Below are 57,498 nucleotides of genomic sequence, written 5' to 3'. Positions count from 1 at the left end.
CTGCTCAGGCCTCCACGAGGATGCGGTGTCGGTACAGCTCCAGCAGGATGTCCTCGGACAGGTCCGCCTGCTTGTTCTCGCGCAGGTGGTGTCGCACGGCCTCCACCGGCTGCCGGCCGGTGAACTCCACGAGCAGCCCGTAGGCCTCGCCGGGGAGGGCAATCGCGTCGAAGTCGCTGTATGCGCCCAGGGCCACGCTGCCGTCGGGCAGCCACTGCACGGTGGCGTCCGGGTTGAACCGGAGGGTGCGCGGCAGTTGGGGTGAGACGGAGGTCGCGAACAGCTTCTCCACGGCCTTCAGCTCGATGACGCCGTCCAGGCCCAGCAGCTTGTCGAGTCCGTCCGCCGTCAGCCCGCGCACCAGTTGGTAGCAGGCGCGGAAGTACTCCACCTCGCGGCCCGCGTGCTCCTTCCACAGCTCCGCGTAGACGCGCGTGGGGGGCGGCGCGTCGTCCAGGTCCTCCACGCCGAGCGGGACGCTGTTCAGCTCGGGGCGGTCCTTGCCGGAGAGGATGTAGTCCGGCAGCAGCTGGAGCGCCGTCCAGCGCGACAGTTGAATCTCCGTCAGCGTCAGGTACGTCTTGAGGGACATCCAGAACTTGCGGCCGTCGGCGCCCGAGACGTACTTGCAGAAGAAGGTGGAGCAGACGGCCTCGCGGTACGGCCAGATGGTGCAGCCGCCGCTCTCTTCGCCGTAGTAGGGGCAGCGCAGCGACGCGGCCCGGCCGAAGAACTGGTGCCCGTTCTTGTAGAGGAAGTTGAACTTCGCCGGGGGCTTCACCCACTGCGGCGTCACGCCGATGCGGCCCGCGATGCGCGCCTCCATGCGACCGCGTCCCTCGGCCAGCTCCGGGCGCTCATCCGACAGCAGGGCGCCGACGAGGTAGTTGGGCAGGCGGGGGAAGTAGGTGCAGCACTTGGTGTCGGGACGGAAGAAGCGGCTGACTCCGTCCACGGACTCCACGGCGCCCTCCGCGTTGTCCTTGCACATGGCGCACTTGGAGCACGTGGCCTTGGTCTCCTCGGGGACGTCCTGCCGGAAGAAGCCCGGGAGGAGGTCGCGGTAGAGCTCGGGGAGACTGTCGAGGAGGCGGGTCATGGGGCGGGGGGCTCGGGGGCTCTCGGAGGTGGGTCAGCGCGCGGAGGGGTCGTACCACTCGATGCGATAGGTACAGGACTCCGCGTCGTGACGGGTGCGGGAAATGGTGAGGCCCCGCACACCGATGCGATGCAGCCCTTCTTCCAGGACGCCCTCGACGAAGCCCTCGGTGACGTCCGGCTCGTTGAACCACAGCTCCGCGGTGGTGGGGTTCACCACGTTGACGCGCGTCTGCGTGAAGTTGTTGCCGCTGCGGAAGTTGTGCGTCATGCGGCCCAGCGAGCGCATGGGACCCAGCACGCGCGCCAGCGTGAGCACCGCCGAACCCATGACCGTCTGCGCATAGCCTTCAATCATCCGCCGGGCGAGCCGCCGACGGGCCTCTTCCAGGGGCTTCTCCGGATAGAGGGAGCGGCCGACCTCGTCCAGGCACCTCACCCACACGGAGTGGGGATAGGCGGCCTGGAGGGGGGCGTCCAGGTCCATGCCCAGCTCGCGCAGTTGGGTGCGCAGCTCGTAGGACAAATCCTTGTCGAGCGTCTTCAGGTAGAGGCTGTCCACCGTGTTGCCGAAGATGACGCGCTCCTGGCTCATGCGCTCGTGCCCCCGAGTGTCGCCGGCCTACCCGGGCCGGCGGACGCGCATTCTCCCCGGAGGTGACCTCCGGAGGCCAGTCCTGTCGACGACTACTCGCGGACCTCGTGCACGGGCAGCACGGGCGGTAGCACGCTGTTGCAGCCACGGCCCAGGTTGCCGAGGACGATGGAGTAGTCCGTGAAGTCGACGACGCGGTCCCCGTTGAAGTCCGCCGCCGGGCTGGCCGGGGGCACCCTCAGCCCGTAGTTGGCGAGCATGAAGCGGTAGTCCACGGAGTCGACGCAGCCGTTCCCATCCGTGTCGCCGGGGATGGGGAGCGGGCGCACGTCGTCGATAGGCGTGTAGCGGCCTCCGGACGCCTTGGCGACCTCCTGGACGAAGGTGAGGAAGAAGGGCTCGGGCGCCAGCGTGATGTGGTTGAAGAAGACATCCGCGTCGAAAACGAGCTGGAAGGGATTGGGGCTGTCGCGCAGCGGGTCGCCCGTCTTGAGCATGTTGCGGACCTTCCACTCCCACGAGCCTTCCTCCAGGTCGGGATAGCGCGTGGCGCTCGGAGGGCCGTAGCAGAGCGTGGCCTCCGGCGTGCTGTTCTCCTCGCCGTCGGAGATGAGGCGGACGACCTTGCGGGCGTCGATGCCGGGGCCGAACTGGAGCAGTTCGTCGGCGGCGTCGCAGACAGCGAGCGCCAGGGGCGTCGCGCCCGCGCCCACGCTCAGCCGGCTCAGGCTCGCCACCGTCGTCGGGCCGTCCTCGAAGCCCTGCTCCCGGCGGTAGCCGCCGCCCTCGAACGTCCAGATGGCGAACAGGCGCGGCAGGGCGTTGGGCGTCTGGACGAAGTCGCGCCCGCGCACGAGCGCATCCGCGAAGCGCGTCTGTCCCGAGGCCCGCGTCGTCCTCATGGTGCCGCTGCGGTCAATCAAGATGATGACGTGCTCTTCGGTGAAGGCGTGCGCCGCGGTGCCGGACAGCAAGGCGAGTGAGAGTGCCGCGCCCGCGAGTGCACGCGGGGCCCACCGATTCAGGATACGGGCGAACATGGGTGTCTCCTTGTCGAGTTGCATCAGAACAGCTCCACCTTCACGGGGATGATGCTGTCGTTGCGCGTGCCATCGCCGAGCTGGCCTTCCGCGTTGGCCCCCCAGGCCCACGTCGTGCCGTCCGAGCGCAAGGCCATGGAGTGGTGGTCTCCGGCGATGACGGCCACGACGCCCGTCATCCCCGCCACCATCACCGGGACATGGCGGTTCTCCAGGAAGCCGTCCCCAATCTGGCCGTCGAAGTTGAAGCCCCACGCGCGCACCGTGCCGTCCGAGCGCAGCGCCAGCGAGTGATAGTCCCCCGCGGTGATGGAGACGATGCCGCTCAGGTTCGCCACGGACACCGGCGCGTTCTGGCTCAGCGTGGAGTTGTTGCCCAGCTGTCCCGAGCCGTTGTAGCCCCAGGACCACACCGAGCCGTCCGAGCGCAGCGCCATGGAGTGGTAGCCCCCGGCGGTGATGGCCGTCATCGCCGACAGCCCCACCACCTGCACCGGCACGATGTGCCAGGCGTTGTTCCCGCTGCCAATCTGGCCATCGAAGTTGTAGCCCCACGCCCACACCGTGCCGTCGGAGCGCAGCGCCAGCGAGTGGCTGTGGCCGGCCGCGATGGCCGTCACGCCCGCCAGGCCTGTCACCTGCACGGGGTGGTTGCGGTCCACCGTCGTCCCGTCTCCCAATTGTCCGTAGCGGTTGAAGCCCCATCCCCACACCGTGCCGTCGTGGTGCAGCGCGAGCGAGTGGTACGCCCCCGCGGAGATGGCGGAGATGCCAGACAGGCCCGACACCGGCACGGGCTGGGAGCGGTTGGTGTTGGAGCCATCGCCCACCTCGCCCCGCGTGTTGACGCCCCAGGACCACACGGTGGTGTCGCCCTTGAGGACCACGGTGTGGCGGTGTCCGGCGGCCACGGCCACGCTGGCCGTCAGCCCCATGCGCGCGGGCAACAGCCGGTCCGCGCCCAGGCCGTTGCCCAACTGGCCCTCCTCGTTGTCGCCCCAGCTCCAGAGGTTGCCCGCCGCGTCCAGGTAGACGGAGTGCAGCTGGCCCGACGTCACCCCGGGGTTGCCGAGCGTGGTGTTGCCCACGCGCACCGGAGACATGCGGGGCAGGAAGGTGCCGTCACCCAGCTGGCCGAAGGCGTTGTCACCCCAGGACCACACGGTGCCATCCGCGCGCAGCGTCAGCGAGTGCTTGAAGCCCGCCACCAGCGTGACGCCGCCACTGAGGCCCGCTTGAATCGGCAGCGTGCTGCTCGTCAACGTGCCGTTGCCCAACTGGCGATAGCGGTTGTCACCCCAGGCCCACACCGCGCCGTCCACGCGGACCGCCAGCGAGTGGTAGTTGCCGGCGACCGCCGCCAGCACGTCCGTCAGCACCACCTGCACGGGGTAGGAGCGGTTGATTTTCGTCCCGTCGCCGAGCTGGCCCGTCGAGTTGAGTCCCCACGTCCACGCCGTGCCATTCGAACGCAGCGCCACGCAGTGGGACGCACCCGCGGAGATGGTCACCACGCCGGCGAGCGACTGCACCTGCGCGGGCGTGCCCCGCGTCGTCACCGTGCCATCGCCCAGCTGGCCACTGCGGTTGTCGCCCCAGGCCCACACGGTGCCGTCCGAGCGCAGCGCCAGCGACGTGTTGCCACCGGCCGCCACCGCGATGACGCCGCTCAGGCCCGCCACCTGCACGGGCAGCGTGCTGCTGGTCGCCGCGAGTGCGCCGAGCTGCTTGTAGCGGTTGTCGCCCCAGGCCCACACGGTGCCGTCCGAGCGCAGCGCCACCGAGTGCGAGAAGCCCGAGCCCACCGAGAGCACGCCGAACAGGCCCTGGGCGCGCACGGGCTCGTTGCTGGCGAGGACGGTGCCGTTGCCCAGCTGCCCCGAATAGTTGTCACCCCAGGACCACACGGTGCCATCCGAGCGCAGCGCCGCAGAGTGGTAGTCCCCCGAGGCCACCGCCACCGCGTCCTCCAGGTTCTTCACCTTCACCGGCGTGGGGCTGTCGGTGAACAGGCCATTGCCCAGCTGTCCCTGCCGGTTGTAGCCCCAGGCCCACACCGAGCCGTCCGAGTGGACGCCCACCGAGTGGTACTGGCCCAGCGACAGCCGGGTGGCGGAGGCGCGGCCCGCGAGCGCCTGGCGCAGGGCCTGCTCGTGGGTGGAGGGGTCCTCGCCGCCGCATCCCGTCCAAAGCCAGAGGCCGACGAAGAGCGCCCACGTCCAGCCAATCCTCGACGACAGGTGCGACTCGTTCAGGCTCATGGCCATCCCTTCGGTGTGCGCCGTCAGCGACGGCACCAGGTCTTGCCTTCGGTATCCTTGCAGCCGTCCACCACCCACCGGGCGATGAGCCGTCGCAGCTCCACGGGCAGCTCCATGCCGGCCATGGGCATGCCGGGCTTCGCGGCGACCAGGCCGTGCTCGGCCTCCAGCGCGCGCGTCTCCAGCCTGCGCCAGTACTCCTCGCCCGACTTCTTCTTGAGGTACGTCTTCAGGCCCTCCGCGTCCGCCGTGAAGGCGCTGGCCGCGCGAGGGCTCGTCGCGTGGCAATGCACGCAGGTGGCGTCCCGGAAGAAGGGGCCCCAGAGATAGGCGAGCATCGTGGGAGGCACCGCCCCGGGCATGGCGGCGTCCTTCATCGCCAGCCGCGTCACGCGCGCGTCCAGCTCGCGCTCCTTCTCCACCCGCATCTCGTCGAACAGGCGGTGCAGGAGCCGGGCCTCGTCCAGCGAGAGCGGCACCTCCGGCATTTGCCGGTCCGCGCGCGCGTAGGGCGGCTGCTCGCGGCAGTACTCATACGTCCACTCGGGCGTGTAGAGCCCCAGCGACACCCCATCCCGTCCTGAGAGAGGCTTGTCTCCGGCGTGACAGCTGGCGCAGCGCGCCTTCCAGAGGGTGTCCGCGTCCTTGCGTTCGGAGGCCGTCAGCTTCGCGGCGGGGGCCTCCCTCGCCGGCAGCCGCACCGACAGGAGCGCTGCGACGTCCTTCACGTCACCCGACTGGAGGCTGGGGTAGGCCATCATCCGGGGCGCGCGGCTGCCCTCCTTCTGGGAGAGGGTGCTGGGGCGCTTGAGGAAGGCGGCGAGCCCTCGCGAGGAGATGCGGGGCACCTTCTGTCCCGGATGCTCGAGAAGCTCCGGGGCATTCATGTAGGCCAGCGGCGTCTTGGCCAGATGCGCCAGCTTGTCCTCGCGCACGGGGATGGCGAAGTAGCGCGGGTCCGGCTCGCGCTTCTGGCGCTTCACGGCGACGTCGTTGATTTCGGCGTGGCAGCCAAAGCACTGGCTGTCCGTCCACCGGCCCAGGCCGTTGGCGAAGCGCGTCTGGGGCTCGGTGCGCTTGGACGTGTGGCAGCCGGTGCACTCCTGGGCCACGACGCCCTTGGCGGAGGCCAGGCTTCCCAGCACGAGGACGAGGAGGGCGAGCCGTCTCACGGCGCGCTCCCGGTGGGCTGGGTGAGCTTCACGCGCGAGGGGTCCTCCTCTGGCTCGGCGAGGCCTCGAAGCACGTCGCGGAAGTCCTCGGACGTCGCGTCCCCTGGTTTCGCCTGACAGCTCCGGTAGGCGCTCACCAGGGCATACCCGGACACCGACCACCGCGCTTCGGTGGAGCCGGCGGGTGGGGGCACCCGGGTGACGATGCACTGCTGGACCTGCTGCCTGCGCTGCTCCGGCGTCTGGCCGGGCTCGTCGGGGTCATCTCCCGAGCACGCGCACGCCGTCCATCCCATGAGTCCCGCCAGGACCCAGACCCATCGTGTCATCTCGAAAGCTCCCGAGCCGGGAGCGTCATGGCCGTCGCCATGGCCGCCCCCGGCTGCTGATGTGAGGGTTTGTCTTCGCGCGGGGCGCCTTGCCGGCTAGCCGAAGTTGATGACCAGCGGCGTGGGCGTGCAGATGGCGGCGGAGTTGCTCGCCGCGGCCGGGGACATCGTCGCGGTCTGCGCCGTCAGGTTGAGCGTGAAGGACTTGATGTACGTCTCCCAGCCGACCTGCGGGTCGGACGTGACGAACAGGGAGGGGCTGAGCTGGGCGAGCTTGGCGGACTCGAAGAGCACGTTCCAGCTGTTGCCGCCCACGCCCAGGTTGGGCGTCGTCTGGAGCACGCCGTCCGTCACCAGTCGCTGGTTGATGGCGGGGACGTTCAGCAGGGGGCTGTTCGTCGCGCACAGCGGCACCGAGGCGCGCAGGGTGATGACCGGGTTGGCGGCGATATGGGCGCGCACCATCGCCTCGTCGGCGGGGAAGAAGTGGACGCTGAGTCCGCAGACGAGCGGATAGTTGCCGCCGACCACCGCCGGCCGGTAGTTGGTCGGCATGCCCTTGAGCAGGTCCGCGATTCCCGCCGAGGGCTGGCACGAGCCGGCCGAGGGCAGCGGGAGCAGCCGCGCGTCGGTGATGCCATGGCGGGTGATGAAGCCGTTGTACAGGTCCTGCGTGTGGGCGGTGGGGTGGAGGTTGACGAAGAGCCGCCTCATGCCAGCCACGGTGGCGACGGAGTCGGTCGGAATCTGCACGTACTGTGTATAGAAGACAGGGCCGCGATCCATCCCCATGTAGGGAACGAATACCATCTCAGACTCGCGGATGGTGCGCGCATAGTCGAGTGGCGGCGTGTCTGTCTGGGCCTGGGCGGACGTGACGGAAAGACACAACACGGCTGCGAGAGAAAGCTGAAGCAAGCGCATGGAGAAAGGGCCTGGTTGAAGGAAGGAAAGGAGGGGCGGAAGCCACCCCGAAGATGGCCTCCGCCCCGAAGTCATGGCGGTGCGGAATTACTGACCGATCAGCGCCCTGCAGCCCGCGTCTTCCATGTTCCAGCGGACGCGGCCCAGCTCGAAGCCGTCCAGGAGGCAGGTGACGTTCATGTTGGTCTTGACGGTGAAGTCCGTGGGACCCGGGTTGTACTGGATGTAGGTGACCTCGTTGCGCTCCAGGATGAGCTTCTCGTAGTTGGCGCGCATGGTGAAGATGGAGTTGGTCTGGTTGGAGACCTGGCCGTTGACCGGCGTCGTGTAGCGGCGGACCTCGTTGAACAGCTCGTCCTGGAGGCGGGCCTGGACGGCGTTCACGACGTTGATGAAGTTGGAGTCATTGGGCGCGGTGGGGCCCCAGACGCCGTTGTTGAGGTACTCGATGCGGATGCCGCACGCGTTCTCGGACGAACACGTGACCAGGCGCTCGAAGAAGGCGCGAACTTCGATGTCCACGCAGGAGCTCAGGTGGAACGCCGCGAAGGCGCTGGCCTGCTCGAACAGCGAGCGCCAGTTCACCGTGAAGCGCGCCTGACGGGTCACGTTGTGGGTCTTGATGTCCCAGTCAATCTGGGCCGTCATGATGTTGTCCCACTGGGCGCCCGTGGCCATCAGGGCGCGCAGCTGGTTGGTCCAACCGGGCAGGGTGGTGGCCTGGAAGGAGATGTCCTGCGCGACGACGCTGCCGCCGAGCGCGGGCAGGGTGTTGAACTTGTACATCACGTTGGTGTTGATGTCGTACGGCTGGGTCGGGTCCAGGTGGGTGAAGCAGTTGGGCACCGGGACGTCGCGGCCGTTGACGACGATGATCTCCATCTCGCAGTCGATCTCCACGCGGCCGTTGACCGGCGCGTACCCGGAGAGGACGAACTGGGTGGTGGAGCGGTTGGCCGGAGCCGGGGCAATCTGGAAGCCCTTCGCCGCGGCCTCCGTCGACAGGCGGTTGAGTGCGCCCAGGTCGCTGGTGGTCGAGAACGAGCCGCCCAGGTTCGCCAGCTCCATGCCCGCGAAGAAGCCGAACACGGGGATGAAGGAGGTGATCTGGAAGCGGGGGACGGGGTTGGTCGTCGTGGGCGACTGGACGGCGATGCCGCCGCGGCGCGGGACGTAATAGACGAGGTTGAGGTTGTCCGTGTCGCCCAGGAGCGTGAACGCGTCCTGCACAATCGGAGAGAAGTGCTGCGACATCGGCCTGGCGGCGGGGGACATCGGCGCGGCGAGGGCTTGCGTCGCAGAAAGCGACAGCGCGGCTACGGCGGTAGCGGAGAGGAACTTCTTCATGAGAGACATTCCTTTGCGTGGCGTGAGGACTGGAGGGCGCACCCTTCCCGTGCCTGCGAGCCCAGGGCTCGCAAACCGCGTGTTGGCGTCTTCGGTTCCCCGCCATGCGAGCGTGGGTACCGAGGCCGTTCCGAGTGCTGTGTTTGGACTCCCCCCCATTTGTCCAAGGGCGATGATTGGACTTGGACGATGGCATCCTACCGATTGCGGGCCAGACTGCCAGTGCGGGTTAGGCTAAATCGACTTTGTCTTGAAAGGTTATTTTGTCGGTGAAATCTGGTTTGCTTTTGTTTGTGGTTTCCCGAGGGGTCCGACGGATTCACCGCCCCTTCCATGGCGGATGCGTGTCAATGACGGGGCCTCACGGCAGGAGCACGAAAGGGTGTGTGGCTTCACTGGGAGGCGATCTGCGTGAAAACCGCACGTCCGCCCGCGTCGTGGCTTGAGCACGTGAGGCCAAGGCCGGTGGGGGCCGGGCGCGGAGATCGGAACCGTGAGGCACGGTGCCTGCGCGCCAACGGCGGCCCGAGGTGTCCCGGTGGTGCACCGTGCCTTGTCGCCGGCCAGGCGAGCGCGTCGCACCAGGTAGGGCCGCTGGGAGCGGAAGTCTTCTGTCCCGCTGCTCGCGCCGAGCTGGAGTGCGCGGGTGACACTCGCTCCGCGTGCGTCATGCCGCGACTCGCGTGAGGAAGGTGGGTGTGAGTGAGCGCGTGAGTCGTTCACCACCCGTACGAGTGCGTGAGACATGGATGATGAAGGGGCACGACATCGTCACCGCGCGGAGGAAGTGTCCGCTACACTGCACGGCCAATGCTGTGGGTCACCTCACCGGTGGGCTTGCGCGGGACACGTGCCATGGACGGCTCTGGTTCCATCCCTTCCTTCGCCGTGCGCCGTGGCGAGGACGCGCTGGCTCGCGTGCGGGACTCGATGGCGCACAAGTTTCCCCACTTCCTCCCCGTGGCGCGTCGGTCGCTGTCCGCGCTGGTGGGCTTCTGTGATGGCTGGCAGCGGACGTTTCCGGCGCGCCAGGCCTCGGGCGTGGTGCCGGAGCTGACGAGCTGGGAGCGCTTCCTCTCCACGGAGCCTCGCACGCGGCGCATCATGTTGACGGTGCAGCCCCTGGGGGTGGACACCTCGACGGGCACCTGGGCCCCGGTGCTGCTCGCCCAGGTGGCGCGCTGGCATCGGGACACGCGAGGGCGCCGTTACAACCAGCCCACGGATGTGTGGCTCGCGGGGCTGGGGCGTGAGGGGCTGGACGCCCGGCAGCGTGTCTCCGACGACAGCGTGCTCACAGTGGCCGTCACCAGCGAGGGCGGAGGCTTTCGGATGGCCCGGCTGCCGTTGGATGACGCGCAGCTGACTCCGGAGGCGGTGGCCGGGCGGCTTGCGGACTGCGCGCCGTGTACGCTCGCCGAGGCGCGTCGGGCCGGGTGGCATCCCCAGGTGGTGGTGGACGTCGCGGGCCGGGGGCGCAGCGCGTGGACGTCGCATCTGCTGACGACGAGCACCTGGCTGGGCGCCCGGGTGGAGCCTGGAACCGGCTCGCTGGAGCTGGCGTTCGACCATCTGGTGATGGATGGCAGCGCGATGATGGAGGTGTCGCGGGCCATCGCCTCGGCGCTGCCCCGGAAGGGACGCGCGGCCGCTGATGAATGGCTCACGGGGGCCGAGGACCCCTCGCCGCTCTTGCGCGTGGAGCTCCCGGAGCGGCTGGACTTCCGCAACCTCGCCTGTGCCTCGCTGGTGGCGCTGGGGCGCTCCAGCGGGGGACTGCTGCGCTCCGACAACCCCACCATGCTGGTGCCGGTGTTGCCGGATGCGCCGTCGTCCGTGGCGCGGCCCTGGCGGCGCATCCGCATCGCGGTGATTCCCACCAGGACGAGCCAGGGGCCGGTGACGCCCGAGCAGGTGTCCTTGCTGCTGGAGCGCACGCGCGGGGAGGGCGGGGTGTTGGAGGATATCTTCTCCACCTTGTATTCGCCGGCGCTGCCCTGGTGGATGCCGTCGCTGACCACGCATGGCTTCGCCTTCACGCCGGGACTGCGACAGGTGGCCACCGCGCTGTGTGGCAACGCCCTCTTGTCGAAAATCACCATCGAGGTGGAGGACGAGGCCGCCCTGGAGCGGCACCTCCCCATCTACTTCAACACCATGCGGCCGCTGCCCGCCGTGGGGGGCGGTGTGGCCCTCTGCGTGACGGAAGTGTTGTGCGCGACGCGCAAGGGCGTGCGCAAGCGCTTCTTCGGCGCTATCGCTGGCAGCGGCCCCTTCACCGCCCGAGAGCGGCTCACTGCTTTTCGGACGGAGCTCGAGCGCGAGGTGCTGCTTCGTGCCCGTCCCCCGATATCCCCTTCCCCCTGACCCGCCGTCCCCTCCGGCGCAGAGAGTCCCCCCACTCATGGTCAATCCCCCCGACCCTGGCCGCATCGTCCCGCGACTGAATCTGAAGTTTCACTTCGACGCCACGTTCCCCCGCGTGTGGCATCACAACGGTCTGGGTTCCACGCAGCTATGGAACGGGCTCAACATGCTCTTCCCCGAGGGAGAGCGGTTCATCGTGCGCAGCGTCAATCACTACCTTCATGCCCTGGATGACGGGCCGGAGCTGCGCGCGCAGGTGAAGGCGTTCTTCGCCCAGGAGGGCAAGCACGCGCGGGAGCACCAGGACTACATCGAGCTGCTGGAGTCCCAGGGCTACGTCATCTCCGGCTTCATGCGGGCCTATCACCGCATCGTCTGGGGCTTCATCTTCAAGTACTTCCCGCCGGTCCTGCGGCTGTCCATCGCCGCCGCGCTGGAGCACTACACGGCCATCATGGGCGAGAACACGCTGACGCTTGGCGTGTTCGCGGATGGCCACCCGGCCATGCGCGCGCTCATCGAGTGGCACGCCGCCGAGGAGATTGAGCACAAGTCCGTGGCCTTCGACGTGCTGCGCAAGGTGGCGCCCGGCTATGCGCTGCGGGTGACGGGGATGTGCGCGGCCGTCATCGCGCTGTTTGGCCTGTGGTTCGCGGCCACCGTGACGCTGCTGCGCCAGGAGCCCGGGCTGGGGTGGACAGGGGTGTGGCGCGAACTGCGGCGCGCCCACGAGAAGGACCCGGTCCTGGTGCGGGTGGTGTGGCGCGGCCTCAAGGAATACCTGAGGCCCTCCTTCCATCCGTTGGACAACGACAACCTGCACATCGCCCGGGCCCACCTGGCGACGCTTGAAGAGCCCTCCCGCGCGGAGGCCGCCTGAGCCGTCCCGCCGAGCCCACCACGAGGACTCCCGGAAGCACGAGGCGTCCTCGCGGGCGGAGGCTGCTCACGATGTTGACCTCTCCGCGACTGGCCGTCGCCGCCCTCCTGTCCGTGGCCGTTCCGTCGGGCGCGGGGGCCTTCTGGGTGAAGGACCACCACGCGTTGACCGAGGCCGCCATTGAACGGGCCCTGGCGGCGGGGGGCCCCCGCTCCCTGGCCGCGCACCGGGACGCGGTGCTGCACGGCGCCACCGCCGAGGACCTCAACCTCCACGTGAAGTGGACGGGCTGGCACCACTTCTACCGGCCGGAGGGCGCGCTGGACTCCTCCTTGCGCGCGGGCTCCGACGCGCGCGTGCGGATGCTCTGGGAAGAGGCCCTGGATGCCGCGCGAGGGGGAGATTGGGCGCGGGCGTGGGACAGGGCCGGGCATCTGGCGCATCACATCCAGGACGTGGCCTCGCCGCCGCATGTGGTGCCGGTGAATCATGGCTTCGCGGATGGCTTCGAGGGCTGGGGGCTGCGCGACGTGCTGACGCGGCTGCCTTCCCGCGAGGTCGAGCCGCTGCCGGGGCCCGAGGCGCAGCACGCGCTCGCGAGCGAGACGCTGGAGGTGGTGCGCACCCAGTTCCTGCGCGCGGAGGACGGCGTCGAGCTTCCCTGGAGCACGTTCTGGGTGGAGCCGGATGCCCGGCGTCCGGGTTCCTTCGGTGTCTACGGGAGCGTGGGCAATGCCTTCGGTCAGGCCGAGCCTCGCTGGAAGGACGGCGCGCACCGCGTGGCGCCCGCGACGTACGACGCCTTCATGGCGGACCGGGCCGCCGCGGCGGTGGCGTATACCCAGGCATTCCTGACGTGGGCGGGCGCTCGCTTCGAGGAGGTCGCCGCACCGGACGCACCTGCCTTCGCGGCGCGAGGGTTCATCCCGTCGCCGGAGCTGTCGCTGCAGGCGCTGGGCGGCATGACTCAAGATTCGCGAGGCGGCACACCCGTCGCGGGACTGCGCGCGGGGCTGCCGTTGCCGCATGCGCTGCGGCTGTCGGTGGAGTGGACGCGGGGCCTGGGGCTGGGGAGCCGTCCGCCGCCAGCGGGTGGGTGGAGCCTGTCGGTGTTGTCTCCGCCGCTGTGGGCCTGGCGACCGGCCTATTCCGTGGGCGTGGACGTGCGGGCTTCTCTGGGCGTGGGGTTGTTCTCCCAGGAAGGGGGGACTCGCTTCGGCGTGCCGGTGGGACTGCGCGCGAGTGCACTGCTCGGCGGGCCGTTCCTCGCGAGCACGGAGCTGCGCTACCTGGGGCTGCGTCCGCTCTCCAGCGAGTGGACCCATGGGTTCGCGTGGACACTCGGCTTCGGTGTCGCACTGGGTGACCGCTGACGCGTGAGATGTCTCGGGAATGAAACGCGAATCGCCGCGTTGTCGCGCGCGTCCCCCCGAGTGCATCACGGCCCCTTGGAGCCGTTGTCATGAAGACTTCGCGAAGGAAGTTCCTGCAGTACTCCGCCGCGGGCGCGTCGCTGCTCGCGCTCGGACCCGAGGCGATGGCCGCGTCGAAGAAGGGCGCGAAGAAGCGCATCCTCATCCTGGGCGGCACGGGGTTTCTGGGCCCCGCCGTGGTGGAGGCCGCGAAAGCGCGGGGCCATTCGCTGACGCTCTTCAACCGCGGCAAGACGCGCCCCGAGCTCTTCCCCGACGTGGAGAAGCTGCGCGGCGACAGAGACCCGGACAAGGACGAGGGACTCAAGGCGCTGAAGGGGCGCAAGTGGGACGCGGTGGTGGACACGTCCGGTTACTACCCGCGCATGGTCCGCGCCTCGGCCGGGCTGCTGGCGCCGAACGTGAAGCAGTATGTCTTCATCTCCAGCGTGTCCGCCTACGCCAGCGACAAGACGCCGCGCGAGGACGAGAGCGGCCCCACGGCGACGCTGGCGGACCCCACTGTCGAAAGCATGGGCAAGGACTACGAGTTCTACGGAGGACTCAAGCGCGCGTGCGAGGAGGCCGCCGAGGCCGCGTTCCCGGGACGCGTGGCCAACATCCGTCCCGGTTACATCGTCGGGCCGGATGACCGCTCGGACCGCTTCACGTACTGGCCGGTGCGCTTCGACAAGGGCGGGGAGATGCTCGCGCCCGGGACACCGAAGGACCCGCTGCAAATCATCGACGTGCGAGACCTGGCCGAGTGGCTGGTGTTGCTCATCGAAGGCCAGGTCAACGGCGTCTTCAACGCGGTGGGCCCCGCGGAGCCGTGGTCCATGGGCGCGATGCTGGACACGTGCCGGCAGGTGACGGGGCGGGACACGAAGGTGACGTGGGTGCCCGCGGAGTTCCTGGAGAAGCAAGGCGAGACGGGCGATGTCCGTCTCCCCATCTACATGCCGCCCGCCGGCACCAGCCTGGGCACGCATCTTCGCAGCAACGCGAAGGCAGTGAAGGCGGGGCTGAAGTTCCGCCCGGTGGACGTCACCGTCCGCGACACGCTGGCGTACTTCAAGGGGCTGCCCGAGGAGCGCCGGAACAAGCCGCGCGCGGGGCTGCCCGCGGAGCGTGAGGCGGAGCTGCTGGCGCTGTGGCGCAAGGCCCAGGCTCCAGAAGAAAAGCCGGCCGCGACTCCGGCCCCCGCGGCTTCTGGCAAGGGCGGGTAGCGCCCTTGGTCGAGTGTCCGTACGGGCACTGACTCCCGCATGCTGGGCGCACCCCGGGCCGTCGCTCCCGGGGGCGTTCGCGCTTCGTGCGGCCCCGCTTCATGGTTGCCGAGTTTCCCTACCTGTCACGAGCGCCGCGCAAGCTCCGACGTGTGAGGGGCTCCCACCGTGGCCCCTGTCCGCCTGGACAGCGAGCGGGCCGGGGCGAACTCTGTCCTCGCCCGCGCGACGCACGGTGATAAGGACGGCCCGGCTGTTACCCAGGGCCACACCCAATCCCCATGTCCAGCATGCACTCCCTGCGCGGCGCTCCCGTCCTCTCTGAATTCCGGCTCGCCAAGCTGCTCGCGCAGTGCCGCGAGCAGGTGCCCTCCGTGTCGTCCGTCTATGCGGAGCACGTGCACTTCCTCGACGCCCCGAAGGCCCTCTCCGAGGACGAGCAGGCGATGCTCGGCCGCCTCCTGGAGTACGGCCCGAAGGTGCCCTCGGGCGAGCGAGCGGGCAGCCTGTTGTTGGTGGTGCCCCGCCCGGGGACCATCTCTCCCTGGTCCTCGAAGGCGACGGACATCGTCCAGAACTGCGGCCTGGGCTCCAAGATTCGACGCCTGGAGCGAGGCCTCGCGTACTTCGTGGCCGGCCCCGAAGGCCGCGCGCTGGAGCCCGCGCAGGTGGAGCGCCTGAAGCCGGTGCTGCATGACCGGATGACGCAGGCGGTGCTGGAGCGCCTGGAGGACGCGGCGGTCCTCTTCTCCGAGCACGAGCCCCGGCCCCTCACGACGGTGGACATCCTGGGCGGAGGCCGCGCGGCGCTGGTGACGGCGAACCGCCAGCTGGGCCTGGCGCTGGCGGAGGACGAAATCGACTACCTGGTGGCGCGCTTCCAGGAGCTGAAGCGCAACCCCACCGACGTCGAGCTGATGATGTTCGCGCAGGCCAACAGCGAGCACTGCCGACACAAAATCTTCAACGCGAGCTGGACGCTGGACGGCAAGCCGCAGGAGCGCTCGCTCTTCCAGGCCATCAAGAACACCTACGCCCAGCACAAGGAGGGCGTGCTCTCCGCCTACAAGGACAACGCGGCCGTCATCGCGGGGTTCGAGGTGGACCGCTTCTTCCCGGACGCGGACACGGGCGAGTGGGGGACGGTGCGCGAGCCGGCCCACATCATGGTGAAGGTGGAGACGCACAATCACCCGACGGCGATTTCGCCGTACCCGGGCGCGGCCACGGGCGCGGGCGGAGAGATTCGCGACGAGGGCGCCACCGGACGCGGCGCGAAGCCCAAGGCGGGTCTGACGGGCTTCACCGTCAGCCACCTGCGCATCCCCGGCTACGAGCAGCCCTGGGAGCAGCCCTACGGCAAGCCCGACCGCATCGTCTCCGCGCTGGACATCATGATTGACGGTCCGCTGGGCGGGGCCGCCTTCAACAACGAGTTCGGCCGCCCCAACCTGTGCGGCTACTTCCGCAGCTACGAGGCGCAGGTCGCCACGCCCGAGGGCGTGGAGGTGCGCGGCTACCACAAGCCCATCATGATCGCCGGCGGGTTCGGCAACATCCGCGCGCCGCACGTGCAGAAGGGCAAGCTGCAGCCGGGCGACAAGCTCATCGTCCTGGGCGGCCCCTCCATGCTCATTGGCCTGGGCGGGGGCGCGGCGTCCTCCATGGCGCAGGGCGCGAGCGCGGCGGACCTCGACTTCGCCTCCGTGCAGCGCGACAACGCGGAGATGGAGCGACGCTGCCAGCAGGTCATCGACCAGTGCTGCGCGCTCGGCGAAAAGAACCCCATCCGCTCCATCCACGACGTGGGCGCGGGCGGCTTGTCCAACGCGCTGCCGGAGCTGGCGCACGACAACGAGTTGGGCGGCCGGCTGGAATTGCGCGCGGTGCCCAACGCGGAGCCGGGCATGTCCCCGGTGGAAATCTGGTGCAACGAGGCGCAGGAGCGCTACGTGCTGGGCGTGGCGCCCGAGGACCTGGCGCGCTTCACCGCCTTCTGCGAGCGCGAGCGCGCGCCCTTCTCCGTGCTGGGCGAGGCGACGGAGGCCCAGGTGCTCAAGCTGTCCGACTCGCGGCTGGGCACGCCGCCCATCGACCTGCCGATGGACGTGCTGTTCGGCAAGGCCCCGCGCATGCACCGCGACGCGACGTCGCGGCCCCTGGCGCACGCTCCGCTGGCGTTGCCGGGTGACCTCAAGGCGCTGGCCGAGCGCGTGCTGAGCCACCCCACGGTGGCGGACAAGTCCTTCCTCATCACCATTGGTGACCGCTCGGTGTCGGGCCTGGTGGCCAGGGACCAGATGGTGGGCCCGTGGCAGGTGGCGGTGGCCGACTGCGCGGTGACGCTGTCCACGGTGACGAGCACCACGGGCGAGGCCATGTCCATGGGCGAGCGCACGCCGCTGGCGGTGGTGGACGCGGCGGCCTCCGCGCGGATGGCGGTGGGCGAGGCGCTCACCAACATCGCCGCAGCGCGCATCGACAAGCTCTCCGACGTGAAGCTGTCCGCCAACTGGATGGCGGCGGCGGGCAGCCCCGGCGAGGACGCGCAGTTGTACGCCGCCGTGCACGCGGTGGGCATGGAGCTGTGCCCGGCGCTGGGCCTCACCATCCCCGTGGGCAAGGACTCCATGTCCATGCGCACCGTCTGGGAGGAGGCTGGCGCGCGCAAGGTCGTGACGTCGCCGGTGTCGCTCATCATCTCCGCCTTCGCGCCGGTGCTGGACGTGCGTCAGTCGCTCACGCCGCAGCTGGTGGAGCCAGGCGAGGACACGCGGCTGCTCTTCATCGACCTGGCCAAGGGGCGGCAGCGGCTGGGCGGCTCCATCGCCGCGCAGACGCACGCGCAGGTGGGCCCCGAGGTGCCCGACGTGGAGGACGCCGCGCTCTTGAGCGGCTTCTTCGCGGCGGTGCAGGCGCTCAACGCGGAGGGCCGGTTCCTGGCCTACCACGACCGCTCCGACGGCGGCCTGTGGGCCACGCTGTGCGAGATGGCCTTCGCGGGCCACTGCGGCGTGGACGTGGACGTGGCGGCCCTGGGCGCCGACGCGACGGCGGCCCTCTTCAACGAGGAGCTGGGCGCGGTGGTGCAGGTGCGCTCGGCCGACGTGGCCCGGGTGCGCGAGGTGCTGGGGCAGCACGGCCTCGCGGCGTCCTGCCATGAGCTGGGCCGGCCGACGTCCGCGCTGGAGGTCCGCGTGCGCCACGGCGCCCGGGTGCTGCTGTCCGAGGGCACCATGGACCTGCGCCGCGTGTGGTCTCGCGTCAGCCACGAGCTGCAGAAGCGCCGCGACAACCCCGTGTGCGCGGAGCAGGAGTACGCGGCCAAGTGCGACGCGACGGACCCGGGCCTCACGCCGAAGTTGACGTTCGACGTGGGGCTGGATGTCGCCGCGCCGTTCGTGGCGAAGGGCGCCCGTCCCCGCGTGGCGGTGCTGCGTGAGCAGGGCGTCAACAGCCAGCAGGAGATGGCGGCGGCGTTCACCCGCGCGGGCTTCCTGGCGGTGGACGTTCACATGAGCGACATCCTCGCCGGGCGCGTGTCGCTGAAGGACTTCCACGGCGTGCTGGCCTGCGGTGGCTTCTCCTACGGAGACGTGCTGGGCGCGGGCGGAGGCTGGGCGAAGTCCATCCTCTTCAACCCGCGCGCGCGCGACGAGTTCGCGGGCTTCTTCGCGCGCTCCGACAGCTTCGGCCTGGGCATCTGCAACGGCTGCCAGATGATGTCCGGCTTGAAGGACATCATCCCGGGCGCCGAGCACTTCCCTCGCTTCGTGCGCAACGCCTCCGAGCAGTACGAGGCCCGCCTGGGGACGGTGGAAATCGCTCGCACGCCGTCGCTCTTCTACCAGGGCATGGAGGGCAGCCGGATGCTCATCGCCGTGGCGCACGGCGAGGGGCGCGCGGAGTTCTCCGACGCCGCCGAGGCCGCGCGCATCAACGGGCTGGGCTACATCACCACGCGCTGGGTGGACAACCGGGGCCAGGTGGCGGCGACGTACCCCGCCAACCCCAACGGCTCGCCGCATGGCATCGCGGGCGTCACGACGCGGGATGGGCGCTTCACCGTGACGATGCCGCATCCCGAGCGCGTCCACCGCACGTTGCAGCACTCGTGGCGGCCCCGGGAGTGGACGGGCGACGACGGCCCGTGGATGCGGATGTTCCGCAACGCTCGCGCCTGGCTGGGCTGAGGCGAGCGGACAGCGCCCCGACCTCGAAGATGCTGTCGAGGCCGGGGCGACACGCGCCGCCTACGCGCGGACCAGCTCCAGCGGCTGGCCTTCTTCCACGTGCTTCATCGCCACGGAGTTCATGCAGTAGCGCTGCCCGGTGGGCGGCGGTCCATCCGGGAAGACGTGTCCCAGGTGGCCGTCACAGCGGGCGCAGCGCACCTCGGTGCGAACCATGCCGTGCGAGCGGTCGCTGATCTCCGTCACCGAGTCCGCGCCGCTCAACGGCTGGGTGAACGAGGGCCACCCCGTGCCGGACTCGAACTTGGTCCCCGCCTTGAAGAGGGGATTGCCACAGCCGGCGCACACGTAGGTGCCCGGTGTCTTGGTCCCCAGGAAACACCCCGAGCCCGGGCGCTCCGTGCCATGCCTGCGCAGGACGTCGTACTCCTCGGGAGTCAGGCGCTCGCGCCACTGCGCATCGCTGAGGGTGAGCTTGTCGACCATGCCGTCACGCTCCTTTTCCCGGGTCCACGCCCGGGGTTTCTCTTGGATGCCCATCCTGCCCAATCGTCGCGCCCGCTGGCCAACCTGGAATGAGGCCCCCTGTCCGCCCGTCCGCCCTTCCTCCGGGCCCAGGGGCAGGGCGAGCACGACGCCTCCGCTGACGCCACGTTAGGGCGTAGCCCATCGTTCACACCCCCATCAGCGGAGGCGCCATGCGGATTTTCGAGCTGATGACGAAGAATGTGGAGACCATCGAGGCCGACGAGTCGCTGCGCGTCGCGGCCCTGCGGATGCGCACGTGCAACATCGGCTCGCTCCCTGTCACCGACGGCGGGCAGTTGGTGGGCATGTTGACGGACCGGGACATCACCGTCCGTTCGACGGCCCTGGGACAGGACCCCAACGAGACGCGGGTGCGCGAGGTCATGACGACCGCGCTCATCACCTGCGAACCGGACGCGACGCTGAGCACCGCCGAGCAGCTCATGGAGGACAAGATGGTGCGGCGGCTCGTCGTCGTGGATGAGGCCCGCCGGCCCCTGGGCATCCTCAGCCTGGATGACCTGGCCACCGTGCCCGCGGAGTTGATGCGCGCGGGCGCGGTGCTGGAGCACCTGCGTCACGCGTAGAAACCCCGAGGGGCGGAAAGCCGGGAGCTCCGGCCCCGCCCCTCGGTTCTTCATCAGCCCTCCGCCGCCGGCCCACACTCGGCCGCGAGCTCCGCCAGCCCCGCGTCCCAGGACACGTCCCGCTGCGAGCCGTCCCGCTTTCGCAGCCTGACGCCGTTCGCCTGCACTTCGCGCCCGCCCACCACCACGAGCCACGGGACGCCCGCCTGGTGCGAGTCCAACACCTTGCGCGACAGCGACTCGCCGCGCGCGTCCACTCGTGCGCGGCAGCCCGCGCGTCGCAGGCTGGCGGCGAAGCGCTCCGCGTAGTCCACCGCCGCCTCACCCACGGGCGCCACCACCACCTGCTCCGGAGCGAGCCACGCGGGCAGCGCGCCCCCGTGGTGCTCCAGCAACACGCCGATGAAGCGCTCCAGGCTGCCCAGCAGCGCGCGGTGAAGCATCACCGGACGGACCTTCGCGCCCGAGGACTCCTGGTAGCGCAGGTCGAAGCGCTCGGGCAGCACGAGGTCGAGTTGAATCGTCCCGCACTGCCACTCGCGTCCCAGCCTGTCCTTCAGCACGAACTCCAGCTTGGGCCCGTAGAAGGCGCCCTGACCCGGCTGGAGCTTGCAGTCCAGTCCGGCCTGCTTCGCGGCGGCGGCCAGCCACTCCTCGGCCTGGTCCCATACCTCGTCGCTTCCTACGCGGGACGCGGGCCGGCCGGAGAAGGCGACCTGTACCTCGTCGAAGCCGAAGCTCGCGTAGAACTCCTTCAGGGAGCGCGCGAAGGCCACGACTTCATCCACCACCTGCTCCGGGGCACAGAAGATGTGCCCGTCGTCCTGCGTGAACTGGCGCAGCCGGAACAGGCCATGCAACGCGCCTCCCGGCTCGCTGCGGTGCACCAGCCCGAACTCGCACAGCCGCAGGGGCAAATCCCTGTAGCTGGGCGCCATGCGCTGCACGAGCTCGATGTGGCCCGGGCAGCTCACCGGCTTCAAGGCGAGGTGGCGGTCCCCGTCCTGGAGCAGGAACATGTTCTCGCGGAAGTTCTCCCAGTGGCCGCTGCGCTCCCACAGGGGCTGCGCGTAGACTTGCGGCGTACGGACCTCGAGGTAGCCCTCGCGTTTCATTCGCTGGCGGACGCGCTCCTCCAGCAGTTGGTACAGCTTCCAGCCGCGCGGGTGCCAGAAGACCATTCCCGGTGCCTCTTCCTGCAGGTGGAAGAGGTCCAGGCGATGGCCCAGGGAGCGGTGGTCTTGTTCGTCGAGCATTGCTTCGTCTCCGGATACGGAAGGGTTGAATGCCTTGCCGGACGGAGCACTGAACGAGTGCACGGCTGCCCCGGCCGAGAAGGCGGGGCGGAAAGCCGTGCGGTCGTCAGCTCACTTCGCGACGCGCACCGCTCCACACCCGCCGTAGCGAGTCGTGGTGCGGGTGGTCGTGGTGACGATGACGAAGCTCACGAAGAGTAAAATGCAGGCGGGCCCGGGAATTGTCAACCGGACCCGCCGGACAACCCCTTGCAAGGGTGTACGCGGCTCAGCAGCTCAGCTTGCCGTTGTAGCAGGCGCAGTACGACTCGACGTCCCCCCGACAGCAGGGTTCGTGCTGCGAGCAGCGCCGGCCCGAGAGCGAGAAGCAGGGCCGGTACGTGCCAGGACAGATGGTGGGGGGGCAGTAGTGGACGACGCCATCACACGTCACGCTCTGGTTGTTCACGTAGCTGCACGTCGTTCCCGTGCAAGAGACCGACGTCCCGCCGTAGCAGGTGGCCGTGCAGGTGACGAGCTCCTGGGAAACGTCCTGGACCTCTTCCGACACGGCTTCACCGGTCGGCGTCGCGAGGTCCGCGCCGCCACAACCCATCAACGAGACACCAAGGACCGCTGCCATCATCACGATTGCGCGCTTCATGGGAATCCTTCCGGGGAGGACTTGCGTCAGACGCCCAGGGTGAGCGTCTTGTGCTTGTTTTCCCATGAATGCCGGGATGGGTGTCGAGCCTCCCCTCGCGCGGAAGTGTCCAGGCGTGGACGCCCTAGAGGCAGTGGAAGCGCTTCATGGTGGGGTCGCAGGCGCACCACAACAGGAAGTCGCCATCGCAGCAGTCCACCCGCCTGATGCAGCGTTTCCCCTCGTAGGTGGAGCACTGGGGCAGGTCACCCGGACACGTGACGAGCTCCTGGGAGGACTCCTGCGTGGGCTCCTGGGAGAGCGGCTCGCCGCCCTCTTCCGCCAGAGGCCCGCCGCATCCCAGCCACGAGACACTGAACAGCGCCACGCACAGCACGAAGACACGCTTCATGGGCTTCCCTCGGTTCGCTTCGGATGGAGCGCCGGGAATCGGTCGCTCCCCGAGAGAGACTGTGGCATGTACACTGTGAGTGCGTCAGGAATTGGCCCGCACCGGCAACTGTCAAGTCACGCCAGCAGCGAGGCCAGTCCAATCATGCCGGCGATGAGGAAGAAGAGGGACTCGCCAGCGATGAGACCGCCGCCCACCAGGGACATGGTGCTCATGTCCTCGGGGAGCGCTTCGCCCTGGCCAGGGCTGCCCGCTGCGACGGGGCCGCGCTTCTTCGTCACCGTGTTCCACACGGACGCGATGATGCCGCCCGCGCCGAACCACAGTGCCGCCGGGAAGGACACGAAGGCGCCGAAGGACGACGCGTAGGGGCTGGCCAGCACCAACGAGTCCATGGTCCAGCCCACCGCGAAGCCCGCGCGCGAGCTCTTGATGTAGCTCTGATAGCCCTGGTGACCCTGGAGCAGCTTGCGCAGCACCTGGATGCCGAAGCCGAGCCCCAGGCCGAAGAACATCGCCTGAATCTTGGCGTCCGACAGCGAGCCCAGGTCCCGGATGGCGCCCACCAGCTTGTAGGTCATGGCGGAGCCCCACTGGCCCACCGGGGCATTGGGGTTGTCGAGCTGGTTGATGGTCAGCGCGGGGTAGGCCGTCATGAAGACCTTCGCCAGACCCACGCACAAGAGCGCGCCCATGATGACGCCCATCACCTGGTAGCGGAACTGGATGACGCGGTTGGTGCCCAGGCGCCAGCCGGTGGAGCGGTCCTGCTGCATGTCGCAGCCCACGGACGTGGAGATGAGCAGGATGGTCGCCGCCATCAACCCCACCAGCGGGTTCTTCAGGCCCATCAACGACATCAACATGATGGAGATGACGAACGCGCTGGAGATGGGGTTCTGGTCGGTGATGCCGTAGGAGATGCCGTTGATGAGCACGAACAGGAGCGCCAGGGCCAGGCCGAAGGCGAGCCAGCCCAGGGGCTGCCCCAGCACGAGGGTGCCCACCAGCAGCGTCGCCGCGCCCCAGCCCACCACCCAGGCCAGCAGTCGGGGCATGTTGACCTTCTTCCACGCCGGCTCATCGCCCTCCGCGACAGTGGCCCGGGCGCGCACGCGCGCGACGGCCTGGACCGCGAGCAGCGAGAGGTCCACCGCCGCCGCGCCGCAAATCATCGCCAGACCGATGAGGAAGCCCACCTTGCGGAACGGGTCTGTCGCGCCCAGCCAGCCCAGCTCGCGCAGATAGGGCAGTTGCCACGCGCCAATGACGGCCATCAGCACCGCGGGCACGGTGATGCGACTGCCGACAATCATGCCCGCGCCCAGCGTGGCGGCGCTCGTTCCGATGGCGGCGACGACGGCGATCTTCTCCGTCATCCACGCGGCGATGGCCCCCAGCAGCGTGCCACCGCCCAGCTTGGAGATGGACGCCTTGAGCAGCCGCTTGTCCGTCAGCGCGCGCAGGATGTTGGCCACCGCGAAGCCCGACGGGTAGTCGAGCTGGAGCCGGTCCACGAGCAGCGGCGTGTAGAGCATGCCCACGCCCACCGCGAACATGCCCACGCAGCCCACGAAGAGCATCAGGTGCCAGGCGGGGGGCATCTCCATGCCCAGCCACACCATGGCCTGGATGAGCACGGACATGGCGCACAGCGAGGCCACCGACGCGGCCATCGTCTGCATGTAGTTGGCGCCGTGCTTGCCCTCCGAGCCGTAGCCGTACGTGACGGCGCTGCCGAGGATGCCCGCCAGCACCTGCCCGCCGACGAAGAAGCCCACGCTGAAGTTCATGTACGACGCGGCGATGCCACCCAGGGGCCCGAGGATGAAGAGGGCCACGGCGCTCAACAGCAGGTGGTATTTCCAGGACCCCACCGGCGGCAGCCAGCCCAGGCGCGGCTGGACCTGCTCGGGGGCGTCGGACAGCGAGGACGGGGAGGGCTCCGGGGAGGGGAGCGGGGGGGCGGAGTGTGCCATGTGCCGCGAAGGGTACCGGCGTTCCCCACCGCTGTCACAACCCGAGACGTCTCGTCACTCCTCCTGGTGGCGCAGCGCTCGCACGGCGGCGCGCAGGCGGCTCCGCCCGCGGTAGAGGTGCAGGATGTGGAACACCGCCAGGGCCACGAGGCAGAGCACGCCCAGCGTCACATAGCGGCGGATGAGGTCGCCCTCCTGCCAGCCGTGCTCATCCACCAGTCGGCTGGGGTCGCTCAGGCCCTGGCCCTCCATGCGGCCGAACGGAATCTCCTCCGCGTTCGTCCTCGCCCTCCACCAGGTGAGGAAGCCGTCCCAGAAGGACAGCGCGCCAATGGGCACCAGGCCCCAGCGCAGCGCGCGCACGTGCAGGTAGCTGCCGGGCCGCACGTAGAAGCACCCCATCAGCACCGTGCCCAGCACCAGCATCCCCCCGTCACCGCCGAAGATGACGAGCGGCAGCGTGCTCGACATGGGCAGGCCCACGGTGCAGACGAGCTGGCAGGTGAGCAGCACCACGCCCCAGGTCACCCACGCCCAGCGGCGCAGCTTCCAGCCAATCCAGGTGAGCGCTCCGAGCGCGCCCGCGAGCGCCAACGCCAGCGAGTACCATCGCTCCGAGCCCATGGAGGTCACCCAGAGCGACGGCACGGCGGGGATGCCGCACAGCCACGCGGTGACGGCGTGCCCCAGCTCGTGCACCAGCATGGTGAACAGCCGGACGATGAAGCGCAGTGAGCCGGTGGCCCCCAGATAACCCACGAGCAACGCCACGGGGACGACGATGAGCCGCAGCCGCAGCTCGTGTACGGCCTGTTCGTCGGCGGCGTCGAACGCGGCGGTCTCCAGCGGATGCGCGTCCGAGCGCAGGTCTGGTAGCGGCGCGAGCCAGGCGGGGTCCACCTCGAAGGGCGCGGGTTCCGGGGCCTGCGGGGCCGCTGCCGCCGCGGCGCGCTCCTGCTCGGCCCTGCGCGCCGCACGGGCCTCCGCGCGGGCGTAGATGATGCCGCAGCGAGGACACTCCGCCCCCTCCACGCGGGGCGCCTGACAGCCGGGGCAGGTGAGGGCGGAGGCGGGGCGCACGCGGAGGAGCCTACCGGCCCGCGCGGTCCGGAGGGAACGGGGGAGGCTTGACGCGCATGGCGCGCCTCGACGAAGTGGGAGGCATGTCCACGCTGGATGCGAAGACCCGGGGTCGCACCGCGCCGGGGCGCCTGCGCGCGCTCGATGCATACCTGTGCCGCTTCGAGCCCCGGTTGCTGTCGCGTGTCGATGGGGCCTGGGCCCGGGCCGTCTTCGTGGACGTGGGCTTTGGCGAGCATCCGTGGACGACGCTGGAGAGCGCGGAGGCGTTTCGCGTGCTCCAGCCGGAGCTCACCGTCATCGGCGTGGAGCTGGAGGAGGCGCGCGCCCTGGCCGCCCAGGTCCATGCGGGCTCGCGCACGCACTTCCGGCAGGGGGGCTTCGAGTTGCCGCTCTCGGCGGACGAGCCGGCGCGCCTCGTGCGGGCCATGAACCTGCTGCGTCAGGGACCGGTCGAGCGCGTCTCCGACGTGCACCATGCCCTGGGTCGATTCCTGCTCCCGTCGGGGCTGCTCGTGGAGGGGAGCTCGGATCCGGAGGGTTCGGTGCTCACCGCGCACCTGCTGCGTCGAGCGTCGGCGGACGGGGACGCGCCCCCCATGCGTGAGGCGCTGCTGTTCCACACCGACTTTCGCAACGGCTTCGCGCCCCTGCTGTTCCGCGACTGGCTGCCCAGGGACTTGCGCCGTCGCGTGCGTCCTGGCGAGCCCATGCACACCTTCTTCCAGGCGTGGATGGAGGCCTGGAGACAAGCGCGCGAGGCCGGACACACCTCGCCCCCCGACGCCTTCCGCGAGTCCGTCACACGCCTGGGGACGCGACTGGGCGGGGTGGCCACGGACGCGTGGCTGCTCGACTCGGGCTATCTCGTGTGGCGGCCGGAGGGCGGCGTGAGCCCCTGACGCGCGGGGCCAGCCGCTCGCGCCACGGCCCCGCGTGGCGCGACCTCACCCCATGGGTCGTCGCGCGTCGGTGGGTCGTCGCGGCGGACCCGGTCGGATGTTCCGGGGCCGAAGGGCCTGGGGGAATGGGCCCGCGGAGCAATGGACGCGAAGTGGACAGGGGCAAATGGTGGGGGGGGCGGCTATGTTGCGTGCCCAAGGTATGAAACGGCACATCCTCTCACTCCTCACCGCCGGGCTCGCTGCGGCTACCGCGACGCCTGTGTCGACCCAGGCTTCAGGTGTCGGCGCGCATGCCCAGGCCACGGCCCGCAGGGCGCCCCCGCGCCCGCGCAGGCTGGAGGACGTGGAGAGACTGGAGACGGCTCAGGTGGAGGCAGAAGACGTGAAGGTGGAACAGGCGGCGCGCCCGCGCGTGGAGGGGCGGCCGTCCGCGTTGCTCTTCTCCGCGAGCTTCTACGGCACGCTCGCCGCCGCGCGCTGCTTCGGGCGCAATGGCATTGACGTCACGGTGGCCGACCCCGGCCGTCTGGGCCCCGCGAGCTGGTCCCGCTTCGTCGGGCGGCGCGTGCAGTGTCCTCCCGAATCCCAGCCCGAGGCGTTCATGGAGTGGCTGCTGGACTTCGGCCGGAGGGAGCCGCATCGGCACGTGCTGTACCCGACGAGCGACGAGCTGGCGTGGCTGGTGTCTGTCCATGCCCGGGAGCTGTCCCAGTACTTCCACCTCTATGACCCGGGCGTGGAGGCGGTGTACGGGCTGCTCAACAAGCGCAAGCTCTTCGAGGCGGGCCAGGCGGTGGGGCTGACGCTGCCGCGCACCTGGTTCCCCGAGTCCGAGGCGGACCTGGAGGCCATCGCCCGCGAGGCGCGCTTCCCGGTCCTCATCAAGCCGACGACGCAGATTCTCTACTCCACGCACGTCAAGGGCCTGCCGGTGGCGGAGCCGTCGCAGCTGGTGGAGGAGTACCGGGCCTTCGCGCGCGACGGGTATGCGCCCATGCTGGTGAACTTCGACCCGGCGGTGGCGCGGCCGATGGTGCAGGAGTTCCATCCGGAAGCGGCGCAGGGCATCTACAGCCTGTCGGGCTTCGTGGACGAATCCGGTGAGCTGTTCGAGGTGCGGGGCGCCATGAAGGTGCTCCAGCGTCCGCGCCGGCTGGGCGTGGGCGTGTGCTTCGAGTCCGCGCCGGTGCGCCAGGACCTGTCGGACGGCCTCAAGCGGCTGTGCCAGAAACTGGGCTACCACGGTGTCTTCGAGGTGGAGTTCATCCAGACGAAGGACGACTTCCTCCTCATCGACTTCAACCCGCGCTACTACGGGCAGATGGGCTTCGACATCGCCCGGGGCCTGCCGCTGCCGCTGATGGCCTACCACGCGGCGCTGGGTGACAAGCCCGCGCTCCAGGGCGTGGTGAAGGCGGCGCGCGAGTGGACGGGGAAGGGCGAGGTGTTCTGCAACCGGATTGCGTTGGAGATGTTGCTCAACCTCCAGCGGCTCTCCGGCGCGCTCCCCGTCGACGAGGCACGTCAGTGGCGGCGCTGGCTGGGCGAGCACCGGGACGTGGCGGTGGATCCGCTCATCGACTCGGATGACATGATGCCCACGGCAGTGGAGGTCGCGCAGATTCTCTACGGCTCCGCGCGCCACCCTCGCGCCTTCCTCCGGATGATGGTGCTCAACCGGTAGTGGGGGACAACGCTGGCTGCATGGGCAGCCAGCGGAGGGGCTTGCGATGTGGCTTCCGCTCGAAGAGCGCACCCTGGTCGAGACCTTTCGGCGTCAGCCATTCCCATCGGGGAGCCCTTCTCCGGTGCTGGTTTGTCTGCTGGAGCGGCTCCAGCGGCTGGGAGGCCTGCGCGGTGTGTTCGCAGTGACCGGGATGGGGCAGCTCTCGCTGACGACCGCGCCCCACCACGGGGTGCAAGAGGCGCACGACTCCGTGGCGGTCTTCGCGCAGGGCGTTGCCTACTTCGAGGCAGGCTCCCGGCGGAGCACCTCTGGGAGATGGTGCCGGGAGGAAGAGCTACTGGACCTCGTCGAATGCCACCTGCTGCGCCTCCTACGCCATGAATAGGGGGCTCAGGGGACTGTTCAGGCGGCTTCCGTCTTGCTGGGAGTCGCCGCCGCGCCCGTCACGGTGTCGAGGGCAATCTGGTCCTCGAACGTCTCCGCCCGGCGCAGCAGTCGTTCCTTCCCGTCGTCCAACGCGATGATGGCGGGCTGGGGATAGGAGAAGGACGTGGCGAACGGCACGAAGTAGGCGCCAGCGTCCATGATGGCCAGCGTGTCGCCCTCGGTCAGCTCTGGCAGCCGCTTCGCGTGGTAGAGCGTGTCGCCCGGCGTGCAGATGGGCCCCACTACCGTGTACACACGCGACGCGGGAGCATCCGGCCGGTCCACGTGGAAGAGCTGGTGGTACTCGTTGCGCACGCACTCGGCATGGTTCACGCCCGCGTCGAGCACCGCCCAGGTCCGGTCGTCACCCTGCTTGAGCGTGTGCACGCGGCCCAGGAGCAACTGCGTGTCGCCCGTCATGGCGCGCCCCGGCTCCAGGAAGATGCGCGGACGCTTGCGTCCCCGCTGCGCGTAGTGCGACTCCACCAGCTCCACCGCGAGCGCCACATAGCGGGAGATGCCGAGCGCCCCTTCCGGGTCCGGCGCGGGCACGTCACGGAAGAAGGTGAGGTTGAGCCGCCAGTCGCGCTCGGCGATGTGCTCCACCGACGGCGTGCAGAGGCTGCCGCCCAAATCCAGCACCTCCAGATCCAACCCCAGCTCCTGGTGCAGCGTGTCCGTGAAGGCGAGCACCGCCTCCACGAAGCCGGTGAACTCGCCCTCCGTCCGGATGGTGGCGCCCCGGTGCGCGTGGAGCCCCACGACGTCCAGGTGTGACGACGCACGCGCCTGCGCATACGCCCGCAGCGCCGCGCCCCCGGCGATGGGCGTGCCGAACTGCGCCGCCCAGCCACTGTCCGTGCTCACCCGCAGCGCCACGCGCGGGCGCTTGCCCAGCTCGGCCGCGATGCGCGCGAACGTGCCCAGCTCCTCCGCGTGATTGGCGGCCAGCAACTGGATGCCCCGGGAGATGGCCTCTCGCACCGAGGCCTCCGACTTCACCGGGCCGTTGTAGACGATGCGCTCGGGCGCCACGCCCAGCTTCATCGCGAGCCACAGCTCGTAGGCGGAGATGATTTCGGCGCCCACGCCCATGCCGTGCAGCAGCGACAGCACACCCGGAATCGGGTTCGTCTTGTACGAGTAGAACACCTCGCAGCCGCCCGCACGTCCCTGAGGCACCGCCAGGAAGCGCTCCACGTTGCGCCGCAGCGCCGCCATGTGCACCACATGCAGCGGCGAGCCCCAGCGCTCCACCAGCGCCTTGAGCGGCACACCCTCCAGGCACAGGCCCTGGCCGGGGCGGTGCTCCAGCCCCCAGTACGACGCGGGAATCTCCGTGCGCTTGGGCGCCATGGCCCGCTGGAGCACCGGCCGCAGCGTCTGCTTCATCTGCCGCTTGGCCGTTCCGACGAGGCGATTCTTCAAGCTCATGAGACCCGGCCCTGCTTCGGCAACCGCAGCGGCAGCCGCTTGGCGACGTCGAAGGGCAGCGCACGCATCAACAACTGCAGCGCGCGGTACTCCAACACGCCGTTCGTCTTGCGGTACTTGCCGTGAATCATCTCGTTGGACTGCATCACCAGCGTGCCGTCCTTGCCCAGGTTGTGCATCAACGAGGGCCGGCCCGTGCGGTAGTGCAGGATGGGCCGGTTGACGTAGACGTGGCCGAAGGCGCGGATGCCGCGCAGGTAGAAGTCCACGTCCTCGTAGACGGGGATGGACGCGTCGAAGCCGCCCAGCGCGGAGAAGTGCTCGCGGCGCACCATGCAGGCCGAGTTCACGTACAGCGTTCCGCGAAAGAGGATGTGCGCCACCGTCCACGCGCTGTTGGGCGTCGTGGAGCCCACCTTGGCGGCCCACTCGAAGTACTCGCTCTTGTCCTTGAGCCAGTCCGCGTCGTCGCCGAAGGGCACCACCCAGCCCACCGCCACGCCCGCGTCGGGACGCGCGTCCAGCGCGCTCACCATGGCGTGCAGCGCGCCGTCCGCCAGCATGTCGTCGTCATCCAGGAAGTGCAGGTAGCGCCCGCGCGCCAGCGTCACGCCGTGGTTGCGCACCACCGCCGGACGGCCCTTGGAGGGCGGGTCGTTCACCACGTAGCGCACGCGCTCATCGCCCAGCCCCTCCACCGACGCCCGAGCGGTGCCCTCGGGCGTGTCATCCAACACGATGACCTCGACCTGGACTCCCTCCTGGCGAAGCACCGAACGGATGGCCTCCACCACTTCCTTCTCTCGTCGGTGGGTGGGCATCACCACCGAGACATCGATTGCGGACATGTCAGACTTATACGCGCTGGCGCCGGGGGCCGGGAAGACGCCTTGGTGTTCCACCGCGCGCGCGGCTTGCGCGGCTGCCTGCCCGCCGCGCAAGGTGTGCGGGCCCGCGCGTTCTCAAACTGGATGAGGTTGAGAAGCGGCGTCCAGGATGGACGCCCACTCGTCAGGGGGTGACGCGGTCTTCAGTAGCTCGCCACCGCGAACTCGAAGTCGTCCGTCTCCCACCCGGGGTCTTCACCGACCTGCCGGGAAAGCCTCGCTGGCAGGACAGGCCTGTCCGGGTTGGCGGCGCGCGCGCTCAAGGTCCGAGTCCCCAGCCGCTGGTCGTCCCACGCTCCCCCCACGAAGGCGGAGTGAGGCACGAGGTCCTCGGTCTCCAGCTCGGCGTGGGCGAGCCGGTCCATCCAGGGCTGCAGGCAGTCTCGGGCCATGTGCTTCCGCCTTCACGTGGGAGTCACCCGAGAATGTTTGCAGTCGCCATGCCATGCCCTCCCGTCGGGGATGCGTCCGGGGCGCGACATGACAGACTGTCAGGGCGTGGCTCCCTGGCCGCGGGGCATCCTGACACCCGCGTCCGACTTGACGCCGGGCGGGCCGCCGGAGAGGAACTTGGACGGACATGGCCCTCCTGCTGGCACACGAAGTCGAAGCCCCTCGCCCGTGCAGCTACCTGCCCGAGCAGCAGGCGTCGTTGGAGAACCTGGTGATGCAGGACGTGTCACCGGAGGAGTACGAGCACCTGCTGGTGCGCGGCTGGCGTCGGTTCGGCCCGCTGTACTTCCGGCCCGCCTGCGCCACCTGTGGCGAATGTGTCTCGCTGCGCCTGCCGGTGGAGGGCTTTCGTCCCAATCGCAGCCAGCGACGCGCCCGTGCGGCGTGCGCGCACCTGCGCGTGGAGGTGGACGTGCCGCGTGTGGACGACGAGCGGCTGGCGCTCTACCGGGCGTGGCACGCGGAGCGCGAGTCCTCGCGGGAGTGGGAGCCCTCGCCGCTCACCTTGCGCGAGTACTCGCTCCAGTTCTCGTTCCCCCATCCCTCCGCGCGCGAGGTGGCCTTCTACGACGATGGCGCGGAGGGCGGCCCGAAGCTGGTGGCGCTGGGCATCTGCGACGAGACGCCGCGCGCGTGGAGCGCGGTGTATTTCTTCTACGACCCGGCCTGCGCCGCCCTGTCGCTCGGCACCGCGAACGTGGTGTTCCAGGTGGAGCTGGCGCGCGCTCGCGGCATCCCCCACGTGTACCTGGGCTACCGCGTCCAGGCGTGCGCGTCGCTGCGCTACAAGGGCGGCTTCCGGCCGCATGAGCTGCTCGTGGGGCGGCCCGCGCTGGACTCGGCCCCCACGTGGGAACCTCCGGCGGTGGCGCCCGAGCCGACCTCCGAGCCGGACGGCACCCCGTAGCGCTCGCGTCAGCCCGCGTTCAAGAGGGCCCGGTCGAAGTGCTCGCGCAGCCGGCGGGCGTACTCCTCCGGTGCGACGCGCGAGTACTCGCCATGGCCCGCGCCCTCGACGACCCACAGGGACTTGGGCTCACAGGCCGCGCGGAAGAGGCTGGCCTGGAGCTTGGCGGGGGCGTCCGGGTCCACGTCACCGTTGACGAGCAGGAGCGGCCGGCCCTGGAGCTGGCACATGCCGTCGATGGGGCGCACCGCGTCCACGTCCACGCCCGCGTGCCGCAGCGTCCACAGCACCGGCTCCGCGCTGAAGGCGCCCCACCGGCCATAGCCCGAGTACACGTCCGCCTCCAGCGCGGGATACGCGCCCGCCGCGACGACCGCCTTCACGCGGGCGTCCGTCTCCGCCACCAGCAGCGCGGTGGTGCCACCCATGGAGAACCCGAAGAGGCCCAGCCGCGCCGGGTCCACGTCCTGGCGCTTGGAGACGAAGTCCAGCGCGGCCGTCACGTCGCGCCGCTCGCCGTCGCCCCACGTCACGCGGTCTCCGCCGCTCTCTCCATGCGCGCGCAGGTCGAACAGCAGCACGCCATAACCCGCTCGGGCGAGCGCGCGAGCCTCGAAGAGCAGCTGCGCGCGGTTGTCCGCGAAGCCATGCACCAGCACCACCGCCGCCCGGTTTCGCGACGGCACGTACCAGCCGCGCAGCGTCAGCCCGTCGACGCTGGAGAAGCTCACGTCCTCAAGGCCAGAGAGCTCCGCCGAGGCGACGGGCCGCTCCACCGGCACATGGGGCGGATGCAGCAGGCCCTGCCCGATGCGATGGCCGCGCACCGCGAGGAATCCGCCGGCGGCGAACACGCAGAGCAGGGACGCCACGAAGACGAGGACGCGCGAGCGGAGTGGGTTTTTCACGAGAGGAGTGGAAGGCGTGGGCGCGCGCGAGCCTAGCCGAGTGGCCCGGCTGTGTGCGTCAGTCCGGTGGCTCGCGTCCCGTGAGGGCGAGCGGCCCGTTCGTCTTGTTGGCGGGTATGCCTCCTTGGGTTACGGTGCACCCGCCTTCTGGGGAGTGGGGGCTGGATGCTGCAACCGGTGCCACGAGAAGCCTCGAAAGACCCCCGCCGGAAGCGCGTGCTCTTCACGCTCGTGTTCATGGGCGCTGGCGGTATCGAGCGCTCGGTCTGCAACATCCTGGCGGGCCTGGACTCCGAGCGCTTCGCCACCCGGCTGTTCTTCCACCACCGCCCTCCGCCGGACCGCGAGGACCGACTGCCCCGGAACACCGAGGTCGTCTGGGCCACCGACTCCTACGACTACCATCGGCAGAGCCTGCCGGTGTACCTCTGGCACCTGCTGCGCCATGCGCGCGAGGCCGACGTCATCGTCGCGGGCCAGGAGGGCCGTGCCGCGCTGCTGGCCTGTCTGGCGGGCAGGCTGCTCAACAAGCCCGTCGTCGGGATGATCCACTTCGACTGGGGCGCCTTCCATCGCGAGCAGCCGCGCCGACAGCTCTGGGGCCTGCGCCTGCTGTATCCGCGCATGAACCGCATCGTCGCCTGCGGCCATGACACCGCCCGGTCCTTCCAGTCGCTGGTGCCCGTGCCCGAGGAGCGACTCCAGGTCATCCCCAACTTCGTGGATGGCGACGTCGTGCGCGCCGCCGGGGAAGGGCCGCTGCCCGACTGGGCCCCGGCCGTCTTCGACAAGCCCGTGGTCATCGCCGTGGGACGGCTGGAGCCCCAGAAGGGCTTCGACGTGCTCATCCGCGCCCATGCTCTCGCGCGAAAGCGGGGCGTGGACCAGCACCTGCTCATCCTCGGGGTGGGCTCGCTGGAGGCCGACTTGAAGGCCCTGGCCCGCTCGCTGGGCGTGGAGTCCACCGTCTTCATGCCCGGGTTCGCCGCCAATCCGCACGCGCTGATGCGAAAGGCCGCGGTGTTCGCCCTGTCCTCGCGCTTCGAGGGCCTGCCCATGGTGCTGCTGGAGGCGCTCGCCCTGGGGTGCCCCGTGGTCAGCACGGACTGTCCCTCCGGGCCGGCGGAGGTCCTGGAGCATGGCCGCCACGGGGTCCTGGTGCCCCTGGAGGACCCCCAGGCGCTGTCGGAGGCGCTGGGACGCGTCGTCACCGACGAGGTGCACCGCAAGGATTTGTCCCGCCGGGCCCGGGCACGCGCGGAGGAGCTGTCGGCGACGCGGGCCCTGGGGGCCTGGGAAGCGCTGCTGGCGTCCCTCTGAGGCCCCCTGGGGGCTTTTCCGTCCGGAGGCCCCGCCGCCCCGCGTTGGAAGGGGGCGCCCGGCCCGGGTGTTCTCCTCCGAGGCCCGCTGGGAACGGCGAGGGTGCAAGGAATCGCTTGCCGGCCCCGGGCGGCTTCACGAGGATTCGCCCCCATCATGACGACGACGAACGAAACGCAGGGCCTGAACTTCCTCCAGGAAATCATCGAGGAAGACCGGCGCGCGGGAAAGCACGGTGGTCGCGTGCTCACCCGCTTCCCGCCCGAGCCCAATGGCTACCTCCACATCGGCCACGCCAAGGCCATCTGCCTGAACTTCGGGCTGGCGAAGCAATACGGTGGCCTGTGCAACCTGCGCTTCGACGACACCAACCCCGTCACCGAGGACACCGACTACGTCGAGTCCATCCAGCGGGACGTGAAGTGGCTGGGCTTCGACTGGGATGACCGGAAGTTCTTCGCCTCCGACTACTTCCCCAAGCTCTACGACTTCGCCGTGCAGCTCATCAAGCAGGGCAAGGCGTACGTGTGCAGCCTGTCGGCGGACGAGATTCGCGAGTACCGCGGCGACTTCACCACGCCGGGCCGGGACAGCCCGTACCGCACCCGCTCCGTGGAGGAGAACCTGGACCTCTTCGAGCGCATGCGCGGCGGAGAGTTCCCGGACGGCAAGCACACGCTGCGCGCCAAGATCGACATGACGTCCCCCAACCCCGTGTTGAGGGACCCGCCCATCTACCGCATCCGCCACGCGCACCATCACCGCACCGGCGAGGCGTGGCCCATCTACCCGCTCTACGACTTCGCGCACTGCCTGTCGGATGCGATTGAGGGCATCACCCACTCCATCTGTACGCTGGAGTTCGAGAACCGCCGCGTGCTGTACGACTGGATTGTGGACAGCCTCATCCAGGGAGAGCGGCCGCATCAGTACGAGTTCAACCGGCTGAACCTCAACTACACGGTGATGAGCAAGCGCAAGCTGCTCAAGCTCGTCATGGAGAAGTACGTCTCCGGTTGGGATGACCCCCGGATGATGACCATCAGCGGCCTGCGCCGCCGGGGCTTCACGCCGGCCTCCATCCGCGACTTCGCCACGCGCGCGGGCGTCAGCAAGACGCAGCAGCTCATCGACATGGGCGTGCTGGAGCTGTGCATCCGCGAGGACCTGAACGAGACGGCCCCTCGCGCCATGGCGGTGCTGCGCCCGCTGAAGGTGGTGGTGGAGAACTACCCGGAAGGCCAGGAGGAGCTCCTGGAGGTGCAGAACCACCCGCAGAAGCCGGAGATGGGCACGCGCAAGGTGCCGTTCATGCGCGAGCTGTTCATCGAGGCGGAGGACTTCATGGAGGTCCCCGCCAAGGGCTTCTTCCGCCTGGCGCCGGGCAAGGAGGTGCGCCTGCGCTCGGCGTACTTCATCACCTGCAAGGAGGTCATCAAGGACGCGGCCGGCAACATCACGGAGCTGCGCTGCACCTATGACCCGGCCACGCGCGGCGGTGACTCGCCGGATGGCCGCAAGGTGAAGGGCACGCTGCACTGGGTGCCGGGCAACGCGCCCACCGCCGAGGTGCGGCTGTACGACAGGCTCTTTTCCGTGGAGAGCCCGGACTCGGATGACGCGAAGGACTTCACCACCTTCCTCAATCCGGCGAGCCTGGAGGTCCTCAGGAACGCGCGCGTGGAGCCGGGCCTTGCCCAGGCGACGCCGGAGTCCCGCTTCCAGTTCGAGCGGCTGGGGTACTTCTTCGCGGACCCGAAGGACTCGCAGCCGGGCAAGCCCGTCTTCAACCGCACCGTCACCCTGAAGGACTCGTGGGTGAAGGAGCAGGGCAAGGGGAAGTAGTCCCCTCGCCGCTCAGGGTGTCGCCCCGTCCTTCGCGGGCGGCACCCTGCACGCGGCGTGGCCCAGGATGACGTCGCCGTCGACGGTGCTCGTGGGCGTGGGCGTCCAGCCCGCCGCGAGCCGGGCGTCGAGGAGTTCATCAGCGCTGGGTCGACGGTCCCACACGGAGACCGCGTTGATTCCGCCGAGTCAGGTGGTGTCGAAGACGAGGTAGCCGCCGTCCTTCCAGGGCAGCACCACGTCGTGGGTGAACTCGTCCTGCACCACCACTTCCGTCACGTCGCGCGGAGGCGTGCTGGCGAAGCCCCAGCGCACCACGTCCTGGAGCAGGGTGAGGGGCGCGAGCTCTCGCTCCAGCGCTGCTCGTTGCTCCAGGGGCAGGGCGGCCCGGTCTGTCAGCGGCACCATGCCTGGCAGCCTGTCAGGGGTGACCAGGACTCGCAAGCCGGAGTCTCGCCCCCGCGGCCGGGCGAGGGCCCGGTGGCCCGTTGACTCCGGGCGTCCGCGTCCCGACTTCTTGGCTGGGGGCATTTCCGTCCCCGGCTTCTCGGGAGGCGCCTCCACCATGGTCTGCTGCACGCTGCCGCGCTGGTGGCCCGTTCCCACACAGGCGGAGGTGGAGGCCATCATCCAGATGGAGGACCCCGTCCTGCGCAACCTCCACATCACCCAGACGTACCACGTGCTCGAGGTGGCCCTCACCGACGTGTTCGGCGAGGAGGACCTGAGCTGGTGTGGCTTCTCGACGTGGGCCTCGAAGACGGCGGGGGCCTTCATCCGCAAGGACGTGCTGCCAGGGGTGATGGCGCAGCTGCTGGAGCGGGCGGATGCGGTGACGCGCGGCTTCTCGGAGCTGCAGGACCGGCTCCTGGGCGCGTGGGGCGCGTCCGTGGGCATCCAGTACGTGCTGGCGCGCACGGTGGAGGACGTGCTCGACGAGGTGGCCCGTCACACCGCGCGCGGCAACCTGGTGGTCTTCCAGGAGCTGGGGCCGCTGTACACGGACCTCCTGGCGAACTTCACTGGCATGGACTCGCCCGAGCCGTCGCGGGTGGAGGCGGTGGTGTCGCGGCTGGCTCCGGGGCCGGTGGGTGAAGGCGGGCAGGACCTGCTCATCCGCGCGGTGCGGCACTACCACGAGGCGTGTTTCACCGAGGACCCGAAGGCCCACGCGGAGCTGATGTTCCTGGCCAACGCGCTGGTGGGCTACCACGAGCAGGCGCGGCTGCAGGGGCCGGTGGTCGCCGCGCTCAACGCGCCGGTGAAGGAGCTGTTCCTGGAGCACCTCGTCGCCTTCGTCCGGGCGGACCCGAATCCCCGGGCGCGCAGCCTGTCCGAGTGGGGCCTGCGTGAAGGCTTCGCGCCGCTGGCCCAGCGCCTGGAGCGGCTGTGGCGCGAGCTGGCGACGCGGATGCTGATGAAGATGGAGCTGCCGGACGTGACGCTGCGGCTGGGGGAGGACCTGCCCGCGCTGACGGCGGAGCGGGACTTCCCACCGGCCCTGGAGCGGCTGTCGCATCCGGAGCTGGTGGCGTTGATGGCGGCGCTGGACAGGTCCCCGGACGACACGGCGGGCAGCGCGGCGCGGGACTGGGGGAGCCTGTCGGACCGGATGAACCTCATCGTGGACCTGTTCCGCACGCGGCAGCAGGACCGGCTCCTGTATGACCAGCCCTTCACGTTCCTCCAGGTGGATGCGTTCCAGCAGGGCCGGGTGCCGCACGGACGGCTGTGAAGCGCGCCCTCACCCCGGCGCTTCCATCACCGGGAGCACGACGGTGAAGGTGGCGCCGCCGCCTTCCGTGCGCGTCACGTGGATGCGCCCCTCATGTCCCTCCACGATGTGGCGTGCCATCCACAGGCCCAGTCCGAAGCCTCCATGGTTGCGCGCGGAGACAGCTCGCTCGAAGCGTCCGAAGATGCGCTCGTGGTCCTCGGGGGCGACCCCGGGGCCATGGTCCACGACCGAGATGCGGACGCCGTCCTCCGTCGGAGCCACCGTCACCTCGACGGGCTTGCCCGCGCCGAACTTGAGGGCGTTGTCGAGCAGGCCCTCGACCAGCTGATGCAGTCGCTCCGGGTCGAACCGACCCACGATGGAAGACGGGGCATTCAACGTCACGGTGCTCTCCGCGCGCGCGGCCTTCTCCCGAGCCTCGTCCACGACCGCCTTCACGGTGGCGGTCAGGTCCACGTCCTGACGCACCAGCTCCAGGCGGCCGGTGACGAACTCCGACACATCCAGCAGGTGCTCCACCAGCCGCGTCAGGCGCTGGAGCTGCTTCTCCGTCGTCAGCGCCCGCGCCCGCAGCAGCTCCTCCGGAGAGCGCTGACCGCCCTGGCGGTCCAGGCTTCGGAGCAGCGACTGGATGTTGAGGGCCAGGACACTCACCGGGGTGCGCAGCTCATGGCTGACGAGGCTGAGGAACTCGTCGCGCAGGTGCACGGACTCGAGCAGCTCCTCCTTCTCCAGCTCCTTGCGCGTCACCTCCCGGCGCACGCTGACCATCTCGAGCTGGGTGCGCACCCGGGCGATGAGCTCGCGCGCGGAGAAGGGCTTCACCAGATAGTCATCCGCTCCGCTCGACAGGCCCTCCACCGTGGACTCGTCGCCCGCGCGCGCGGAGAGCAGGATGATGGGGATGGCCCGCGTGCGTGGGTCCGCGCGGAGTTCTCGCACGAGGCCGAAGCCGTCCAGCACCGGCATCATCACGTCGGAGAGGATGAGGTCGGGCGGCTGGACGCGGGCCCGCGCGAGGGCCTCCTCTCCGTTCGTGGCTGTCTCGACATGGGGGAAGCGGCGCCCCAGCAGCCCCGAGACATAACTGCGCAGGTCGGCGTTGTCGTCCACGAGGAGAATCCGGGAGGAGGCCAGCGCCAGGGGAACATCCAGCTGGGCGTCGTCAGCGGTCCGCGTCGCGTCCGGCGCCTGGGGCTGGAGCAGCGGAGCGTCGGAGGCGGACCAGCGCTGGGCCTCGTCGACGAAAGGGGCGGCCCACGCCGCCGACGAGCGGGAGCGGGGCTTGTGGTCGATTCGCTCCGGAGGCAGGTGGGCCGAGCCGCCCGGCAGCCGCACGGTGAAGGTGGTGCCCACGCCCAGCCGGCTCGTCACGGAGACGTCGCCCCCATGCAGCTTGACCAGGTCCTCCACCATGGCGAGGCCGATGCCCGTCCCCTCGTGGCTCCGACCCTGGGTGGCGCGCACGCGGTAGAAGCGCTCGAAGATGCGCGGCAGGTCCTCCTCGGGAATCCCCACGCCGGTGTCCTGCACCGTGAGGACCGCGCGCCCGTCCCTCCAGTGCATGCCCACGCGGATCTCCCCCTGGTGGGTGTACTTCACCGCGTTGGAGAGCAGGTTCAGGACAACCTTCTCCCACATCTCCGGGTCGACATAGATGGACTCGGGAAGCGGGGGACAGTCCACCCGCAGCCGCAGCCCCGCGCTGCCCACGGCGGACTCGAAGGCGCTCGCCAGGTTGCGAGTGAAGGCCGACAGGTCCGTGGGGACGTACGTGGCCTGCGTTCGCCCCGCCTCCATGCGCGAGAAGTCGAGCAGGGTGTTGACCATCTTGTAGAGCCGGAGCGCGTTGCGGCGCACCAGGTCGAGCTGCTCTTCGCCCAGGGCCCTGGGCGTCCTGGCCATGGCGTCCTCGATGGGCCCGAGGATGAGCGTGAGGGGCGTGCGGAACTCGTGGCTCACGTTGCTGAAGAAGGCCGTCTTGGCCTGGTCGAGCAGGGCGAGCTGCTCGGCGCGCTGGCGCTCCTGCTCGTAGGCGCGGGCGCTGGCGAGGCTGGCGGCGAGCTGCCGCGCCAGCAGTTGCAAGAAGCTCTGGTACTCGTCATCCAGCGCACGCAGCGGACTGATGCCGGCGACGAGCACGCCGGTCAGCTCCGCGTCCGCGCCCATGGGCACCGGGAGCAGCAGGGCGCGCGTCGTGGGCTCCGGCCAGGGGCCGCCGGGGAGGGGACCGAACCTCGACGACAGGTCCTCCACCAGCGCCTCCTGCCCCGTGCGTACGACTTTGGAGAGCGGCCACGAGGTCTCTTCATCGAGCAGCAGCTCGGTGGGGGCCGCGGCCGCGCCTCGGGGCAGGTTGGCGCAGGAGACCAGCTGGGCCTTGTCGTTTCTGACGACGTAGAGCAGCGCGAAGGGCAGGTCGTGGCCCGCGGGCGTGAGGACCTCTTCCAGCGCGACGAAGAGCGCGTCGACCTTCTCGCTGAGCGCCGCGCGGATGGACAGCTCGCGGAGGATGGCCAGTCGTCGGTCTCCGACGACCTGACGCGTGGTCTCGCTCGCGATGGCGAAGAGGCCGGCGATCTCCCCTGTCTCGCCAATGGTGGGGTTGTAGGACCAGGTGAAGTAGGCCTCTTCGCGCAGGCCACCGGGCCGCCGCGCGAAGTTGACGTTCCCGTTCTCGATGAAGAGAGGCTCTCCTGTCTCATGCACGCGCTGCATGAGGGGCCCCAGCAGCCGCCACTCCTCCGCCAGGGCTTCGGCCCCGCGCGCGCCCAGCGTCAGCGGATGCTTCGCCCCCAGGATGGGACGGAACGGGTCGTTGTAGAGCATGTTCAGCTCCGGACCCCAGAAGAGGATGATGGGGTACGGAGAGCGCAGCATCGTGCTGACGGACGTCCGCAGCGACTGGGGCCAGCGCTCGAGCGGACCCAGCGCCGTCGTCCGCCAGTCGAAGGCGCGCATCAACGCGCCCATGTCGCCGCCGCCTTGAACGAAGTGCTCCTCGCTGCCCAGCCACTGGGGCGGCGGACGCGGTGTCGTGGCGGGCTCCGCGACGCCCTGCTCGGCGGGGAGCCAGAAGCAGAAGGTGCTGCCCGCGTCGGAGGTGCGCTCCAACCGCATCCGCCCACCGTGGCTCTCCACGATGCCCTTCGCGATGGAGAGGCCCAGCCCATGGCCCCCGCGCCGCTTCTGCGCCGCGTGCCAGTAACGGTCGAAGATGTGCTGCTGCGCTTCGAGCGGAACCCCCGGCCCGCTGTCCGTCACGCTGAAGCGGATGTCCCGTGTCCCGGCATCGAGCCCGGCCCGCAGGTGGATTGCGCCCCCCGTGCCAGAGGGCGAGAACTTGATGGCGTTGGAGAGCAGGTTCCCGATGGCCTGGAGGATGCGTTCCCGGTCGCACTTCACGACGAGGCCGGGCTCCACGTCGATGTCCAGGCGCAGGCCCTTCTCGGCCGCCTGGGGCCCGAACTGCTCGCGGGCATCGCGGATGAGCTCCTCGACGGTCTGCGGGCGCGCCTCGATGGAGAGGGTTCCGGTCTCGATGCTCTCCAGGTCGAGCAGGTCGTCGATGAGCCGGTTCATCCGGCTGGCCGAGCGTCGGATCGACTCCGCCTGCTTGCGCACGCGCTCGCCCGGTCCGCTCTCCAGGGGGATTCGACGCAGCAGCTCGGCGGAGGTGCTGATGGCGGTGAGCGGCGAGCGCAGGTCGTGGCTGACCACCGCGAGGGTCTCCTCTCGCGAGCGGGTGGCGCGGCGGGCCTCGTCGAGCAGTCGCTGGGCCTCCTCCGCATGGGCACGCTCGGCGTGGACCGACGCCTGGCGAAGCCTGGAGACGGTGAGCAGGGCGTTGACGCGCGCTCGGAGTTCGTTCGCGGAGAAGGGCTTGACCAGGTACTCGTCCGCGCCGCTGCGCAGGCCCTCGATGGTGGCCTCTTCACCCGCGCGCGCGGACAGCAGCAGGATGGGAATGGTGCGGGTGTGCTCGTCGGCGCGCAGGGCCTGGACGAGCTCCAGACCGCCGATGCCCGGCATCATCACATCGGAGATGATGAGGTCGGGAGGCGTCCGCCGCGCGGCGATGAGCGCCTGGGTGCCATCGCTCACCGACTCCACGCGCCAGTGGGGCGACAGGAGCCGCAGCAGGTAGCCGCGCATGTCGGCGTTGTCGTCCGCCAGGAGGATGCGCGCTTCGGAGGAGGAGAGGGCGGGCTCGACGAGGGGCGCCTCGGGAGTGCTCCACTGGGAGAGCTCCGCGAGGAACGCGCTGGCGCCAATCCCCGTGGACGTCAGGGCCCGGGCGGCCCCGACATGCTCCCGAGGCAGGTGCGCGGAGCCTGTCGGGAGGCTCACCGTGAAGGTGGTTCCCTGGTCGAGCGCGCTCGTCACCGTCACGGCGCCGCCGTGCAGCTTGACCAGCTCCCGCACCAGCGCGAGTCCAATGCCCGTGCCTTCATGGCTGCGTCCGCGTGAGCCTTCGACCCGGTGGAAGCGCTCGAAGATGCGAGGCAGCTCCTCTGCTGGCATCCCGATGCCCGTGTCCTGGACGGTCAGCTCCACGGTGTCGTCCCGCCACTTCAGCGCGATGCGAACCTGGCCCTCGAAGGTGAACTTGAAGGCGTTGGAGAGGAGGTTCAAGACAACCTTCTCCCACATCTCCGGGTCCACATAGACGGAGTCGGGCAGCGGGGGGCAGGTGACCACCAGCTCGAGCCCCGCGGTGGTCATCGCCGAATCGAAGCTGCTGACCAGGTCCCGGGTGAGGGCGGAGAGGTCTGTCGGGATGAAGGAGGCCTGCGCGCGTCCGGCCTCGAGCCGGGCGAAGTCGAGCAGCGTGTTGACCAGCTTCTGCAGCCGCAGGCCATTGCGTCGCACCAGCTCCTGCCGCTCGCGTTGGGCGGGGGGGAGCGGCTCCAGGACATCCGCCAGGGAGTCCTCGACGGGACCGAGCATCAAGGTGAGCGGCGTGCGGAACTCGTGACTGACATTGCTGAAGAAGGCGGTCTTCGAGCGATCAATCTCCGCCAGGGCCTCCGCCCGCCGCTTCTCGTCTTCATAGGCGCGAGCGTTGCTGACGGCCGTGGCGATGTGGTCCGCCACCAGCCCCAGGAACCCCCGGTAGTCGTCGTCCAGGGCGCGCCGCGCGCTCAGCCCCGCGACGAGGAAGCCGTGGGGGCGCTCGGCGCCAGGCCGGGTGATGGGCAACACCATGACCGAGTGAGGGGCCTCGGGCCACGGACCGCCCGGGAGGTCGCCGAAGTGGGCGCGCACGTCGGAGATGAGGAGGCCCCCCGGGGCCGCCAGGGCCTCGGGGAAGGACCAGCGGGAACTGGCGGGGAGGTCGCCGAACCGCGAGGCGGCCTGGGCCTGCGTGTCCCAGCCCGTCACTTCCATCAGGTCCGACTGCTCGCCGGTGGAGCCCAGGCGATAGAGCAAGGCGAAGGGGACGTCGAAGGCGTTGCCCGCCAGGGCCCGCGCGGCTTCGCGCCAGACGTCGCCTTCATGCTTCACGGTTCCCGCACGCGCGGCGAGGTCCCTCAGGGTCCGTAGCCGCCGCTCGCCCAGCACCCGACCCGTGGTCTCGGTCAGGGTGGCGAGGATGCCTCCGACGCCCCCGCTTTCGTCACGTATCGGGCTGTAGGAGTACGTGAAGTAGCACTCCTCCAGGTAGCCGTGCCGATCCAACGGCAGCATCCAGTCTTCGGAGCCAACCGCCGTTCCCCGCCACACCCCGTCGAACTGCGGGCCGATGATGTGCCAGCTCTCCGCGAACGTCGCCTGGGCGCTGTGGCCCATGGCCGCCGGGTGCTTCGTCGAGCCGAGCACCGGTCGGTAGCCGTCATTGTAGAACTGGACGAGCTGGGGGCCCCACGCGATGTACATCGGGAAGCGCGACTCCAGCAGGATGCTGACCGCGGTGCGCAGTGACTGAGGCCAGGTCTCCGGCGCGCCCACGGGCGTTTTCACCCAATCGATGGCGCGCATGAGCGCACCCATCTCGCCTCCCCCGGCAAGCACCGCCGCGGCCATGGGATGAAGGTCGGAGCGCGGCGCTCCGGAGCTTTGGGTCGAGTGGCTCATCAAATCTCATCGCCCCTCACCCCGTGGGTTGCAGGACGTAGCAGGGGGTTGCAGGGTGAGACCTCAACGCAAGGACCTGAAGGCCTGCGCCGGCGACAATATTCTGTCGCATCCTCGGAATTGCACGGGCCTTGCGTGCTTCCATGAGCGCTGAGACATGTGTTGTCTACGCCACAGTCCGCACGCTCGCCTCATCCCATCCGAGGTGCCGCGAGGGGAGCAGGGGGGCGAGCGCGGGCATGGGGAAGAGGACCAGGGTCCGTGCCTGCTCGCGCGAGGGGCAGCGAGGCATCCCAGGGGCCGGCTCCGCGCGCCCACCCTGTTGGAGTGGACGCGCGGTGAAGCCTCACTGGTGGGTCATCTTCAGGGTAGCGCCGTCATAAGTGGAGGCGGCGTGGACCAGGACATGCCAGGCGCCGGCCGCGGGCGCGGGGAAGACGCACTGCTCGTTGTTGCCCAGCCGGAAGGGGCGGCACTGATAGAGGGTCGTCGTGGGCCGCTCGTCGAAGCGGACATACAGGTCCGCGTCCCCGGTCCCTCCCGACAGGGTGAACTTCAAGTCCAGGGCTCCGGTGGGAACCATCCCCCTGCCGAGCCAGGACTTCCCCACGGCCGCCCGGAGCGGGAAGGGAACGTCCTTCGCCATGTCGATAATCACTGGCGCTCTGACGTTCACGGCCTCCCAGGCGGCGGTGACCGACGCCACGTTGCCCGCGTCATAGCCAAGCTGAATCGCGGCCTGCTCCGTCGTAATCCTCGCGGCCAGGAAACCGGAGGAGGGAGTCAGCATGTCCATGTTCGCCTTGTAGAAGATGCGCGCGGCCTTCTCGATACCAATGCCTTCCACGAAGGGCCAGTCCGGATGGCTCGGGTGACGGCCCCCCTGGGAGAGCAGATAGAAGGCCAGATTGGAGATGCCGGAGCTGTAGTGGACATCGACGCCGGAGGTGTAGTTGCTGTAGTCGTCCAGCGAGGCCCCATCCAGCGTGGGGTCGTTCATGTAGCGAAGCGCGTCTCCCGAACTGGAGGGAGTCCAGATGTCCTCGCCCAGGAGGAACGTGCCCGCGTTGATGGTGCGGTTCTCCGCGTGCCATTCACATACGGCGCCGAAGATGTCGGACATGGATTCATTCATGCCACCCGACTCGCCGGCGTAGATGAGGCCCGATTCGTGCTCCGTCACCCCGTGCGTCAGTTCGTGGGCCGTCACGTCCACGGCCAGGGCCAGGTTGTGGGCATTCACTCCGTCGCCATCACCGAAGACCAACTGCGTCCCGGTCCAGAAGGCATTCACATAGTTCACCCGGTGGTGGACGGTGGCGATGAGTGGCGCTCCCGCGTTGTCGAAAGAGTCGCGACCGAAGAGTTCCCAGTAGCAGGCATAGACAGCGCCGAGGTTGTCATGGGTCACATTGACGATGGGGTCCAGGGAGGGCGGAGTCTCCGCGCGAGCCATCGTGCCGGGCAATGTGCTCGTGTTCCGACCGTCATACACCCTGCGAGACCGCAAGGAGTGCAGGTTCGAGTACCTCAGGAGCACCTCGCCCGAGCGTGCGTTGACGAGCACGGTGTTGTTCACCGGGCCCCCGTCCTCCGCCGCTCCCGTGACGCGCAGCCGGTAGGCCAGCAGGAGCCGAGCCCCGTCGCGCCAGTAGACGAGCGCCGGTGCGCCCGCGATGACGGCATCACGAACGGAGTCGCCATGGTTGCGAGCCAGCTCTTGCGCCAGGGCCGGCGAGAGGGTGGCGCCGAGGGGGGCGGGCAGGTCGCTTCGCACATCCCCGTTGGCGGCGAAGACCTGGCCGTCGCGGGCGTGGAGTCGCAGCTCCGCGCCCATGACCTCCACGCCATTCACCCGCACGCCGAAGCGGAAGTGCGCATCCCCGTCGAAGCCGACGTAGGCCTTCTTCAGGAAGAGCTGCTCGGGCTTCACCCTGAACAGCGGTGCCACGCGTGCGATGACAGGGGAGAGCGCCTCCGCCTCAATGCCTCTCACCGCGTCGGGATTGGAGGGCACCTGGCCAAACGCCCCGTTGACGAACGTGGGAATGGAGTCCGCGTCGACGGCGATGACCTGGATTTCCTCCGAGCGTGGAAGAGGCGCCCGGCTCTCGGCCACCCCGTCGGGGCGGTCCTCCGGCGTGCGTGTGTCGGCGCATGCGCCCAGCGACACGCCCAGCACGACGACTCCCAGGACCCTGCATCCTCGATTCCAGCCCATGTGCTTCCCCCTGGCGAATGATGAAGTCGCCATGGTGAAGCCAGGACTTGCTCGATGACAAGTGGACCAGGACCGCCGTTGCCCACCCGCCCGTGGAGACACGCCCCACGGACGGGGAGCCGTCCTTCAACCTCTCGCGTTAGCGATAGGTGACGACGACCGACGTGTTGGCGTAGCCGCCCTTCGCGCCGTAGAGCCACACGTAGTATTTGCCGCCCTCGACATACTTGAGGTCGCAGCGCTCCGTGTTGCCTTCCTTCATGCCGCGGCAATCGTACTCGCTGTGGGTAGGCATGGCGCCGCGACGGACATAGAGGTCCGCGTTGCCCGTTCCGCCCTCGACGCGCACGGTGACGTTGCGATAGCCGCCCTCCGGGGCCTCCGGAATGTGGGTGAAGAAGCCTTGTGTGGAGTTCGTGGCGCCGGACAGGCCGCCCACCACCACGTTGGGCTCGAGCGCGAGGTAGCCGCCCTGGTATGTCATCACCAGCGACGCATTGGCGTAGGCGGTGAAGCCGTTGACCATCACGTACCACTTGCCGAACGCGGGAGTCGCGAAGGAGCACGCCTCGTTGTTGCCGGTGATGTACGGCCGGCAGTCATAGGAGGAGGTCGTCGGGGCGTTGCCGAAGCGGACATAGAGGTCCGCGTCGCCCGTTCCACCCGACAGGGCGAAGCGCAGGTTCGTCGCGCCCTCGGGCACCTCGCCCTCGGCATACTCCTTGGCGCCACGGGCGGCGGAGAGGACCACGGGGATGTCGCGCTCCAAGAGGGTGCGGTGCGGGGGCAGGATGATGACGCCCACCTGCACGGCCTTCCACGCGGCGGTGACGGAGGCGATGGTCGCTTCGTCGTAGCCCAACTGGGCGGCGGCCTGCTCCGTGGCGACCTTCGCCGTCTCGAAGTTGGAGGACGGAGTCAGGAGGTCCACGTTCGCCTTGTAGACGATGCGGGCGGCCTTCTCGATGCCGATGCCCGTCACCGCGGGGCGCGTGGGGAAGCGCGGATGCGTGCCACCCTGCGAGAGCAGATAGAACGCCAGGTTGGCGATGCCCGAGCTGTAGTGGACGTCGACGCCCGAGCTGTAGTCGACGTAGTCATCCAGCGACTCCCCATCCAGCTTGGGGTTGAACAGGTAGCGAAGCGCGTCCCCGGGGGTCTCCGGCGTCCAGACGTCCTCGCCAATCATGAACGTCCCCTCGTCGATGACCTTGCCCTCCGAGTGCCACTCGCACACGGCGCCGAAGATGTCGGAGATGGCCTCGTTCAGGCCGCCGGACTCGCCGGAGTAGATGAGGTCCGACTCGTGCTCCGTCACCGCGTGCGTCAGCTCATGGGCCGTGATGTCGACGGCATAGGGCAGGATGGAGGCGGTGGTCCCATCGCCGTCGCCGAACACCATCTGCACGCCATCCCAGTACGCGTTCACATAGTTCACCCGGTGGTGAACGGTGGTGATGAGCGCGGCGCCCGCGTTGTCGTAGGAGTCGCGGTTGAACAGCTCCTTGTAGCAACGCCAGACGGCGCCCGTGTTGTCATAGGCCGCGTTGACGACGGGGTCGAGGACCGGCGGTTGTCCCTCCATGCGGCTCGGGGTGCCGGGAAGGCCGGGTCCGTTTTTGCCGTCGTAGACCCGGCGGTTCAGCGCGCCGTGGAGGTTGGTGATTCGCTCGAACACGTCGCCCGAGCGTGCGTTGACGAGCACCGTGTCATCCACGCGCTCACCCCCGCGTGTCTCGCCCGTCATGCGCAGCCGGTAGGCGAGCAGGAGCTGTCCGCCGTCGCGCCAGTAGACGAGCTCGGGCTTGCCCACGAGGGTGGCGTCGGGCGGCGAGGCGCGGTCCTTCCGGGCCTCCTCCACCGCGAGCTCCGTGGAGACGCTGGCGCCCTCGGGGGCGGGCAGGTCCGTGCGCGCGTCACCGTTCGCGGCGAAGACCTGGCCATCGCGAGCGTGCAGCCTCAGCTCCGCGCCCATGACCTCCACGCCGTTGACTCGCACCCCGTAGCGAAAGTGCGCATCCCCGTCGAAGCCGACGTAGGCCTTCTTCAGGAAGAGCTGCTCGGGCTTCACCTTGAACAGCGGCGCCACCCGCGCGAGGACCGGCGCCAGCGTCGCGGGCTGGAGCCCCCGGAGGGCGTCGGCGCTCGTCGGCGCGGCGCCGAATGGCCCGTTGACGAAGGTGGGAACCCGGTCCTGGTCCACGGCGATGACCTGGTGCGCGCCGGTGAGCGCCTCCGAGGACTTCTTGCTCACCGCGTCCTTGCCTTCCTTCGGCGTGGTGGCCTCGGTGCAGGCTCCCAATGTCAGGCATAGCAGCGTGGCACCTATGACTCCGCGACCTCTCTTCAAGAGCATGCGCTTCCCCCAGCTGGATGATGAGGTCGTCATGGTGACGCCAAAGGCAGCTCAGTGACAAGGCGCACCCCGACTTCATCGCGATTCACGCAACAGGCAGGTCTGGACCCACCCCGCGAGAGTTCCTGGCGATGTGAGTCTTTTATTGGCGGAGTGGGAGGCGATGGCGCGACGCGTGTGACAGTTCACGTCACGCCATGCCAGGACTTGAGGACCACCCGCCAGGTCTCATGGTGCGGCCGGAAATGCGACGGCCCACCCGCCGAGGCTTCACGCCTCCGGACCGGGTGGGCCGTCTTGCATCAGCTCGGTTCAGCTCAGCGGTAGGTGACGACGACGGACGCGTTGGCGTAGCCGCCCTTCGCGCCGTAGAGCAACACGTAGTACTTGCCACCCTCGACGTACTTGAGGTCGCAGCGCTCCGCGTTGGTTTCCTTCATGCTTCGGCAGTCGTAGTCGCTGTGGGTGGGGATGGCGCCGCGACGGACGTAGAGGTCGGCGTTGCCCGTACCGCCCTCGACTCGCACGGTGACGTTGCGATAGCCGCCCTCGGGGGCCTCGGGAATCTGGACGAAGAAGCCGTGGGTGTCGTTGGTGGCGCCGGACAGGCCACCCACCACCACGTTGGGCTCGAGCGGGAAGAAACCGCCCTGGTACGTCATCACCAGCGACGCATTGGCGTAGTCAGTGAAGCCGTTGACCATGAAGTAATACTTGCCGGGCGTCGGATTGGCGAAGATGCACGCCTCGTTGTTGGTGGAGAGGTAGGGCCGGCAATCGTAGGAGCCCGTCGTCGGGTAGTTGCCGACGCGGACATAGAGGTCCGCGTCGCCCGTTCCACCCGACTGGGTGAAGCGCAGGTTCGTCGCGCCCTCGGGCACCTCACCCCAGCCATACTCCTTGGTGGTGCGGGCTCCGGAGAGGACCACGGGGATGTTGCGCACCAGCTCGCGCGGATTTGGGGGCTCGAAGATGACGCCCACCTGCACGGCCTTCCACGCCGCGTTGACGGAGGCGATGGTCGCCGCGTCGTAGCCCAGCTGCGCGGCGGCCTGCTCCGTCCCGGCCTTCGCCGCGTCGAAGTTGGTGCCGGGGAGGAAGAAGTCCAGGTTCGCCTTGTAGAAGATGCGGGCGGCCTTCTCGATACCGATGCCCGCCACCGCCGGGCGCGTGGGGAAGCGCGGATGCGTGCCACCCTGCGCGAGGAGATAGAACGCCAGGTTGGCGATGCCCGAGCTGTAGTGGACATCGACGCCGGAGGTGTAGTCGCCGTAGTCATCCAGCGAGTCCCCATCCTGCGTGGGGTTGTTCATGTAGCGAAGGGCATCCCCCTCGACGTCGGGCGTCCAGACGTCCTCGCCCACGAGGTACGTTCCGGCATTGATGGTCCGCGCCTCCGCGTGCCATTCACACACGGCGCCGAAGATGTCGGACATGGCCTCGTTCAGGCCGCCGGACTCGCCGGAGTAGATGAGGTCCGAGTCGAACTCCGTCACGGCGTGCGTCAGCTCGTGGGCCGTCACGTCCAGGCTGAGGGCCAGGTTGAGGGAGGTGGTGCCGTCGCCGTCCCCGAACACCATCTGCGTCCCATTCCAGAACGCATTCACATAATTCACGCGGTGGTGAACGGTGGCGATGAGCGTGGCGCCCGCCCTGTCGTAGGAGTCGCGGCCGAACAGGTCGTTGTAGCAATTGTAGACGGCACCCAGGTTGTCGTAGGCGGCGTTGACGATGGGGTCCGCGACAGGCGGGTCTCCTTCGTTGCGGCCCACGGTGCCGGGAAGGGTCGTGGTGTTGCCACCGTCATAGACCCGGCGGACCAGCGCCGAGTGGATATTGGTGTAGCGCTCGAACAGGTCCCCCGAGCGCGCGTTGACGAGCACGGTGTCGTCCACCGGGGTGCCGTCCTTCTGCTCACCCGTCATGCGCATGCGGTACGCCAGGAGGTACTGGCCGCTGTCGAGCCAGTAGACCAGCTCCGGCTTGCCCTCGATGGCCGCCTTCGGCGGGGAGGCACGGTCCTTCTGGGCCGTCTCCACCGCCAGCTCCGCGGAGACATTGGCACCCACGGGCGCGCGAAGGTCGGTGCGCGCGTTTCCGTTGGCGGCGAACACCTGGCCGTTGCGAGCGTGCAGCCGCAGCTCCGCGCCCATGATCTCCACGCCGTTGAGGCGCACGCCATAGCGGAAGTGCGCGTCCCCGTCGAAGCCGACGTAGGCCCGCTTCAGGAAGAGCTGGTCGGGCTTCACCTTGAACAGAGGGGCGACGCGCGCGATGACGGGCGCCAGCGTCTCCGCCTGGACACCCCGGACGGCGGCGACACTGGTCGGCGCCGCGCCAAACAGACCACTGACGAAGGTGGGGGTGGAGTCCTTGTCGACGGAGAGGACCTGGTGCTCACCCGAGAGCGCCGCCGAGGCCTTCTCGGTCACCGCATCCTTCGCATCCTTGGATGTGTTGGCCTCCGTGCAAGCCCCCAATGTCAGGCTCAGCAGCGTGGCGCCTACGACTCCGCGACCTCTCTTCACGAGCATGCGATTCCCCCAAACGAATGATGAGGTCGTCATGGTGAAGCCAAAGGCATCTCAAGAACAAGTCGACAGCAGCAACTTCATTGCATTTCCCGCAATAAACGCGAAGTGTGACATTTTCTGTCACGGTCTTCCAGGTGTTGAGAGTCTGGGTGATGCCCGTCGGTGAGGGTCTATCGACGCGGGTTCGTAGGGACCCCTGTGTTAATGTGCGAGGTATGACGACGGTTGGCAACAGCCTTCTTGCCCTGGCGGGCACCTGGCGGTGAGTTCCGTCCGGGCGATTCGCGCCGATTTCGACCGGGCGTCCATGGTGGTCTACCAGGCCTATCCGGACGCCATCGCGGACGTGGCGGTGAGACAGCAGAAGTTCGGCCCGCCGTTCTCCGTGGGTCGGATGACGTGGATCAAACCCAGCTTCCTGTGGCTGATGCACCGCTCGAATTGGGGCCGCAAGAGCGGCCAGGAGCGCACGCTCGCGGTGCGCATCCGACGCAGTGGGTGGGAGGCGGCGCTCGCTGAGGCGGTACTCACGGGGTATGAGCCCAAGGCCCATGGCACCCCGGAGGCCTGGCGACAGGCTTTCGAGCACGCGTCCGTCCATGTCCAGTGGGACCCGGAGCGCACGGTGCGGGGGGCGGGGCTCCCTCACGACAGCATCCAGGTGGGCCTGGGGCGCGGCATCATCCAGCGCTTTGTCGAGGACTGGGTGGTTTCCATCACAGACCTGACGCCGCTGGTGCAGAAGCTGCGCAAGCACCTGGACGAGGGGCGCGCGGACCAGGCCACGCGCCTGCTGCCCAAGGAGGCCGTCTATCCGGTGCCCGTGGAGCTGGTGCGTCGGCTGGGCATGTGACGCGGGGGGCACGACGCCTGGACTGGCTGGCGTCCTGCCCTCCCTCGACATGGGCTCCGCGCTACCGGCCGAGCGTGTCCTTCATCACCGTGAAGTAGTCAGCGGGATAGACAATCTCATAGCCATAGAAGCCATAGGATTGGGTGCTCGCGCCGACGGTCAGGTTCTGGAGTTCGTCGTAGCGACGCGTGGCGAGCGCGCCCCACGTGGCCTGGGTGTCGAACCATGCGGGGTTGCTGATGCGACCCGCGGCGAGCTCCTGCTTGTACAGGCGGTCCAGATAGGCCAGCGGATAGAGGATGTGGTGGTCGCCGCCGTCGTAGCCGCGCTGCGCTTCTGAGTACACGAAGAACTTGCGGGTGCTGTCGTAGCCATACTTGACGACGTAGTTCATGCCCTGGAGCAACATGTCCACCATCTGGGCGTGACTCACGCCGGAGGGCTTGCCCGCGGCGGAGAACAACACGTCTGCCTGATGAAACCTGATGAGGTTGCCCATGAAGGCCCCCGCCATCCAGGGGTTCGTCCCAGTGGCGTTGAACCCGGCGTTGTTGTCCATCTTGGTCATCGTCCAGTAGCCCGTTCCCTGGGTGGCATCATTCACGCCCAGGACGGTGTTGGTGACGGTGTTCGTGGCCGGGTTGTAGCCCACGTGATTGCTCGGGGTCCTGAACCACTCGACGATGTAGGCGGCCAGGTGGCCCGCCACGTCCTTGTGGTACGTCGCATCTCCCGTCACTCGCACGTACTCATTCATCACATAGAGGGGCCAGCCATAGTCGCGCTCGGCCTCGCGGTACCGGTCCGCGAACTTGAACGGGCGCTTGAAGAAGTGCGGGGTGACGAACTTCCACCAGTTGGCGATCTCCGTGAGCACGTCGAGCGAGCGCTTGTCGCCCGTGAGCAGGTAGAGATTGCTCATGCCGCTGACGTGCGCATGGCCCCAGTGCAGGTTGCGGACCTGGTGGTCGATGTTTTCATGGTTGATGGCATGCACCTCGCCGGCGGGCTGCGGCGCGCCGCCCGTGGCCCAGTAGCCCGCGCGGGGCCCATGCGACACGTCGATGTCCATGAAGTGACGGGTGCTGATCTCCCCGAGCTGGAACCAGCGAGCGTCTCCGCTGCGCAGGTACTGCGTGAGGAAGTTGTTCGCGCCGACGTGGGTGTCATTGTAGAAGCTGGGCACGTAGACGCCATTGACCTCGAGCGCCCAGCCCGCGCGCAGCCGGTCGCCGTAGTCACGCCAGCCAAACATCGTGGCGTTGCCGTCGGACTGCTCGATGCTCCGCTCGTAGATGTCACGCATCAGCATGTTGTCGTAGCCCTTGTTGGTGCTGAGCTGGGGCGTGGGCGTCAGGTCGCCGAAGACACCTGACGTCGAGTACCAGGCCGGGGTGGCCGTCAGCTCCAGGCGGTGGCGCTGATAGCTGTCGTTGGCCGTGTGCAGCGCGCTGGTGGTGGGCAGGCCGGTGCTCGAGGCGAGCCGAAGCTGGTACGTCTTCGCGCCACCTGGGCGGGCGAAGTACATGCTCTGCGCCCGGATATAGCGAGTGCCGGACAGCGCGGGCTGCGTGGTCTCCGCGGTGCCGCCGCGTGCGGGGAAGAGGGAGGCGGTCAGGGTGTTGCCGCTGATGCTCAGCTCGCCCGGGAACTGCTGCCAGAAGTCCCGGACCATCAAGGCCAGGTGGCGGCTGCCGGAATCCAGGGCCACCCAACCGGCGGCCTTGGCGCCCGTACCCACGCCGCTGTAGTTGAACGTGTGGCCCAGGTCGACGCCGTTGTTGAAGGTGAACTCTCCCTTCTGAAGGATGAAGTGCTCTCCGGAGACCTTGGCTGCATACGCGGCGCCGCTCTCACCGCCGAAGCGGTAGTCGGCCGCGCTGTCGGAGAGGTAGGTCCAGCGCAGGCCCAGCGCCTTGCCGGCGATGGCGAACGACGTGTGGTTGGTCTGGACGTTCGGCTCCAGGCGGTCGTCGATGATGGAGACCTCGATGTCGACCTTGTCGGAGCCCTGGAGGGCGTAGTAGCGGACCAGGTACTTGATGAGCTTCGCGCCGCTGCCGTTGGTGAGGGAGCCCTGGGCCTTGATGACCGCGCGCATCGGCCCGTTCTCTTCCACGGTGACGACCGCGTCGCTGGCCGCGCCAGCGGTGTACTCCAGGTTGTCGTAGGCGTTGACCATGAACAGGTCTCCGCCGTTGAGGAGCTGCTCGCCCGTTTCGAACGTGCCGTTGGTGTTGGTGTCGCGCCAGAGCTTGTTGATGACACCCTTGTTGTTGACGGCGAACTTCACCAGGCCCGTGTCGACGGTGAGCTCGGTGGTCGGCGTGCCGCTGATGGCCACGTTACGGGGCAGGGCGGCGCGCACGACGCCAGGGCCATAGGCGACGCGGTAGGAGCGCGCTTCGCCGAGGTCGGCGACGAGGTGGACGAGGGCTACCTTGATGGAGCCATCCGGCCAGCGCGAGATGGCGTCGAACTGGGCGGGAACTTCCTGGCTGCCGTCACCGGTCTCCAGTCGCAGCTCGGCGATGTTCGACAGGGCTCCCTTGGGGAGGGGGACGCCTGTGCGCACGGGCGTCTTGTCGGCGATGGGGCCGGAGGCAAGGCTCAAGGGAATGTATTGGGTGCCCGCGACAGTGACCGGGGTAAAGCTCCCCTGCACGGTGGTGTCGGCGTCGAGGGTGATGGCGCACGTCTCGGTGCCCGTGCAGCCGCCGCCGCTCCACCCACCGAAGGCGTACCCCGTGTCAGGCGTGGCGGTCAGCGTGACGGCAGTGCCCTTGGTGAACGAGGCCAGACAGGTGCCGCCGCACGAAATGGCGGCGGGGCTGGAGGTGAGGGTGCCCGCGCCCAGGCGCGTGAGCGTCAACTGGACCGTCGTGTCGTCCCCCCCAGGAGGTCCTTCGGGAGGTGTAGGTGTGTCACTGGTGCAACCGAGAAGTAACGAGGCCGTGAGGGCCAGGGCCCGCCAGTTTTCTCTGCGGATGAGAGTTGTCATTGCGTCCAACAGAGCAAGCGTCAGACCAATGGCGCGACATGCGGGACTTCCCTGCGGGGATGCATGTTGCCCCTCGCGAGGAGTCAGGCCCCTGTGGTGGACAGCACCCACTGATCTGTGGGGCCGTGCCCCCGGCAAGGCAGAGGGGCGGAGGCGCGGTTTCGCAGGGCGAACGGCATGACCCCCGGTGTGCCCTCGGCAATGTCGCCACGGAGTCACGGTCACCAACATGCGGCGTTCGAGGTCACGGGGCGGAATCCAGCGGGTTGTCCTCGTGTCCTCCTCGATGCCCGTTCACGGGTGCCTGTCCTCCGCGCCCAGCCAGGTGCTCCCCGCGCGTGGGGGCGATACGCTGGCGCTCATCCCAGTGAGGGGCACCGGGACTGGCATCTCAACAGGAGCAGGGGGACTGATATGGGAATCACGATGTCGCCGCAGGAATACGCCACGGCTTTTCGCCTGCTGGCCGCCACCGCGCGCCACCCCGAGAACATCGCGCGTGTCGTCGAGGAGCGGATGCTCCCAGGTCTTCCACTCCCGCGCACGCTGCTGGACGTGGGCGCCGGGTCGGGCAAGGTGGCCGAGCGGCTCGCGCCACACTTCGGCTCACTCACGCTGCTCGAACCCAATCGCGAGCAGATTTCAGGACTGAAGCTCGACAAGGCGAAGGTCCTCGTCGAGCCCCTGGAGCGCTATGCCTCCACCGAGCAGTACGAGCTCGTCCTGTGCTCACACGTCCTGTACCACGTGCCCCTCGCGGACTGGGGCGCCTTCATGGACAGACTGCTTTCGTTCGTCCGTCCCGGCGGCTACTGCCTGCTCATCATGGCCGCCGCCCGTGGGCCCACGTACGAGCTGTGCCGTGACTTCGCGGAGACGCTGAACTTTGGCGAGCTGATGCTGGACACCGTGCGGGGCAAACACCTGCCCCACGAGGTGCTCCCGACGATGAGCGGCTTCGTCGCGCAGACCTTCGAGGAGATGTACACGCTCTGCCGCTTCTTCGTGCTCGAGGGCTGCTTCACCGCGGAGCAGCTCGCGGCCATGAGCCCGGACCAGGCCCGCGAACTCGACCGGAAGCTTCGCCTGCATGCCGAGCGCTGCCGGGGCGCGGACGGCGTGTACCGCCTGGAGCAGGACGAGGACCTCGTCCTCATCCCCAAGTCCTGACGCATGCGCGACGCGCGGAGGCCGCCTGGCACGGCGTCCTCCTCGCGCGCGAGCGTGCTTCAGCCCAGGAGCCGCTCCCCCATGAGGAAGCCCACCGTCATGGCCACCACCAGCAGCGCGCCCTGGAGCTTCGGCGGAGCGGGCAGGGGAATGTCGAGCAGCCGGCACCCCGCGCCAATGATGAGCGCCAGGGCGAATCCCAACAGGGCCAGCATCATGAGCGCGTCCCCTGCGTCTCGCCGGTGGGACCGCCACAGTTGACGTGATTGCGCGCGGGACGGGACGCCAGCAGCTTGTCCGTCAGGGTGTAGCCGCTCGTCATCGCGACGACGAGCAGCGCCCCCACCAGCACCGGCGGCGCGGGCGCGGGCACGCCCAACCAGCGGCAACCAAAGCCAATACCCAGGCCCAGGAGCAGGCCCACACACAGTTTCCAGTTCACGAGTCGTTCTCCAAGGGGGTGAGACGGGGGCTCGTCGGCGCGGCGCCGACGAAGTGACGAACGGACGGCGGCTGGCTGTCCTGGTGGAGCGCGCGCAGCGTGTCCTGCAGCGCCTTCTCCTCATGCGTGACGCGCTCGTGTTGACGCAGGTGTTCCATCCACGAGCCGACGACGAAGTACTCGAGGAAGCGTCCAGGCTCCGCCGTGTCCTCCATGACGTCCCACTGCACGGCACCGTCGCGGCGCCGCGTGCCGCCGAGCTGGTGGATGAGCGGAAGGAACGTCGCGCGGTCCCTGGGGGCGATGCGGTACTCCACGGTGATGAGCACCGGTCCCCGGTCCTGCTCGATGGCCTCGGTCAGCTCCGGCGACGGCCAGTGCGAAGAGGGCGCGGTGTTGCGCGTCATGGCCGCGCTCAGCCGGAAACGCAGCGAGAAGGCGCCCGCGAGCACCGCCGCCAGGGACGCCGCCGTCAGCGAGACGGGGACACCGAAGCGCTGGGCCACGGAGCCCCACAGGAGGCCTCCTCCGGCCATGCCCGCGGAGAAGACCACGATGTAGAGCGACAGCGCCCGGGCCCGAACCCACGTGGGAACGGAGACATGGGTGGCCGTCTGGAGCGAGGACAACACGCTGATCCACGCCAGGCCGTTGAACACCATGGCCACGCCCAGCACCTGGAGCAGTCGCACGTGGGCCACGACGAGCATGGTGAGCGCGTAGAGCACCGTGGCGCCGAACACCAGCCGGTCGACCCCCAGTCGCGCACGGAGTCGAGGCAGCAGCACGGCGCCCGCGACGGCGCCCGCTCCGATACACGTCAGCAGCAACCCGTACGTGCCCGCTCCCGCGCCCAGCTCCTTGCGCACGACGATGGCGAGCTGCGCGGGCAGCGCGCTGGCGAAGACGTAGAAACAGGCCGACTTGAGCAGCACGGAGCGCAAGTCACCCGACTTCGACGCGTAGCGAAGCCCCGCGCGCAGGGCGATGCCGAAGGGCTCCGAGGGCAGCGTCGAGACAGT

At 69.2% G+C, this 57,498-nt stretch carries 43 protein-coding genes (1 of these 43 cut by a window edge); 15 read left to right on the top strand and 28 right to left on the bottom strand.

What is annotated here, in order from left to right; translation table 11 throughout:
* Positions 1–4: 4 nt before the first annotated feature.
* The 8 genes from HUA78_RS19335 to HUA78_RS19300 all read right to left on the bottom strand — a co-directional run bounded on the left by HUA78_RS19335 (position 5) and on the right by HUA78_RS19300 (position 8,766).
* Positions 5–1,099 (bottom strand): hypothetical protein, encoded by a 1,095-nt coding sequence (locus tag HUA78_RS19335; RefSeq protein WP_174476870.1) that lies wholly within the window; start codon positions 1,097–1,099, stop codon positions 5–7.
* A gap of 33 nt (positions 1,100–1,132) precedes the next feature.
* A complete protein-coding gene (locus tag HUA78_RS19330; RefSeq protein WP_141648788.1) occupies positions 1,133–1,693 on the bottom strand; it encodes a DUF2378 family protein in 561 nt (186 codons plus the stop codon).
* Positions 1,694–1,785: 92 nt separating this feature from the next.
* Complete coding sequence (locus tag HUA78_RS19325; RefSeq protein WP_174468259.1) at positions 1,786–2,733, bottom strand: VWA domain-containing protein; 948 nt, start codon at positions 2,731–2,733, stop codon at positions 1,786–1,788.
* Positions 2,734–2,756: 23 nt separating this feature from the next.
* Positions 2,757–4,994 (bottom strand): RCC1 repeat-containing protein, encoded by a 2,238-nt coding sequence (locus HUA78_RS19320; protein ID WP_174457285.1) that lies wholly within the window; start codon positions 4,992–4,994, stop codon positions 2,757–2,759.
* A 23-nt stretch (positions 4,995–5,017) separates the two neighbouring features.
* Positions 5,018–6,166, bottom strand: a complete 1,149-nt coding sequence (locus HUA78_RS19315) for a hypothetical protein (RefSeq protein ID WP_141648791.1) — start codon at positions 6,164–6,166, stop codon at positions 5,018–5,020.
* Positions 6,163–6,495 (bottom strand): hypothetical protein, encoded by a 333-nt coding sequence (locus tag HUA78_RS19310; protein WP_141648792.1) that lies wholly within the window; start codon positions 6,493–6,495, stop codon positions 6,163–6,165. The genes HUA78_RS19315 and HUA78_RS19310 overlap by 4 nt, the downstream gene beginning before the upstream one ends.
* Positions 6,496–6,591: 96 nt before the next feature.
* Positions 6,592–7,419, bottom strand: coding sequence for a hypothetical protein (locus HUA78_RS19305; RefSeq protein ID WP_141648793.1), 828 nt, complete (start codon positions 7,417–7,419; stop codon positions 6,592–6,594).
* Positions 7,420–7,506: 87 nt separating this feature from the next.
* On the bottom strand, positions 7,507–8,766 hold the full coding sequence (locus HUA78_RS19300) for a hypothetical protein (RefSeq protein WP_141648794.1): 1,260 nt from the start codon (positions 8,764–8,766) through the stop codon (positions 7,507–7,509).
* A gap of 855 nt (positions 8,767–9,621) precedes the next feature.
* Here HUA78_RS19300 and HUA78_RS19295 point away from each other — a divergent pair.
* The 5 genes from HUA78_RS19295 to purL all read left to right on the top strand — a co-directional run bounded on the left by HUA78_RS19295 (position 9,622) and on the right by purL (position 18,847).
* Positions 9,622–11,133 (top strand): hypothetical protein, encoded by a 1,512-nt coding sequence (locus tag HUA78_RS19295; RefSeq protein WP_254614344.1) that lies wholly within the window; start codon positions 9,622–9,624, stop codon positions 11,131–11,133.
* A gap of 37 nt (positions 11,134–11,170) precedes the next feature.
* Positions 11,171–12,013, top strand: coding sequence for a metal-dependent hydrolase (locus HUA78_RS19290; protein ID WP_174476869.1), 843 nt, complete (start codon positions 11,171–11,173; stop codon positions 12,011–12,013).
* Positions 12,014–12,084: 71 nt separating this feature from the next.
* A complete protein-coding gene (locus tag HUA78_RS19285; RefSeq protein ID WP_174476868.1) occupies positions 12,085–13,386 on the top strand; it encodes a hypothetical protein in 1,302 nt (433 codons plus the stop codon).
* A gap of 89 nt (positions 13,387–13,475) precedes the next feature.
* Positions 13,476–14,654: an NAD-dependent epimerase/dehydratase family protein gene (locus tag HUA78_RS19280; protein WP_174476867.1), complete on the top strand. Its 1,179-nt coding sequence runs from the start codon at positions 13,476–13,478 to the stop codon at positions 14,652–14,654.
* Positions 14,655–14,935: 281 nt separating this feature from the next.
* A complete protein-coding gene (gene purL / locus HUA78_RS19275; protein WP_174476866.1) occupies positions 14,936–18,847 on the top strand; it encodes a phosphoribosylformylglycinamidine synthase in 3,912 nt (1,303 codons plus the stop codon).
* Positions 18,848–18,907: 60 nt separating this feature from the next.
* On the opposite strand, the gene msrB is transcribed toward purL, so the two are convergent.
* Entirely contained in the window at positions 18,908–19,333 is a 426-nt protein-coding gene (gene msrB / locus HUA78_RS19270; protein WP_141648294.1) for a peptide-methionine (R)-S-oxide reductase MsrB, read from the bottom strand.
* Positions 19,334–19,545: 212 nt separating this feature from the next.
* Between msrB and HUA78_RS19265 the strand changes: the two genes are divergently transcribed.
* Positions 19,546–19,962 (top strand): CBS domain-containing protein, encoded by a 417-nt coding sequence (locus tag HUA78_RS19265; protein ID WP_141648295.1) that lies wholly within the window; start codon positions 19,546–19,548, stop codon positions 19,960–19,962.
* A 53-nt stretch (positions 19,963–20,015) separates the two neighbouring features.
* Here the strand turns inward: HUA78_RS19265 and thrS are convergent, their stop codons facing one another.
* The 5 genes from thrS to HUA78_RS19240 form a co-directional block, all read right to left on the bottom strand.
* On the bottom strand, positions 20,016–21,218 hold the full coding sequence (gene thrS, locus HUA78_RS19260; protein WP_174476865.1) for a threonine--tRNA ligase: 1,203 nt from the start codon (positions 21,216–21,218) through the stop codon (positions 20,016–20,018).
* Between the two features lie 268 nt (positions 21,219–21,486).
* Complete coding sequence (locus HUA78_RS19255) at positions 21,487–21,861, bottom strand: hypothetical protein (protein WP_174457277.1); 375 nt, start codon at positions 21,859–21,861, stop codon at positions 21,487–21,489.
* A 124-nt stretch (positions 21,862–21,985) separates the two neighbouring features.
* A complete protein-coding gene (locus tag HUA78_RS19250) occupies positions 21,986–22,252 on the bottom strand; it encodes a hypothetical protein (RefSeq protein ID WP_141648298.1) in 267 nt (88 codons plus the stop codon).
* Between the two features lie 116 nt (positions 22,253–22,368).
* The gene (locus HUA78_RS19245; protein ID WP_174476864.1) at positions 22,369–24,231 is read right to left on the bottom strand and encodes an OPT/YSL family transporter; all 1,863 of its coding nucleotides are present in this window, start codon (positions 24,229–24,231) and stop codon (positions 22,369–22,371) included.
* Positions 24,232–24,285: 54 nt separating this feature from the next.
* Complete coding sequence (locus HUA78_RS19240; protein ID WP_174476863.1) at positions 24,286–25,311, bottom strand: hypothetical protein; 1,026 nt, start codon at positions 25,309–25,311, stop codon at positions 24,286–24,288.
* Between the two features lie 83 nt (positions 25,312–25,394).
* On the opposite strand from HUA78_RS19240, the gene HUA78_RS19235 reads away from it, so the two are divergent.
* From HUA78_RS19235 to HUA78_RS19225, 3 genes are all read left to right on the top strand, one after another.
* Positions 25,395–26,213 carry a methylase gene (locus HUA78_RS19235; RefSeq protein WP_174461741.1) on the top strand — a complete coding sequence of 273 codons (819 nt, stop codon included), beginning with the start codon at positions 25,395–25,397 and terminating at the stop codon, positions 26,211–26,213.
* Between the two features lie 202 nt (positions 26,214–26,415).
* On the top strand, positions 26,416–27,900 hold the full coding sequence (locus HUA78_RS19230) for a carbamoyl-phosphate synthase (RefSeq protein ID WP_246137714.1): 1,485 nt from the start codon (positions 26,416–26,418) through the stop codon (positions 27,898–27,900).
* 46 nt (positions 27,901–27,946) lie between these two features.
* On the top strand, positions 27,947–28,288 hold the full coding sequence (locus HUA78_RS19225; protein ID WP_141647877.1) for a hypothetical protein: 342 nt from the start codon (positions 27,947–27,949) through the stop codon (positions 28,286–28,288).
* 17 nt (positions 28,289–28,305) lie between these two features.
* Here HUA78_RS19225 and HUA78_RS19220 read toward each other — a convergent pair whose 3' ends face one another.
* From HUA78_RS19220 to HUA78_RS19210, 3 genes are all read right to left on the bottom strand, one after another.
* Positions 28,306–29,763 carry a pyridoxal-dependent decarboxylase gene (locus tag HUA78_RS19220; protein ID WP_174476862.1) on the bottom strand — a complete coding sequence of 486 codons (1,458 nt, stop codon included), beginning with the start codon at positions 29,761–29,763 and terminating at the stop codon, positions 28,306–28,308.
* Entirely contained in the window at positions 29,760–30,611 is an 852-nt protein-coding gene (locus HUA78_RS19215; protein ID WP_141647875.1) for a glycosyltransferase family 2 protein, read from the bottom strand. The genes HUA78_RS19220 and HUA78_RS19215 overlap by 4 nt, the downstream gene beginning before the upstream one ends.
* Positions 30,612–30,793: 182 nt before the next feature.
* Positions 30,794–31,042: a hypothetical protein gene (locus HUA78_RS19210; protein WP_141647874.1), complete on the bottom strand. Its 249-nt coding sequence runs from the start codon at positions 31,040–31,042 to the stop codon at positions 30,794–30,796.
* Between the two features lie 188 nt (positions 31,043–31,230).
* Between HUA78_RS19210 and HUA78_RS19205 the strand changes: the two genes are divergently transcribed.
* A complete protein-coding gene (locus HUA78_RS19205) occupies positions 31,231–32,010 on the top strand; it encodes an arginyltransferase (RefSeq protein WP_174461744.1) in 780 nt (259 codons plus the stop codon).
* Positions 32,011–32,018: 8 nt separating this feature from the next.
* On the opposite strand, the gene HUA78_RS19200 is transcribed toward HUA78_RS19205, so the two are convergent.
* Positions 32,019–32,918, bottom strand: a complete 900-nt coding sequence (locus HUA78_RS19200; protein ID WP_371745611.1) for an alpha/beta hydrolase — start codon at positions 32,916–32,918, stop codon at positions 32,019–32,021.
* A 165-nt stretch (positions 32,919–33,083) separates the two neighbouring features.
* On the opposite strand from HUA78_RS19200, the gene HUA78_RS19195 reads away from it, so the two are divergent.
* On the top strand, positions 33,084–34,238 hold the full coding sequence (locus HUA78_RS19195) for a glycosyltransferase (protein WP_174461745.1): 1,155 nt from the start codon (positions 33,084–33,086) through the stop codon (positions 34,236–34,238).
* A 156-nt stretch (positions 34,239–34,394) separates the two neighbouring features.
* Positions 34,395–36,083, top strand: coding sequence for a glutamine--tRNA ligase/YqeY domain fusion protein (locus tag HUA78_RS19190; RefSeq protein ID WP_141647870.1), 1,689 nt, complete (start codon positions 34,395–34,397; stop codon positions 36,081–36,083).
* Positions 36,084–36,095: 12 nt separating this feature from the next.
* Here the strand turns inward: HUA78_RS19190 and HUA78_RS19185 are convergent, their stop codons facing one another.
* Both HUA78_RS19185 and HUA78_RS19180 read right to left on the bottom strand, forming a co-directional pair.
* Positions 36,096–36,248 carry a hypothetical protein gene (locus HUA78_RS19185; protein WP_174457270.1) on the bottom strand — a complete coding sequence of 51 codons (153 nt, stop codon included), beginning with the start codon at positions 36,246–36,248 and terminating at the stop codon, positions 36,096–36,098.
* Between the two features lie 24 nt (positions 36,249–36,272).
* Positions 36,273–36,491 (bottom strand): hypothetical protein, encoded by a 219-nt coding sequence (locus HUA78_RS19180; RefSeq protein ID WP_141647878.1) that lies wholly within the window; start codon positions 36,489–36,491, stop codon positions 36,273–36,275.
* Between the two features lie 157 nt (positions 36,492–36,648).
* On the opposite strand from HUA78_RS19180, the gene HUA78_RS19175 reads away from it, so the two are divergent.
* A complete protein-coding gene (locus tag HUA78_RS19175; protein WP_174461746.1) occupies positions 36,649–37,818 on the top strand; it encodes a hypothetical protein in 1,170 nt (389 codons plus the stop codon).
* A 9-nt stretch (positions 37,819–37,827) separates the two neighbouring features.
* Here HUA78_RS19175 and HUA78_RS19170 read toward each other — a convergent pair whose 3' ends face one another.
* From HUA78_RS19170 to HUA78_RS19155, 4 genes are all read right to left on the bottom strand, one after another.
* Positions 37,828–43,815 carry an ATP-binding protein gene (locus HUA78_RS19170; RefSeq protein WP_174476861.1) on the bottom strand — a complete coding sequence of 1,996 codons (5,988 nt, stop codon included), beginning with the start codon at positions 43,813–43,815 and terminating at the stop codon, positions 37,828–37,830.
* A 430-nt stretch (positions 43,816–44,245) separates the two neighbouring features.
* Entirely contained in the window at positions 44,246–46,120 is a 1,875-nt protein-coding gene (locus HUA78_RS19165; RefSeq protein WP_174476860.1) for a M4 family metallopeptidase, read from the bottom strand.
* A 139-nt stretch (positions 46,121–46,259) separates the two neighbouring features.
* Entirely contained in the window at positions 46,260–48,476 is a 2,217-nt protein-coding gene (locus tag HUA78_RS19160) for a M4 family metallopeptidase (RefSeq protein WP_174476859.1), read from the bottom strand.
* Between the two features lie 317 nt (positions 48,477–48,793).
* Entirely contained in the window at positions 48,794–51,010 is a 2,217-nt protein-coding gene (locus HUA78_RS19155; RefSeq protein ID WP_174464695.1) for a M4 family metallopeptidase, read from the bottom strand.
* Positions 51,011–51,272: 262 nt separating this feature from the next.
* On the opposite strand from HUA78_RS19155, the gene HUA78_RS19150 reads away from it, so the two are divergent.
* Positions 51,273–51,863 (top strand): DUF4291 domain-containing protein, encoded by a 591-nt coding sequence (locus HUA78_RS19150; protein WP_174457264.1) that lies wholly within the window; start codon positions 51,273–51,275, stop codon positions 51,861–51,863.
* A gap of 61 nt (positions 51,864–51,924) precedes the next feature.
* Here the strand turns inward: HUA78_RS19150 and HUA78_RS19145 are convergent, their stop codons facing one another.
* Positions 51,925–54,735 (bottom strand): hypothetical protein, encoded by a 2,811-nt coding sequence (locus HUA78_RS19145; RefSeq protein ID WP_174476858.1) that lies wholly within the window; start codon positions 54,733–54,735, stop codon positions 51,925–51,927.
* A gap of 555 nt (positions 54,736–55,290) precedes the next feature.
* Between HUA78_RS19145 and HUA78_RS19140 the strand changes: the two genes are divergently transcribed.
* The gene (locus HUA78_RS19140) at positions 55,291–56,034 is read left to right on the top strand and encodes a class I SAM-dependent methyltransferase (protein ID WP_254614346.1); all 744 of its coding nucleotides are present in this window, start codon (positions 55,291–55,293) and stop codon (positions 56,032–56,034) included.
* Between the two features lie 59 nt (positions 56,035–56,093).
* Here HUA78_RS19140 and HUA78_RS19135 read toward each other — a convergent pair whose 3' ends face one another.
* The 3 genes in view from HUA78_RS19135 to HUA78_RS19125 are tightly spaced (each overlapping or abutting the next) and all read right to left on the bottom strand, a layout consistent with a single transcriptional unit that may run on beyond the window.
* Positions 56,094–56,252: a XapX domain-containing protein gene (locus HUA78_RS19135; protein ID WP_141648147.1), complete on the bottom strand. Its 159-nt coding sequence runs from the start codon at positions 56,250–56,252 to the stop codon at positions 56,094–56,096.
* Positions 56,249–56,476: a DUF1427 family protein gene (locus HUA78_RS19130; protein WP_141648148.1), complete on the bottom strand. Its 228-nt coding sequence runs from the start codon at positions 56,474–56,476 to the stop codon at positions 56,249–56,251. The genes HUA78_RS19135 and HUA78_RS19130 overlap by 4 nt, the downstream gene beginning before the upstream one ends.
* A protein-coding gene (locus HUA78_RS19125; protein WP_174476857.1) for an MFS transporter crosses the window boundary here: on the bottom strand, positions 56,473–57,498 show its 3' portion. Its footprint extends 630 nt past the window's final position; 1,026 of the gene's 1,656 nt are visible here — the last part of the coding sequence; the start codon falls outside the window, past its right edge; the stop codon is at positions 56,473–56,475. The genes HUA78_RS19130 and HUA78_RS19125 overlap by 4 nt, the downstream gene beginning before the upstream one ends.

The sequence above is a fragment of the Myxococcus sp. CA033 genome (genome assembly GCF_013336625.1).
Classification (GTDB): Bacteria; Myxococcota; Myxococcia; order Myxococcales; family Myxococcaceae; genus Myxococcus; species Myxococcus llanfairpwllgwyngyllgogerychwyrndrobwllllantysiliogogogochensis.
The sequence above is the reverse complement of the archived record's forward strand: the minus strand, read 5'-3'. Positions and strand labels throughout refer to the sequence as shown.

Excerpts from the sequence above, each read along its gene's own strand:
- HUA78_RS19320 (WP_174457285.1), bottom strand. The coding sequence starts at position 4,994 with ATGAGCCTGAACGAGTCGCACCTGTCGTCGAGGATTGGCTGGACGTGG.
- HUA78_RS19210 (WP_141647874.1), bottom strand. The coding sequence starts at position 31,042 with ATGGCCCGAGACTGCCTGCAGCCCTGGATGGACCGGCTCGCCCACGCC.
- HUA78_RS19285 (WP_174476868.1), top strand. The coding sequence starts at position 12,085 with ATGTTGACCTCTCCGCGACTGGCCGTCGCCGCCCTCCTGTCCGTGGCC.
- HUA78_RS19180 (WP_141647878.1), bottom strand. The coding sequence starts at position 36,491 with ATGGTGCCGCTGACAGACCGGGCCGCCCTGCCCCTGGAGCAACGAGCA.
- thrS (WP_174476865.1), bottom strand. The coding sequence starts at position 21,218 with ATGCTCGACGAACAAGACCACCGCTCCCTGGGCCATCGCCTGGACCTC.
- purL (WP_174476866.1), top strand. The coding sequence starts at position 14,936 with ATGTCCAGCATGCACTCCCTGCGCGGCGCTCCCGTCCTCTCTGAATTC.
- HUA78_RS19220 (WP_174476862.1), bottom strand. The coding sequence starts at position 29,763 with ATGAGCTTGAAGAATCGCCTCGTCGGAACGGCCAAGCGGCAGATGAAG.
- HUA78_RS19250 (WP_141648298.1), bottom strand. The coding sequence starts at position 22,252 with ATGAAGCGTGTCTTCGTGCTGTGCGTGGCGCTGTTCAGTGTCTCGTGG.
- HUA78_RS19290 (WP_174476869.1), top strand. The coding sequence starts at position 11,171 with ATGGTCAATCCCCCCGACCCTGGCCGCATCGTCCCGCGACTGAATCTG.
- HUA78_RS19255 (WP_174457277.1), bottom strand. The coding sequence starts at position 21,861 with ATGAAGCGCGCAATCGTGATGATGGCAGCGGTCCTTGGTGTCTCGTTG.
- HUA78_RS19265 (WP_141648295.1), top strand. The coding sequence starts at position 19,546 with ATGCGGATTTTCGAGCTGATGACGAAGAATGTGGAGACCATCGAGGCC.
- HUA78_RS19225 (WP_141647877.1), top strand. The coding sequence starts at position 27,947 with ATGTGGCTTCCGCTCGAAGAGCGCACCCTGGTCGAGACCTTTCGGCGT.
- HUA78_RS19305 (WP_141648793.1), bottom strand. The coding sequence starts at position 7,419 with ATGCGCTTGCTTCAGCTTTCTCTCGCAGCCGTGTTGTGTCTTTCCGTC.
- HUA78_RS19140 (WP_254614346.1), top strand. The coding sequence starts at position 55,291 with ATGTCGCCGCAGGAATACGCCACGGCTTTTCGCCTGCTGGCCGCCACC.
- HUA78_RS19205 (WP_174461744.1), top strand. The coding sequence starts at position 31,231 with ATGGCCCTCCTGCTGGCACACGAAGTCGAAGCCCCTCGCCCGTGCAGC.
- HUA78_RS19295 (WP_254614344.1), top strand. The coding sequence starts at position 9,622 with ATGGACGGCTCTGGTTCCATCCCTTCCTTCGCCGTGCGCCGTGGCGAG.
- HUA78_RS19335 (WP_174476870.1), bottom strand. The coding sequence starts at position 1,099 with ATGACCCGCCTCCTCGACAGTCTCCCCGAGCTCTACCGCGACCTCCTC.
- HUA78_RS19230 (WP_246137714.1), top strand. The coding sequence starts at position 26,416 with ATGAAACGGCACATCCTCTCACTCCTCACCGCCGGGCTCGCTGCGGCT.
- HUA78_RS19175 (WP_174461746.1), top strand. The coding sequence starts at position 36,649 with ATGGTCTGCTGCACGCTGCCGCGCTGGTGGCCCGTTCCCACACAGGCG.
- HUA78_RS19235 (WP_174461741.1), top strand. The coding sequence starts at position 25,395 with ATGTCCACGCTGGATGCGAAGACCCGGGGTCGCACCGCGCCGGGGCGC.
- HUA78_RS19325 (WP_174468259.1), bottom strand. The coding sequence starts at position 2,733 with ATGTTCGCCCGTATCCTGAATCGGTGGGCCCCGCGTGCACTCGCGGGC.
- HUA78_RS19195 (WP_174461745.1), top strand. The coding sequence starts at position 33,084 with ATGCTGCAACCGGTGCCACGAGAAGCCTCGAAAGACCCCCGCCGGAAG.
- HUA78_RS19135 (WP_141648147.1), bottom strand. The coding sequence starts at position 56,252 with ATGATGCTGGCCCTGTTGGGATTCGCCCTGGCGCTCATCATTGGCGCG.
- msrB (WP_141648294.1), bottom strand. The coding sequence starts at position 19,333 with ATGGTCGACAAGCTCACCCTCAGCGATGCGCAGTGGCGCGAGCGCCTG.
- HUA78_RS19190 (WP_141647870.1), top strand. The coding sequence starts at position 34,395 with ATGACGACGACGAACGAAACGCAGGGCCTGAACTTCCTCCAGGAAATC.
- HUA78_RS19280 (WP_174476867.1), top strand. The coding sequence starts at position 13,476 with ATGAAGACTTCGCGAAGGAAGTTCCTGCAGTACTCCGCCGCGGGCGCG.
- HUA78_RS19330 (WP_141648788.1), bottom strand. The coding sequence starts at position 1,693 with ATGAGCCAGGAGCGCGTCATCTTCGGCAACACGGTGGACAGCCTCTAC.
- HUA78_RS19310 (WP_141648792.1), bottom strand. The coding sequence starts at position 6,495 with ATGACACGATGGGTCTGGGTCCTGGCGGGACTCATGGGATGGACGGCG.
- HUA78_RS19245 (WP_174476864.1), bottom strand. The coding sequence starts at position 24,231 with ATGGCACACTCCGCCCCCCCGCTCCCCTCCCCGGAGCCCTCCCCGTCC.
- HUA78_RS19300 (WP_141648794.1), bottom strand. The coding sequence starts at position 8,766 with ATGAAGAAGTTCCTCTCCGCTACCGCCGTAGCCGCGCTGTCGCTTTCT.
- HUA78_RS19160 (WP_174476859.1), bottom strand. The coding sequence starts at position 48,476 with ATGCTCTTGAAGAGAGGTCGCGGAGTCATAGGTGCCACGCTGCTATGC.
- HUA78_RS19170 (WP_174476861.1), bottom strand. The coding sequence starts at position 43,815 with ATGGGTGCGCTCATGCGCGCCATCGATTGGGTGAAAACGCCCGTGGGC.
- HUA78_RS19155 (WP_174464695.1), bottom strand. The coding sequence starts at position 51,010 with ATGCTCGTGAAGAGAGGTCGCGGAGTCGTAGGCGCCACGCTGCTGAGC.
- HUA78_RS19165 (WP_174476860.1), bottom strand. The coding sequence starts at position 46,120 with ATGGGCTGGAATCGAGGATGCAGGGTCCTGGGAGTCGTCGTGCTGGGC.
- HUA78_RS19215 (WP_141647875.1), bottom strand. The coding sequence starts at position 30,611 with ATGTCCGCAATCGATGTCTCGGTGGTGATGCCCACCCACCGACGAGAG.